Origin of the sequence: Pseudomonas sp. Z18(2022) (assembly GCF_036346535.1) — a bacterium.
GTDB lineage: Bacteria > Pseudomonadota > Gammaproteobacteria > Pseudomonadales > Pseudomonadaceae > Aquipseudomonas > Aquipseudomonas yamanorum_A.
The window spans coordinates 114,470-172,140 of the sequence record NZ_JAOTOA010000013.1 but is presented as its reverse complement, the minus strand read 5'-3'; the positions used below and the strand labels follow the sequence as shown (position 1 = coordinate 172,140).

Here is a 57,671-nt window from a genome sequence, read left to right as displayed (position 1 = left end):
GTCCAACTCGCGCAGTGCCGCGAAATCGTAGCCATCCTGAGGCTTGAGGGTGTACATGTTGAAACTCAGTACATCGCAATATTGCGCGCAGGACGCCACGGCTTCCGGGGTGCTGACGGCGTAACGCCCACCCAGCAACAACTGGTTGGGCGCATGCCATTTCAGCGAATCGGAGATGGTCTTGAAGTACGCATCGGCGAAGGTCTTCTGGAAGTATTTGAAGTCTGCTTCGATTTCCGGGTGCTCGGGGTTCGGCATGGGCGGCACGAAGCCCGGGTCTTCCATCAACTCCCAGGCCGGCAGGTCAATGCCCCAGGCTTTGGACAGGCCGGCCTGGTTGCGGTACTTGTCCCGCAGTTGCTTGAGAAATGCGCGCTTGGCCGGAACGTCGGTGGTCATGCGCAACGTGCCGTAGGCCAGGGCGTAGCGGGACTTCGGATCATCACCGGGACCGGCCCAGGCCAGTTCGTTGTCGGCAAAGAAACCGATCAGCCACGGGTCATCGCGATGGTCACGAGCGGCAATCGCCACCGCACGTTCGGTGGCCATGGCGAAGCGCGGGTCAAACGGATCGGGCATGCCGCCCCACCAATCGGTGCCGGTGCTGATGCTCGCGTAATCGCCGACGATCGACAGCGGCAAGGTGTAAGGCACGCGGTCAGCGGTGGCCAACTGCGGCGCACTCCAGTTGCCCACGGTGTTGAAACCCCAGGCTTGCAGGCGATCCAGCGCATGGGTCACCCAACGTTTCTGGTCGAAGCCTTCCGGGGCGCAAGGCGCTGGCGGCACACAGGGTTGAGCAAACGTGCGCTGCAGGTTGGCGCCGTAAAAATCGTACCAGCGCCCGACATTAAAGCTGCGGCCCTGATCGGCACCATTGCCGCCACGGTTATCGCCGCTGCCGTAGTACTTATCAAAGGGCTCACCGGCCTTGGGCAGCGCGGCAAACATCCATTCGCGGCCGGCGACGTAGGTCTGGCTGTTGTCCGGGGCCACGGTGTTGACGCCCAGGGAGTAGAACGGATGGCCTTCCGGAGTCACCAGGTACCAGCGCCCGTCGCGCTTCTCGGTGCGGAAAAAGCCGCTGGCGTCAAAGGCCGGGCCCTTGTTCCAGCCGCCGAATTTGTCCAGGGAAGCCTTGTCGCGCTCGGCCAGCCAGCCCTTGAGCTGTTGCTGTTCCTTGACCGCCGCGACCCTCAACTGGTCGTCGCTGCTGACTTTTTCCGGCCACCTGGCGCGGGTGGACTGCCCGTAGGCATCCACCAGGTCGCTGTAGGTGGCCTTGAGCACCGGCTCGATGTCCTGCACGCCGAAGCGCTCCAGCAAGATGCTTTGGGCGACATTGGGCTTGATCATCGACAGGGTTACCGACACGATCTGGCTGCGATCGATCTCCCCTTCGCTGCTGGCCAGCAACACGCGCTGGCCGTCGACGGTGATCGGCATCGGCGGGCCGGCCTTCATGCCCTGGCTCAGCGGCGAGTTGGCTTGCAGCGGAATCAGCAACGTCTGCGCCGGGCCGGCCGGCAGGTCGATACGACTGAACAGCGTCCGGCCGTCATTGCTCTGCACCTTGACGTACAGGGTCAACGCCCAGTCCATCGCACTCTGGATGCGCAAGCTCATGGCACCGGATTGCGACCAGTCCCAGGCACCGGTTTGCGGGCTGAGTACCAGGCTCGGCTCGGCCGCCGGGTTGAAGGTAATACGGCGCAGCACTTCGCCTTCAGGGGTTTGTTCGGCGTTGTATTGCGGCAGGCTGGCGTCCTGGGTCGCTACCTTGACCACATCAGCGGGCCGTACAAAGTTGAATAACGTTTGTTGCCCCGCAGGCGCAGCCAGCAAGGGCGCGGCAAACAACAAGGCAAAAACAGCGGGCAGCGTGCGAATCATGTGAACAAGGTTCTCCCAAACGGCCGGTGACTGGCCTGATGACGTGAAGCAATGGTGAGATAGACCACGAAGTGGGCGATTTCGCCCACCGAGTCTTAAGAAATTTCCCGCCGAAACGGCGGCAAAGCATTCAGGATAGCTTTGCCGTAGCGCTGGGTGACCAGGCGCCGGTCAAGCAAGGTGATGGTGCCGCGATCTTCTTCGGTACGCAGCAGGCGTCCGCAGGCCTGGACCAGCTTCAGGGAAGCGTCCGGCACCGAGATTTCCATGAACGGATTGCCGCCCCGGGCCTCGATCCACTCGGCCAGCGCGGCCTCCACCGGATCATCCGGCACCGAGAACGGGATCTTGGCGATCACCACGTGTTCACAGTAGGCGCCCGGCAAATCCACACCCTCGGCAAAACTCGCCAGGCCGAACAGCACGCTGGAATCGCCGCCATCCACCCGCGCCTTGTGCTTGTTCAGGGTTTCCTGTTTCGACAGGTTGCCCTGGATAAACACCTGCTTGCGCCAGTCACGGTCGAGGCCGTCGAACACGTCCTGCATCTGTTTGCGGGACGAGAACAGCACCAGAGTGCCCCGGGAGCCTTCCACCAGCGACGGCAGGTCGCGGATGATCGCCGCCGTGTGGGCCGGCGCATCCCGTGGGTCGGCCTTGAGGTCCGGCACCCGCAGCACACCGGCGTCGGCATGATGGAACGGGCTCGGCACCACGGCGGTGACGGCCTTTTTCGGCAACCCGGCGCGCATGCGGAAGCGGTCGAAGGTGCCGAGGGCCGTCAGCGTAGCCGAGGTGACCAGGGCGCCGTAGGCCACGTTCCACAGGTTACGCCGGAGCATTTCCGCCGCCAGGATCGGGCTGGCGTTGACCTCGATATCGAACAGCGCACCGCTTTCCGACAAGGTCAGCCAACGGGCCATGGGCGGGTTGTCTTCCGGGTCTTCGACGGTAAAGGCGGTCCACAACTCCCAGTTGCCCTGGGAGCGGGACAGCAGGCTGCCAAACAGCGGGTACCACTCTTCGGCCTGGTTGCTGGCGATGCCGATGTTGACCTCGCCGTCCATGCCTTCCTTGAGCAGGTCGGTGAGGCGGGTGAACAGGTCGGTCAGGCGCGAAAAGCCCTTCTTCAGCTCGACACCCATCTCGCGCATGTGCTCGGGAATCAGCCCGCCGACGAAACGATGACGCGGCCGCTCGCGGCCTTCCACGTCTTCGCCGGGTTTGAAGTCTGCCACCTGTTCGCAGGCGCTGAACATGAATTGCTGCTGGGTCTTGATTTCCCGCGCCAGCTCCGGCACCTGCTCGATCAACTTGCCCAGGTCGCCCGGCAACGGATGCTGGGCGAGCAACTTGGTGAGGTTCTTGGCAGTGGTTTCCAGCCAGTCGGCGGTAGAGCGCAGACGCGTGTAGTGGGCAAAGTGGCCGATGGCCTTGTCGGGCAGGTGATGGCCTTCGTCGAACACGTAGAGTGTGTCGCGCGGGTCGGGCAATACGGCGCCGCCGCCGAGGGCCAGATCGGCGAGGACCATGTCATGGTTGGTGACAATAACGTCGACCTTGCCCATGCCTTCGCGGGCCTTGTAGAAGGCGCACTGGCCGAAGTTGGGGCAATGACGGTTGGTGCACTGGCTGTGATCGGTGGTCAGGCGCGCCCAGTCGGCGTCTTCCAGGGCGTTGGGCCAACTGTCGCGGTCGCCGTCCCATTTATTGCCCGCCAGTTTCTCGATCATGCTGGTAAACAGCTTCTGACTGACCTCATCGACTTCGATCTTGAAGCCTTCTTCTTCGAACAGCGAGGCCGTAGCGGTTTGCGCGTGGCCTTCCTGCAACAAGACGTCGAGCTTGGACAGGCACATGTAGCGCCCACGGCCCTTGGCCAGGGCGAAGGTGAAATTCAGGCCGCTGTTGCGCATCAGGTCGGGCAGGTCTTTGTAGACAATCTGCTCTTGCAGGGCGACGGTGGCGGTGGCAATCACCAGGCGTTTGCCGGCCGCCTTGGCGGTAGGGATCGCCGCCAGGCTGTAAGCCACGGTTTTCCCGGTACCGGTGCCGGCCTCGACGGCCACCACCGCAGGGTCGCCACTGCGCCGGCCTTCGTCGTCGGTGTCGATATCCCCGAGGACCTTGGCTACTTCGGCGATCATCAGGCGCTGGCCGTACCGCGGTTTCAAGCTCTTGGCTTCGAGAAAACGCGAGTAGGCGCCCTGGATCGTGGTTTTGAGTTCAGTGCTGATCATGGATAGTCGGGCGCAAAAAACGCTGGATAAATTTTCAGTGGTTCGGATCGGCCGCTATCATACCCCGCTAATTAATCCCGCGCAGAACGGAGTACCTCAATGACCGTGTTTAGCCTTGCTTATACCCTGCATGTACTGGCCGCCCTGATCTGGGTCGGCGGTATGTTTTTCGCCTGGATGATCCTGCGCCCCGCCGCCATGGCCGCGCTGGACGGACCTGCCCGGCTGAAACTCTGGGTAAATGTGTTTCAACGTTTTTTTGTGTGGGTCTGGGTCGCGGTGCTGGTCTTGCCGATCAGCGGTGTCGGCCTGCTGCAACTGCGCTTCAACGGGTTCGAGACTGCGCCGCGTTATGTGCAGATCATGATGGGTTTGTATGTGGTGATGACGGCGCTGTTTATCCGGATCCAGGCGTTGAAGCTGCCGGAGTTGCGCACGGCGGTGGCGGCTGAGGATTGGCCGGCCGGGGCGGCGGCGTTGGGGCAGATTCGTAAGCTGGTGGGGATTAACTTGATTGTGGGGTTGGTGCTGGTGGCGATTGCTTCGGCTCGGCCGATGTTCTGAGGCGTCCTTTCGGGCCTCATCGCGGGCAAGCCCGGCTCCCACATTTGGAAAGCATTTCCCTGTGGGAGCCGGGCTTGCCCGCGATGAGGCCGGTACTGGCGACTTACAATCTCTGGACGGTCACAGCACCCGCAGGCCCCGCTGGCCCCGGCTGGCCTTCCAACCCGGCCCGGCCCTTCTCGCCGCCATCGGCGCGGTACACCAGGCAACCCTTGGACTGCCCGCCCTTACCCGGCTTGCCCGCCGTGCCCGCCAAGCCACCGGCACCGCCGTCCACCCAAACCTTGATCTTTTCCCCCGGGAAGTCCTGCGGCAACTCGACCCGAACCTGCGCACCCGCCGCGCCCGGCAGCCCGTCGCCACCGTTGTCGCCATTGGCGCCGCGCCCGGCCGAGCCCCAGGTGCAACCCGGGTCTTCGCCGTTGGCACCGTCCAGCCCGGCATACCCTTGGGCACCGGCACCGCCACGGGCATCCACCGACAACTCATCCGCCGTCAGCGAGTTAATGCGCAAGATCAAATCGCGCCCAGCCTTGGCCGGACGTTCATGGGTACCTGGCGCACCCCGGGAGGTGATCTGGCTGCCATGCTCCAGCTGCGCCTGGCGCACCTGCAATTGCAGTGCGGTGCTGCCGGGCACAATGGCGATCCGCGCTTCGCGGCCAAGGTGCAGCTCATCCACCGTTACCTGGGTGATATTGGCAGGAATCAGCAAGGTGCCGTAATCCGCCACATCCAGCCGCTCCAGCTGCAAAACGCCGCTGCTGTTGGGCAGGCGCATCAACGAGTTGGTCTCGACGCTGACGCTCTGGGCCAGGGCAATGGGGCTGACCAACAGGGCCAACAGAAAAACCTTACGCATGATTGGCCTCCTTGTTTACATCATTAGCCGGTGTCGGCGTCGAAAAGCTCTGCACATGGAACATACCCACCAGCAGGATCTGCAAGCGGTCACGCCAGGGATGGGCACGGTTTTTCACACTGCCGTTGAACAACAGCAATTCAAGAAGATGGGTCAACAACAACAGGCTGCCGGCCAGACTGACCAACAGGTGGAACGGGTTGATCAGCGGCGAAAACAGATTGACCACCACCACGACCCAGAACAGCAACGTCAAAAACTTCCCCAGCCCCCAAAACACCTTCATCCCGCACGCTCCCCTTGCACATTATTCTTTGGGCGCACAGTAACGACTTCTACAGGCGTTGTGCCAGTGAAGGTTAAAAAAATTGATGAAGGGCCCCCTGTGGGATCCCACAGGGGGCTTGAGGGTGTGTCAGCGGTTGATCTGGATTTCCACGCGGCGGTTTAGCGCGCGGCCGTCAGCGGTTTTGTTATCCGCCACCGGATGGCTTTCACCGGCGCCGGTCACCGAGACAAAACTGCTGCGCGGGATGCCGGAACTGACCAGGTAGTCGGTCACCGAATGAGCGCGTCGTTCAGAGAGTTTTTGGTTGTAGGCGTCTTTACCGACGCTGTCTGTGTGCCCGCTGACCCGCAGTTGCGCGCTGGGGGCCTCTTTTTTCAGACGGGTCGCGATGGTGTCGAGCTTGGTTTTGTCAGCGGCGGTCAGCTTGGCCGAGTCGAACTCGAAGTGCACGTCACGAATCACGATGGTTTCTTCCTTGACCACCACGACTTCTTCTTGAACCACCGCTACCGGCACGGGTGGGCAGCCATTGGCATCGACCTGCACCCCTTTTGGCGTGCCTGGGCACTTGTCGCGACTGTCCGGCACACCGTCGCCGTCTTCGTCACCATCGCCATGCACCCAGCAATAGGCGCCAGCCATGCCGCCGATCAGCAACGCGCCATAGCCCGCATAGGCTGAGCTTTCGGTGGCGCCAATGGCAGCACCCGTCACACCGCCTACTGCGGCACACGTGGGCCAGTCGGTTTTTTGCAAGCCTGCGCAACCTGTCAATACTCCGGTTAGCAGAACCAAGGGTAGAGCTGTCCGCATGATGCTCATCTGACTTTCTCCTGAGGGGATCGGCGGGGGCCGACGAGTGGAGTAAAGACGGCTCTTTTCATCTGCGCCAGCGTGTCACACCCCTGTATTCATTGGGCCGGGCTGTTTATTCTCGCCGCCCGCTCTAGGCCCGCACGCTCAGGCAGGCTAGTCTCTACGGTCCTGATGTGAGGATCTTCGATGACCGCCGGTATTTCTGCCCGTACACCCCAGCAAGCGCTCGCCGCGCTGCTTGATCTACACGCGCCCAAACGCCTGCTTTTATTGGGTGCCAGCCAGTTCCCGGCGCTGGATGCGTTCAAGGAGGCACACCCGGATACCGTGGTGTCCTTTGCCGAGCCCGGCGCCTTGCCCGCCGACCTCGCGGCCCAGCGTTTCGACCTGGCGCTGGTGGTCGACTGCCTGGAACACCTGTCAAAACCTGCGGGCCTGACCCTGCTCGGCGGCATCCGCAACCTCAATGCCAGCCGCATTGCAGTGCTGGTGGACCTGGCCGCCTGCCACTGGAAAGACACCGACTTCTTCTCCCTGGCCCTGCAAGCCAGCGAGCGTTTCCAGCGCGACGATCAGGTTTTGACGCTGTTTACCTATGATCTGCTTGACTATAAACAGGTGCCGGATTGGCTGAACGCCCGCTTCTGGGCCAATCCGCAAAACTTCGGAAAGTATTGGTGGTAACCCGATGAGTACATCCATTTGCCCTTGCGGCAGCGGCAACCTGCTGGATGCCTGCTGCGGCCACTATCACGCTGGCCACCCGGCGCCCTGCGCCGAAGCCTTGATGCGCTCGCGCTACAGCGCCTATGTGCTGGGCCTGGTGGACTACCTGGTGGCAACCACCCTGCCTGCGCAACAAGCCGGGCTGGACACGACTGCCATCGGTGCCTGGAGCGCCCAAAGCACCTGGCTGGGCCTGACGGTGGAAAGCTCCGAGGTGTTCGGCGGCCAGCCGGAACATGCATTCGTGACCTTTACCGCCCGCTGGCACGACAGCACTGGCGAACACAGCCACCGCGAGCGCTCATCGTTCGTACAGAACAATGAACACTGGTACTTCATCGACCCGACGGTGGAGGTTAAGACCGGACGCAATGACGCCTGCCTGTGCGGAAGCGGGCAGAAATTCAAGAAGTGCTGTTCCAGCTACCTCTGACATTCATTGATACCCAGTAAGCTCACGCTTGCTATGCTGACTCTTCATACGGAGTAACGGCATGGTTTCTCAGGCGCGGGTATTCAGGACTTACAGCCTTCTGCTGGCATTGATGCTAGGGCTTTCCGGCTGCGCGTCCTGGTTCGCCGATGATGCCCCCACCCCCGAGGTGCGCCTGGTGAAGGTTGACCCCGTGCGGGTCAAATTGCTGGAGCAGAAGTTCAAGTTGTACTTTCGCGTGGATAACCGCGACGACAACGATTTGACCGTGCGCGGCCTGGTGTACAAGGTCAGCCTGGGCACGATGGTGCTGACCGAAGGCGAGTCCAACGAATGGCTGACCGTGCCGCCCCACAGCCACGCTTTCTTCCGGGTTTCGGTGCGTACCAACCTGTGGCCACAAATCCGCGATGTGGTCGATATGTTGAAAAATCCACGGGAGCCCGTGCCCTATCGTCTTGAAGGCGAGTTGAAAACCGGTTTATTTATCGGGAACGACGTGCAGGTGCTGCGCAATGGCGAGATAATCCCCGGCGATTTTATTCCGGAGCGACATCGATGACTCAGCAACCCCATGTCCATGGTCCTGACTGCAACCACGATCACGATCACCATGATCACGACCACGGCCATGTCCACGGCCCGAACTGCGGCCACGCTCACCAGGAGCCGGTGCGCAACACCTTGAAGGACGTGGGTCGTAATGATCCTTGCCCGTGCGGCAGCGAGAAGAAATTCAAGAAGTGCCACGGGGCTTGATGCCTGTGCGATAAGCACCTTTTTGTGATGAGGGACTTGTTGTGGCAAAGGGGCTTGCTGTGGCGAGGGAGCTTGCTCCCGCTGGGCTGCGCAGCGGCCCCAAAAAAAGCGGGAGCGCTGCGCACTCCAGCGGGAGCAAGCTCCCTCGCCACAGCAAGCCCCCTTACCACAACAAGCTCCCTCACCACAGCAAGCTCCCTCTCCACATTATCTCCCTGCCCCACAAAATCCTGACTCAGCCTTGAGCCTTGCGCTGAAACTGCAACACCACCTCCAATCCCCCACCCTCCCGATTGCTCAAGCTCAACCGCCCGTCATGGGCACTGGCAATCGTATGCGCGATGCTCAACCCCAGCCCGTAGCCGCCGGTTTCCACATTGCGTGAGCCTTCCACCCGGTAAAACGGCTCCATCACCTGTTCCAGCTGTTCCTGGGGAATCCCTGGCCCACGGTCGCTGATCACAATCTTCAAGCTGTCGGCCTTGTCCTCAACCCTCACCACCACCTCGCACCCATAACGCACCGCATTTTCCAGCAGGTTCTGCACACAACGCTTGAGGCTGCGGGCATACCCCGGCAGCGGCTGTTTGGCCCGCCCTTCTATCGTCACCGTCTCACCCACATCCTGAAGGTCCGCCTGCAAGCTTTGCAGCAAGGCGTTGATGTCGATGTTCTGGCGTTTCTCGTTGATTTCGCCGCTGCTGACAAAATCCAGGGTGCTGGACACCATGTGCTCCATTTCTTCCAGGTCGCTGCGAAAACGCTCCTTGGTGCGGTTGTCGTCGAGCATCTCCGTACGTAAGCGCAGGCGTGTGATGGGCGAGCGCAGGTCGTGGGAAATCGCCGCAAGGAACCGCGTACGTTCGGCAATATTGGCGATCAGCCGTTGTTGCATGGCGTTGAACGCCTGGGCGGCGCGGCGTACTTCGGTGGGGCCATCGACGGCCAGCGGTGGCCGTTGAATATCCCGGCCCAGCGCTTCAGCCGCCTTGGCCAACGCATTCAGCGGGCGAATGGCTAGACGAACAGCCACCAGGGCGATGATCACCAGCACCACGACCCGCAGCAAATAAATACGCATCACATAGTCGAACAACAGGTCCATCGGCGAGGTACTGGTCCAGCCCTGCTCCTCGGTGGCCTCCACCTGTAACCAGCGCCCGTCCGGCAATCGCAGGTCAATCAGGAACTGCCCCACCACCGGTTTGGAGCCGAGCAAGGTCGAAAGCCCCGCGTGCTGGCCTTCGGCGTCCAGCAACTTGAGGCTCAACAAATGCAGGTTCTGCGTATAGCCGGTCTTTTCCGAGAGCACTTTATTCAGCAGGCGCTCTGTGGACTGGTCGCTGTCGCTGATGCGGCTCGGCACATCACTGGCCTGATCACTGAGCGTCAGGCGAAAACGCGGTGTATCGAGCAGCTTGATCAGTACATCAGCCTGTGCCGGATCGCTGTGCACCAGCCGCACCACGTCCGCCAGCCGTGTGGCGATCAGCCGGCTGGGGATTTCCAGCACCTGGCCGTGGCGCATGTCGTACCAGATGCTGCTGGTGAGCGCCTGGGCCGCGAGCATGCCGCTGACCAGGATCAGCACCAGCCGGCCAAACAGCGAACGCGGCAGCAGTTTCACGATTGCAGCGCCACGTCGTCGGCGGTGAGCATGTAGCCCTCGTTGCGCACGGTCTTGATCAGCCCGGCCGGCAATTGCGAACGCAGGCGGCTGACGCACACATCAATCGAGCGGTCGAACGGCGTGCTGTCCTTGTCGAACACATGGTTGAGCAAAAAGTCGCGACTCAGCGGCCGGTTGGGGTGTTGCAACAGCAGGCGCAACACCCGGTAATCGGAGTTGCCGAGGCTCACCACCACGCCTTCGGGCGAGAGCAATTGCCGCGCCCGGGTGTCCAGTTGCCAGCCGGCGAAGCTGATGCTCGGCGCTTCATCCAGCCGCGCCCGGTCCGGAAAACTCTGCACCCGGCGCAGCACCACCTTGATCCGCACCAGCAACTCCCGTGGGTCGAACGGCTTGGGCAAGTAATCGTCGGCGCCGATTTCCAGGCCGACGATCCGGTCGATCAGCGTGCCCTTGGCGGTGAGCATGATCACCGGCGTGTTGGAGCTCACCCGCAATTCGCGGCACAGACTCAGGCCGTCTTCGCCGGGCAGCATCAGGTCCAGCACGATCAGGTCGATGACATTCAGCGCCAGGCGGCGGCGCATTTCCTTGCCGTCGCCAGCGGTGGACACCTGGAAGCCGGCATCACTCAGGTAGTCGCACAACAGCTGGCGGATTTGCGGGTCGTCATCGACGATCAACAAGTGGTCTTGCTTGGCCATGGGGCAATTCGTCCGAAACTCAAAAGGCAGGAGATAGCCGAAACGTCAGCCAGGCGTGCACGCAAATGTAATGGAATGTTGTGGAAAGCGGTAATCGCGCATCCCCATTACAAAGCCACGGCATGCCGGCCGGTATCGGTCTTTAGACTAACGAATCTAAATGAGATTAATTGTAATTTAGCCTAGGTCACTCTGAATGCCATTGCCTTCCCCTCGCGTTCTGTCGCGCCAATCTACCCTTGCGCCGATGTTCGGCCTGCTTGCCGCCGGCAGCCTTCCACCCACTGCCTGGGCCGATACGCCGGTGGCGGCGTCCCAGGATTCGGTGCTGAGCCTGCCGGAAATCAAGATCGATGGCGAAGCCACTTCGGCTTTCAAGGTTGACCGGGTGACCTCGGCAAAAATCAGCCAGCCACTGCTGGACGCCCCGCAAAGCGTGACCATTGTCCCGCAGCAAGTGCTCAAGGAGCAGAACGCGCAAACCTTGCAGGAAGTGTTGCGCAACGTGCCGGGCATCACCTTCATGTCCGGCGAAGGCAACCTGGGCTGGGGTGACCTGTTTTCGATTCGCGGGTTTTCTTCGGAGCAGAGCCTGACCGTCGACGGCGTGCGCGATGCCGGCCAATCGACCCGCACCGACACCTTCAACCTGCAACAGGCGGAAGTGTTCAAGGGCACCGGCTCGATCGAATCCGGCGTGTCGGCTGTAGGCGGCAGCGTCAACCTGGTGAGTAAAGAGGCGCACCTGGGAGACGCCAACAAGCTCTCCGCCGGCATCGGCACCGACAGCTACCGCCGCCTCACCGGCGATTTCAACAAGCAGTTGAACGACACCACCGCCCTGCGCATCAACCTGATGAAACACTACAACCAGGTGGCCGAGCGCGACGACGTGGACTACGACCGCTGGGGCATCGCGACCTCCCTCGGCTTCGGCCTGGGCACCGACACACGCCTGTTTATCGACACCTTTTACCAGAAGGACGACAACACCCCGGACGGCGGCGTGCCGATCCAGCGCGGCACCGACGGTGACCGCATGCCCGGCGTGAAGCGTTCGAACTGGTACGGCGATTCGCACCTGTACACCCAGCAGACCAAAACCACCTCGCTGACCACCCGTTTCGAACATGATTTCGACTGGAACGAAGCGACCCTGAAAAACCAGACCAAGTGGGAGCGCACCGACAACTTTGCCGTGCTCTCACCCGCGCGCTTCTTTGCCGCCAACGCCAATGGCCAGAAAACCTGCACCGGCCCGCGCTGTGCGACCTTGGGCTACACCGGCGTAGGACCGATCAGCCAAGTGCCCGGCAGCACGGTGAATGCCTACCCGGGATACGCCAACAGCGGTAACACCGCCTACGGCATTCTGCGGGGCAGCGACTTCGGCCAGTCGACGCGCTACACCATTCTCGACAACCAGACCGACTTCGCCTTCAAGCTCAACACCGGCGGCCTGGAACACGCAGTGGTCAGCGGGCTTGAGTTCTATCACGAGACCTACGGCGGCCTGAAACGCAACGCCGAGGTGCCGGCCGGCGATCTGTTCTTCGACATGAACGACCCGAACCACAGCTTTGCCAGCACCACCGTGACCAAGGGCGAAGGCCAGCCGCGCTCGGTGATCGACAACGCCGGTATCTACCTCGGTGACACCATCACCCTCAATGAACAGTGGCAAGTGCTCGGCTCCCTGCGCTACGACAACTGGCAGGCCAAGACCACCCAGCGTGGCCAGGCGTCCGTCGACAGCACCGACGGTGCCGTGAGCGGACGTGTCGGCGCGGTGTACAAGCCTTTGCCTAACGGCAGCATCTACGTGTCCTACAGCGAAGCGGCACAACCGTCGGCCCTGGGCGCGTCCACCAACAACCAGATCTACGGCGCGGCCAGCACCAGCAACTACACCCCGGCCAAGTCGAAAACCTACGAAATCGGCACCAAGTGGGACATTGCCCACGACCTGCTGAACGTCACCGCGGCGATCTTCCGCACCGAACTGGACAACTCCTGGGAATACCAGGACGGCGAAACCGCACCGGTCCGCGCCCTCCCGGCCAAACGCGTAGACGGCGTGGAGCTTGGCCTGCAAGGCAATATCAACCCGCGCTGGACGGTGTACAGCGGGTTCTCGGCGCTCAAAAGCACCCAGACCAAGGGCGCCAACAAGGGCGAGGAAGCCAAGAACGTTCCCGACCTGACCGCCAACCTGTGGACCACCTACGCCGTCACCGACGACCTGAGCCTGAGCTACGGCGCGCAGTACGTAGGACGCCGCCGCTACAGCGACAATAAATACGTCGGCGGTTTGAACAACAACAGCAGCTACGCCAACGGCCCGTCCGGCGTCTACGCGATCTACACCCGCGACCACGAAAAGGCCCCGGGCTACTGGCTCAACAACGTGGCTGCGCAATACAAGGTGACCAAACAAACCACGGTCAACCTCAACCTCAACAACGTATTTAACAAGTTCTACTACAGCCAGATCGGCTCGTCCCTGGACGGCTTCCAGCTCTACGGCATCCCGGGCGCCGGGCGCACGCTCACGGCCAGCGTCGACTATGAGTTTTAAGCCGGCCCCCGAGGCGAACGCTGCAACCGAGCGGCGCCTATCACAACCTTTTGCGGCGCTGGAGCGATGTCTGATGCGCCGCCTTCACCTGGAGTTCTCGCCATGCTGAAACCCCGCAACTTCCTCAAGCTGGGCGCGCTGTTTGCCGTGCTGATCCTGGGGCACGCCGAAACGGCCGCCGCCCATGAAGTCACCGACGTGCTGGGCCGCCAGGTCAACGTGCCGGACCACGTGCAACGTGTGGTGCTCGGCGAAGGCCGTTTGATTTCCGCCTTCGCCTTGCTGGACAAGGACGCGCCGTTCCAACGAATTGTCGGCTGGCAGAATGATTTGAAGCTGCTGGACGCCCACACCTACAACGCCTACGTGGCGAAATTTCCGACGGTAAAAGACATCCCGCTGATTGGTCAGGCGTCGGAGCAAAGTGTCAGCGCCGAGGAAATTCTCTCGCTGAAACCCGACCTCGCCGTGTTCAGCATTTCCGGCCACGGCCCCACCGAACACAGCCCGGTGGCGGATGTGTTGGCCAAGGCGGGAATCGCCGTGTTGTTCGTCGACTTTCGCATCAACCCGGTGCAAGGCACTCACACCAGCATGACGGCCCTGGGCCAGGCCCTTGGCCGGGAAACCCAGGCCAAGGCGTTCCTCGACTTTTATGACCAGCACATCAAGGTGATCACCGACGCCGTCGCCACCTTGCCGGCCGGGCCGCGCCCGAGTGTGTTCCTGGAATTGCTGGCCGGTGCCTGGCAGGCGCCGGGGCACACCACCGGCAAGAGCGGCATGGGTGAAGTGATCAAGCTGGTGGGCGGGCGCAACATCGCCGCCGATGTGGTGCCGGGGGCGCTGGGGGACATCAGTGTCGAATACGCACTGAAGGCCGACCCGGATGTGTACGTGGCCACCGGTAATCACAAGCCTGGGTTGATTCTTGGCGCGGGCGTGAGCAACGAAGACGCACGCGCCGCGTTTGACAGCGTGCTGGCACGCCCGGAATTTGTGAACCTTCGGGCGATTCGCGAGGGCAATTCCCACGGCCTGTGGCATGACTTCTACAACTCGCCGTACAACCTGCTGGCGATTGAAGCGCTGGCCAAGTGGGTGCATCCGGAACTGTTCGCCAAGCTGGACCCCAAGGCGACCATGGAAGCGATAAACCAGCAGTTCCTCGGCATGCCGTTGCAGGGTGCTTACTGGATTGATGGCAAGGCCAAGTAACTAAGGCTCACAACCCATTCCCTGCCTGGACACGGTTCCTGTGGGAGCTGGCTTGCCTGCGATAGCGGTGTTGGATTCACCATCGCCATCGCAGGCAAGCCAGCTCCCACACTGACCGAGTACCTGCAGGGATTTTCGTCGTTTTCAAGGCTGCGAATCCAATGACCACTCAAACCCTCGACCTCGCCGCCGCCAGCCAGGGCTATCGCCGCCTGCTCGCGCGCCGTTGCTGGCTGCTGGCCCTGCTGGGAGGCGCGCTGGTTTGCGCGATCCTCGTGGACCTGGCCAGCGGCCCGTCGGGCATGGGCCTTGGCGCCCTGCTCGATGGTTTGCTGCACCCGGCGCACTTGAGCGCCACCGACCAGGTGATTATCTGGAACGTGCGCCTGCCCTACGCGCTGATGGCAGTGTTGGTGGGCTGCGCGCTGTCCCTGGCGGGTGCCGAGATGCAGGCGATCCTGAACAACCCGTTGGCCAGTCCGTTCACTCTGGGGGTTTCTTCGGCCGCGGCATTGGGCGCGTCCCTGGTGATTGTGTTTCCAGTGACGACGCTGTGGGTGTCGGCCAATACGGCGATTTCCATTTCGGCGTTTGTGTTCGCTGCCGCCTCGGTATTTTTGCTGCAAGCCATGTCGCGCCTGCGGGGTGCCGGGGTGGAAAGCCTGGTGCTGTTCGGCATCGCCCTGGTCTTCAGTTGCAACGCGGTGGTCGCGCTGTTGCAACTGGTCGCCACCGAGGACGTGCTGCAACAACTGGTGTTCTGGACCTTGGGCAGCGTGACCCGAGCCAACTGGGACAAGCTCGGCATCCTCGCGTTTGTGGTCGCCGTGGTCATGCCCTTTTCCTTCGCCGCCGCCCCGCGCCTGACCCTGCTGCGCATGGGCGAAGACCGCGCGCAAAGCTTTGGTGTCGACGTGAAACGCCTGCGGTTTTTCTCGTTGTTGCGCATCAGCCTGCTGTCGGCCACCGCCGTGGCGTTTGTGGGAACCATCGGATTTATCGGTCTGGTGGGTCCGCATATCGCGCGGATCCTGGTGGGTGAAGACCAGCGCTTCCTGCTGCCGGCCAGCGCCCTTGTCGGCGCTTTGCTGCTGTCGCTGTCGTCCATCGCCAGCAAGCTGATCATGCCCGGCGTGATTGTGCCGGTGGGCATCGTCACCGCACTGGTGGGCGTGCCGATTTTCGTGTTGCTGGTGTTCAAGCGTGGGAGACAGTTATGAGCAGCGGGTTGTCGATTCAGAACGCCCACGTCAGTTATGGACGGCGCCAGATCGTGCACGACCTGAGTTTGCCGACCCTGGCCCATGGCAGCCTGACCGCGCTGATCGGGCCGAACGGTGCGGGCAAGTCGACGTTGTTGCGGGCCATAGCCGGCCTGGAAAAGATGCAGGGCGTCGTAAGACTGGGTGACCTGGACCTGACGAAAATGTCGGTTGGCGAGCGCGCCCGGCGCGTGACCTACATGCCGCAGAACCTTCCGCCAGGGTTGAGCCTGAGCGTGATGGAAAGTGTGATCGCCGCGTTACGGGTGGCGAACCTCGATGGCATTCCGCTTTCAAGCGACGCGTGCATGCGCGAGGCGTTCGATGCGTTGCAAAGGATTGGCATCGCTCATCTGGCGGACCAGCTGTTGAGTACGTTATCCGGCGGCCAGCGGCAACTGGTCAGCCTGGCGCAACTGATTGCGCGCCGCCCGCAGGTGATGCTGCTGGATGAACCCACCAGTGCGCTGGACTTGAACTACCAGTTGAAGGTCATGGATTGCGTACGTGACCTGGTGCGGGAGCACAACCTGATTGCAGTGGTGGTGCTGCACGACATCAACCTCGCAGCGCGCTACGCCGACCATATCGCGGTGCTGCGACAGGGCCGGCTGTATGCCAGTGGCGCGGCGGATGAGGTGCTGGATGCGGCGCTGTTTGCCGAAGTCTATGGCGTGCGGGTACGCATCGAGCGGTGCTCACAGCAGACGTTGCAGGTGTTGGTGGATGGTGCCGTGGCTTAAACCCCGCCGTAGCAGCTGTCGAGCTTCAGCGAGGCTGCGTCGGGCGCGACGCGGTGCAGTGCCTGGCCTGGAAACGGCGGTGCGGCCAACGCAGCCTCGCTAAGGCTCGACAGCTGCTACGGGGAGGAGGGTTTCAGAGGAAATGACGGTGGCGTACTCACCGTGCAGGTTGCCCAACGACATGGCGTGCACCGTCTCGGCCGAATGCATCTGACCGAAAAAGTCGGCCTTGTCGAAGGTGTAGCAGGCATCTTCTATAACCCACGTCTCAAACCCCAGGTTACCGGCAGTGCGGGCCGTGGCCTCCACCGAGTTATGGGTGGCCACGCCCACCAGCACCATTTGCTGAATCCCCGCCTCACGCAAATTCGCTTCCAGCCCCGTGCCACAAAACGCATCCGGCACCCGCTTCTGGATCAACTGCTCGCCCGCCTGGGGAACAAACGCGTCCTGAAACTCCACCCCCGCCTGTTCCGGCCAGAACACCGACTCCGGCGAATGCGACAAATGCTGCACATGAATCACCGGCCAGCCTTGCCGCCGCCAATGCCCCAGCAACGCCAGCATACGTTCCTCCGCCTGCGGGTTATTACGCCGCCCCAGCCTGGGATGGTGAATGCCTTTTTGCTGATCAATCAGCACCAACACCGCACCCGCACGGATTTCCATATCGATAGACCCAAATGTTTCATTGAATTTTCGTCACCCTAACATTACCTATACCTACAGGCATTCGCTCAAGCGTCACCACCCTTGGAGAGCTTCATGATCGACCTGTATTACTGGACCACCCCCAACGGTCACAAAGTGTCGTTGTTCCTGGAAGAAGCCGGTCTGCCTTACGAGGTGCACCCGATCAACATCGGCCAGGGCGACCAGTTCAAGCCCGACTTCCTGAAAATCGCCCCCAACAACCGCATCCCGGCCATCGTCGACCAGAACCCGACGGACGGCGGCGCACCGATTTCCCTGTTCGAATCCGGCGCGATCCTGCTGTACCTCGCGGAAAAAACCGGCCAGTTCATTCCCCAGGACCTGCGCGGTCGTCAGGAAGCATTGCAATGGCTGTTCTGGCAAATGGGTGGCCTGGGCCCGATGGCCGGGCAGAATCATCACTTCAGCCAGTTCGCCCCGGAGAAGATCCCCTACGCGATCAAACGCTATGTGGATGAGACCGCCCGCTTGTATGGCGTGCTGGACCGCCGCCTGGCCGACCGCAAGTTTGTGGCCGGCGAGGAATACAGCATTGCCGACATGGCGATCTACCCGTGGATCGTTTCCCACAAGTGGCAGAGCCAGAAGCTGGAAGACTTCCCACACGTAGAACGCTGGTTCAATCACATCAAGCAACGCCCTGCTACGGTGCGTGCTTATGAGCTGGTGCAGAAGGTCAATCCACCGAAATCCTGACCCAAAGGTGCGTTTCACGCTCTGTGGGAGCTGGCTTGCCTGCGATTGCATCACCCTGGTGAATCAGACACACCAAGGTGCCAGCATCGCAGGCAAGCCAGCTCCCACAGGATTTTGTGCTGATCCATAAATCTATCTACAAATAAGCATCGCCTCCCGCTTGCGTCGTTTCGCCGCGCTCACTAACGTAGCGCCTTTACTGACGCTACCCCCCGCAGGAGCTTTGCCATGGCCTCGCCAGCCCTCTCACATTTTCTTCCCCGGTTCGGCGTTGCCGCGGCAATTGCCAGTGCCTTGGGCCTGGCCGGTTGCCAGTTACAGAGCACCCAAGACACCCTGCCTCCGGTTTCCGGCGTGCAGCCCATCAAGGGCCTCGCGCAGAACGTTTCCGTGCGCCGCAACAGCCAGGGCATCCCGCTGATTGAAAGCAGCACGTTCCATGACGCGTTGTTCACCCTGGGCTATGTGCACGCCAGCGACCGCATCACCCAGATGGTCACCCTGCGCCTGCTGGCCCAGGGCCGCCTGGCGGAAATGTCCGGGCCGGATGTGCTGGATGTCGACCGTTTCATGCGGGCGGTCAACCTGCGCAAGAGCGCCGGCGAGCTGTATAACGCCTCGTCGCCGCGCCTCAAGCGCTTCTTTGAAGTGTATGCGCGCGGGGTCAACGCCTACCTGTTCCGCTACCGCGACAAGCTGCCGCCAGACCTCGCCCAGAGCGGCTACAAGCCCGAATACTGGAAGCCGGAAGATTCGGCGCTGCTGTTCTGCCTGCTGAATTTCAGCGAGTCGACCAACTTGCAGGAAGAGTTGTCGTCGCTGGTGCTGGCGCAAAAAGTCGGCGCCGACAAACTCGCCTGGCTGACCCCAAGCTACCCGGATGAACCGTTGCCGGTGGCCGAGTCCGACAAGCTCAAGGGCATCAACCTGGGCCAGATCCCGGGTCTCGCCGCGCTGACCAGCCTCAGCGAACACCTCGGCACCCTGAACACCCTGGGCACGTCCAGTTCCAGCAACTGGGCGATCGGCCCGCAGCGCAGCCGCAGCAACAAGAGCCTGCTGGCCAATGACCTGTCGACCTCGATGCAGGCGCCATCGCTGTGGAACTACGTACAGATCCGCTCGCCGAAATACCAGGCCGCCGGTGTGTCGATCGCCGGCTTGCCAACCCTGCTTTCCGGGTTCAACGGCAAGGTGGCCTGGAGCATGAGCCAGGTCGCGGGCGATACCCAGGATGTGTTCCTGGAGAAGGTCAAGCGCCAGGGCAACGCGCTGTACTACGAGAACAACGGCAAATGGCTGCCGGCCATCGTGCGTAACGAAACCTACTTCGCCAAGGGCCAGCGGCCGATTCGCGAAGCGGTGTACGAAACCCGCCACGGGCCATTGCTCAACAGCGCCCAGTCGCTGAACAGCGGCTACGGACTGGCCTTGCAGACCGCCGACTTCAAGGACGACAAGAGCCTGGACGCGTTCTTCGACCTGTCCCGTGCGCAAACCGCCGGTAAAGCGTCTGACGCCACCCGGGAAATTCGCGCAATTGCCTTGAACATGGTCTTCGCCGACGCCAGCAGCATCGGCTGGCAAGTCACCGGGCGCTTCCCCAACCGCCGTGAAGGCGAAGGCCTGGTGCCGTCGCCGGGCTGGGACGGACGTTTCGACTGGGACGGTTATGCCGACGCGATGCTGCACCCTTACGATCAGGACCCGACCCAGGGTTGGATCGGCACTGCCAACCAGCGCACCATTCCACGCGGCTACGGCATGCAACTGTCCAACTCGTGGGCCGCGCCGGAACGTGCCGAACGCATCGCGCAGCTGGCGGGCAGCGGCAAGCATGACAGCCGTAGCATGATCGCCATGCAGTACGACCAGACCACCACGTTTGCCGCCAAGCTCAAGAGCATGTTCCAGGCGCCGGGCATGGCCCAGCCGCTGAAACAGGCGATCGATGGATTGCCGGTGGCCGAACAGGCCAAGGCGCGGGAAGCACTGGGCCGCCTGATGGCCTTTGATGGCCGCCTGGCAGCTACCTCAGCCGACGCGGCGATTTATGAGTTGTTCCTGCAGGAAAGCGCCAAGCAGATTTTCCTCGACGAACTCGGCCCGGAAAACAGCGCCACCTGGAAAGCCTTTATCGGCAACGCCAACCTGTCGTACTCGGCGGTGGCCGACCACCTGCTGGGGCGCGAAGACAGCCCGTTCTGGAATGACGCCCGCACCGGGCAGAAAACCGACAAGCCGGCGATCCTCGCCCGCAGCCTGGCTGCCGCGATTACCGCAGGCGACAGCGCATTGGGCGCCGATCACAAGGCCTGGCAGTGGGGCAAATTGCACAGCTACACCTGGAAGGACACCAGCGGCAAGACCATTCGCGGGCCACTGGCGGCGGGCGGCGATCACAATACGCTGAACAGCGCACCGTATAGCTGGGGCCAGAGTTTCGACACAACCCAGGTACCAGCGCTGCGGATGATTGTGGACTTCGGCCAGGCGGAACCGATGATGGGCCAGAGCGGCATCGGCCAATCCGGCAACCCGGCCAGCCCGAACTACGCCAACGGCATCGACCCGTGGCTGAAGGCGCAATACCTGAGCTTCCCGATGCAGCCGCAGAACTTTGACGGGGTGTATGGGAAGACGCGGTTGACGTTGGTGCCGGGCAAATAACCCGGTACCCCTGAAAAAACCCAATCTTTGTAGGAGCTGGCTTGCCAGCGATGGCTTCAACTCGGTCTGACTGCAAGACCGAGTCGCCAGCATCGCCGGCAAGCCAGCTCCTACAGTTGATTGCATGCATTCCGATAGAACTTCTCCACCCGCCCCCGCCTCATAATTAACAAGCCCACCTCCACGGCACGCCCATGGACCTTGTTATCGCCCGGCCCGAAGGCCTCTACTGCCCCGCCGGGGATTTCTACATCGACCCCTGGCGCCCGGTGGAGCGCTCGGTGATCACCCACGCCCACGGCGATCACGCCCGCACCGGCAATCAGCACTACCTGGCCGCCGCTCCCGGCGAAGGCATCCTGCGCTCGCGCCTGGGCCAGGACATCAACCTGCAAACCCTGGCGTACGGCGAAACCCTGCTCCATCACGGCGTCACCTTGAGTTTCCACCCCGCCGGCCACGTGCTCGGCTCCGCCCAGGTACGCCTCGAATACCAGGGCGAAATCTGGGTGGCCTCCGGCGACTATAAAGTCGAACCCGACGGCACCTGCGCGCCGTTCGAACCGGTGCGTTGCCATACCTTTATTACCGAGTCGACCTTCGGCCTGCCGATCTATCGCTGGCAGCCCCAGGCGCAGATTTTTGCCGGGATCAACGACTGGTGGCAGGCGAATATCGCCGCCGGCAAGGCCAGCGTGTTGTTCTGTTACTCCTTCGGCAAGGCCCAACGAATCCTCCACGGGATCGACGCCAGCATCGGCCCGATCCTCAGCCATGGCGCGGTAGAACCCCTTAACCGGGTGTACCGCGAAGCCGGCATCTACATCCCCGAAACCCTATACGCCGGTGATTTCAAAAAGACCGACCCCCTGCTGCGCCAAGCCCTGATCATCGCCCCGCCCTCGGCCGGCGGCAGCACCTGGATACGCCGTTTCGGCGACTACAGCGATGCCTTCGCCAGCGGCTGGATGCGCCTGCGCGGCACCCGGCGGCGGCGCGGGGTGGATCGCGGGTTTGTGCTTTCGGACCACGCCGACTGGCCCGGGCTGTTGTGGGCCATCGAGCAAACCGGCGCCGAGCGGGTGATGGTCACCCACGGTTCTGTGGGTGTGCTGGTCCGGCACCTGCGGGAAAAGGGCCTGGACGCCCAGGGATTCAGCACCGAATACGGCGATGACGAAGAGGAAGTCGCGTCATGAAAGCCTTCGCCGAGCTATACGCCAACCTCGACGCCACCACCTCCAGCAACGCCAAGCTCGCCGCCTTGCAGGCCTATTTTCTCCAGGCGCCCGCGGAAGACGCGGCGTGGGCGGTGTACTTTTTATCCGGCGGGCGGCCCCGGCAACTGGTGCCTACCCGACTGCTGCGGGACATGGCCACCGAAGCCGCCGGCATCGAGCCGTGGTTGTTCGAAGAGAGTTATCAGTCGGTAGGCGACCTGGCGGAAACCATTTCCCTGCTGCTACCGGAATCGCCCCACACCTCGGACGACGGCCTGGCGGTGTGGCTGGAAGAAAAACTCCTGCCCCTGCGTGGCCTGCCGCCCGAAGAACTGGCCGCACGCCTGCCCGCCTTGTGGACACAACTGGATCAACCGAGCCTGATGCTCTGTATCAAGCTGATCACCGGCAGCTTCCGGGTCGGCGTATCAAAACTGTTGGTGACCCGCGCCCTCGCCGCCATGGCCGGGCTGGACAGCAAGCGCGTGGCCCAGCGTCTGGTGGGCTACACCGACCTGTCCAACCGTCCGACGGCCGAAGGCTATTTAAAGCTGATTGCCGCCGAATCGTGCGACGAACATGCGCAACGTGGCGGGCAGCCGTATCCGTTTTTTCTCGCCCATGGCCTGGCGCTACCGGTGGAGCAATTCGATGCCTTGCTCGGTGCTCCCGCAGACTGGCAAGTGGAATGGAAGTGGGACGGCATCCGCGCGCAACTGGTCAAGCGCGAAGGTCGCTTGTGGATCTGGTCCAGGGGTGAAGAGCTGGTCACCGACCGCTTCCCCGAACTCCACGACCTGGAGCACCGCCTGCCAGATGGCACGGTGATCGACGGCGAAATCGTGGTGTGGAAGGAATCGGTACAGCCCTTCGCCCTGCTGCAACAGCGCATCGGCCGCAAAACCCTGAGCAAGAAAATCCTCGAAGACGCCCCGGTCGCGGTGCTGGCCTATGACCTGCTGGAACACCATGGTGAAGACTGGCGCAACCACACCCAGGCCGAACGCCGGGCGCAGCTGGAGCAGGTGATTGCCGATTGCGAGCAGCCCACGCTGCGGGCCTCGCCATTGCTGACCGCCGATAGCTGGCAAGCGTTGGCAGAGCAACGTGAAGCCTCCCGCAGCCTGGGCGTGGAAGGCATGATGCTCAAGGCCCGCGATGGCTTCTACGGCGTGGGTCGGACCAAGGACATGGGCGTGTGGTGGAAATGGAAAGTCGACCCGTTCAGTGTCGACGCGGTGCTGATCTATGCCCAGCGCGGTCATGGCCGGCGCGCCAGCCTGTACAGCGACTACACCTTCGCCGTGTGGGACGGCCCGCCCGGCAGCGAGCGCACGCTGGTGCCGTTCGCCAAGGCGTATTCGGGGCTGACCGATGAAGAAATGCGCAAGGTCGACGGGATTATCCGCAAGACCACCGTGGAAAAATTCGGCCCGGTGAGCAGTGTGACGCCCAGTCTGGTGTTTGAGTTGGGTTTCGAGGGGATTGCCCTGTCCAAGCGCCACAAGAGCGGGATTGCCGTGCGTTTCCCGAGGATGTTGCGGTGGCGCCAGGATAAGTCGGTCGAGGAAGCGGACAACCTGGCGACGTTGCAGGATTTACTCACCTGACACTTCTCTGAGGAACGCCACCGACCAATGTGGGAGCTGGCTTGCCTGCGATGCAGACGCCTCGGACTATCAGCTACACCGAGATGATGCTATCGCAGGCAAGCCAGCTCCCACACAAGTGCTCCATTTGAAATCTTCCAGCGCCTCAAAATAGTGCTCAGAATTATCTATGCCCATTTTCGGGCATTTCCTACTGGCACAACTTCTTAATCTCACCTTTTAAAACGACCATTCGGAACTATGGTGCAGAAATTGCTACTTGAGTCGGGTCTGACACCGTTCAGTAACAGTCCTAACCGCGCCACAAGCGCTTATCTTGGTTTCCAGGGATTACATAATGAAAAAAGCATTGCTGACCCTTTCTGCACTGGCTCTGTGCATGGCCGCCGGTTCCGCGCTGGCCAAGGAATACAAGGAATTGCGTTTTGGTGTCGATCCGTCCTACGCGCCGTTTGAGTCAAAAGCCGCTGACGGCAGCCTGGTGGGCTTCGATATCGACCTGGGCAATGCCATCTGTGCCGAGCTGAAGGTCAAGTGCAAATGGGTCGAAAGTGACTTCGACGGCATGATTCCAGGCCTCAACGCCAACAAGTTCGACGGCGTGATTTCCTCGATGACCGTGACCGAAGCCCGTGAAAAGGCGATCGACTTCTCCAACGAGCTGTTCTCCGGCCCGACTTCCCTGGTGTTCAAAAAAGGCGCGAACTACTCCACGCCTGAGTCCCTCAAGGGCAAGAGCGTTGGCTACGAGCAAGGCACCATCCAGGAAGCCTACGCCAAGGCCGTACTGGACAAGGCCGGTGTGACCACCAAGGCCTATGCCAACCAGGACCAGGTTTATGCTGACCTGACTTCCGGCCGTCTGGACGCTTCCGTACAAGACATGCTGCAAGCCGAACTGGGCTTTTTGAAGTCGCCAGCCGGTGCTGACTATGAAGTCAGCAAGGCCATCGACGACCCACTGCTGCCGTCCAAAACTGCGGTCGGTATCAAAAAAGGTAACAAAGACCTCAAGGCCTTGTTGGATAAAGGTATCAAAGCGTTACACGATGATGGCACCTACGCCACCATCCAGAAGAAACACTTTGGCGATCTGAACCTGTACAGCGGCAAATAATGCCTGGGGCGCCCTTCCTCTGGAGGGGCGCTTTTTTATCGCCATAGGTCCTGATTTATGTTCGAAGATCTGTTGCAAACCCTGGGCCTCAGCGCCTTTAGCTTGAAGGGTTTCGGCCCGCTGTTGCTGCAAGGCACCTGGATGACCATCAAGTTGTCGGTGTTCTCCCTGGCCGTCAGCGTGTTGCTGGGCTTGCTCGGCGCTACCGCCAAACTGTCCAGCCTGCCGTTCCTGCGGATTCCCGCGCAAATCTATACCACCTTGATTCGCGGCGTGCCCGACCTGGTGCTGATGCTGCTGATTTTCTACAGCCTGCAAATCTGGCTGACCGGCTTTACCGACTTTATGGAATGGGACTACATCGAGATCGACCCATTCAGCGCCGGGGTCATCACCCTGGGCTTTATCTACGGTGCCTATTTCACCGAGACCTTTCGCGGCGCGATCCTCGCCGTGCCCCGTGGCCAACTGGAGGCCGCCACGGCCTACGGGCTCACCCGTGGCCAGCGGTTTCGCTTCGTGACCTTCCCGCAGATGATGCGCTTCGCCCTGCCGGGCATCGGCAATAACTGGATGGTGATGCTCAAGGCCACGGCCCTGGTGTCGATCATTGGCCTGGCCGACCTGGTCAAGGCTGCCCAGGACGCCGGCAAGAGCACCTATCAGCTGTTCTATTTCCTGGTGATCGCCGCGTTTATCTACCTGTTGATCACCAGCGCCTCCAACTTCGTCCTGCGCCGCCTCGAGCGGCGCTACTCCGCAGGCTCACGGGAGGCAGTGCGATGATCGAACTGATCCAGCAATACTGGCGGCCCTTCCTTTATAGCGACGGCCAGCACATCACCGGCCTGGCCATGACCATGTGGCTGCTCAGCGCCTCTATCTTCATTGGCTTTCTGGTATCGATCCCGCTGTCCATCGCCCGGGTGTCGCGCAACCGCTGGGTGCGCTGGCCGGTGCAGTTCTACACCTACCTGTTTCGCGGCACGCCGCTGTATATCCAGTTGCTGATTTGCTACACCGGGATCTACAGCATCGCGGCGGTTCGAGCGCAGCCGGTGCTGGATGCGTTCTTTCGTGATGCGATGAACTGCACCCTCCTCGCCTTCGCCCTCAACACCTGCGCCTACACCACGGAGATTTTCGCCGGGGCGATCCGCAGCATGGCCCACGGCGAAGTGGAAGCGGCGAAAGCCTACGGCCTGAGCGGCTGGAAGCTGTATGCCTACGTGATCATGCCGTCGGCCCTGCGCCGCTCGTTGCCGTACTACAGTAATGAAGTGATCCTGATGCTGCACTCGACCACGGTGGCCTTCACCGCAACCATCCCGGATATTTTGAAAGTCGCCCGGGACGCCAACTCGGCCACTTACATGACGTTTCAATCATTCGGTATCGCTGCGCTGATCTACCTGACCGTGACCTTTGCCCTGGTGGGTCTGTTTCGTCTGGCGGAGCGCCGCTGGCTGGCCTTTCTCGGGCCCAGCCACTAAGGAGCCTTCATGCGTCATCAGATTCATCCACTCGTGGCGCCGGTGCCGGGCACGGCGCGGCAGATCCACAGTTTCCACTTCGGGCCCGAGCAGGCAGAAGGCAAGGTCTACATCCAGTCGTCGCTGCATGCCGACGAGTTGCCGGGCATGCTGGTGGCCTGGCATCTCAAGGCGCGCCTGGCACAACTGGCTGCGGCCGGCCGCCTGCGCAGCGAGATCGTGCTGGTGCCCATCGCCAACCCCACCGGCCTGGAACAGGTGTTGATGGACATCCCCCTGGGCCGCTACGAGCTGGAAAGCGGGCAGAACTTCAATCGCCTGTTTGTCGACCTGAGCGACGAAGTCGGCAATCAGATTGAAGAACTGCTGGGAGACGATCCGCAGCACAACGTCGAGTTGATCCGCGACGCTCTGGTCATGGCCCTTGGGGCGCAAACACCCGCCACTCAATTGGAGTCCCAGCGCCTGGTGCTGCAACGCCTGGCATGCGATGCCGACATGGTGCTGGACCTGCACTGCGACTTCGAAGCCGTGGCGCACCTGTACACCACCCCCGAAGCGTGGCCCCAGGTGGAGCCGTTGGCGCGCTATATCGGCTCGGAAGCCAGCCTGCTGGCCACCGACTCTGGCGGGCAATCGTTCGATGAATGCTTCACTTTGGTGTGGTGGCAATTGCAGCAACGGTTTGGCGAGCGTTTCCCGATCCCGATGGGCAGCTTTTCGGTGACCGTCGAGCTGCGCGGCCAGGGCGACGTCAACCACGGCCTGGCCAGCCTCGACTGCCAGGCGATCATTGATTACCTGATTCACTTCGGCGCGATCAGCGGCGAGCCTGCACCGCTGCCGCAATTGCCCTACCCCGCCACACCACTGGCGGGCGTCGAGCCGGTGGCCACGCCCGTGGGCGGCTTGCTGGTGTTCAGCGCCCTGCCCGGGGAATACGTGGAAGCCGGGCAACTGATCGCCGAAATCATCGACCCCATTTCTGACCGCGTAACGCCGGTGCATTGCCGCAATGCCGGCCTGCTTTACGCCCGTTCGCTGCGGCGCATGGCCACTGCCGGGATGGTCATCGCCCATGTCGCAGGCCTTGAAGCCTATCGCAGCGGCTACCTACTTTCGCCTTGAGGATGCATGCCCCATGTACAAATTGACCGTTGAAGGCCTGCATAAAAGCTATGGCGACAATGAGGTGCTCAAAGGTGTCTCGCTCAAGGCCAAGACCGGTGATGTGATCAGCTTGATCGGCGCCAGCGGCTCGGGCAAAAGCACCTTTTTGCGTTGTATCAACTTTCTTGAACAGCCGAATGATGGGGCCATGACCCTGGACGGGCAGCAGATTCGTATGGTCAGCGACCGCCATGGGATGCGTGTGGCTGATGACGCTGAGTTGCAGCGCCTGCGTACGCGGTTGGCGATGGTGTTTCAGCATTTCAACTTGTGGAGCCACATGAGTGTGCTGGAGAACATCACCATGGCACCGCGCCGGGTCTTGGGCTGCAGCAAGAAGGACGCCGAGGACCGGGCTCGTCGTTACCTGGACAAGGTTGGGCTGCCGGCGCGGGTGGCGGGTCAATACCCGGCGTTTTTGTCGGGTGGCCAGCAACAGCGGGTGGCGATTGCCCGGGCGCTGGCGATGGAGCCGGAGGTGATGCTGTTTGACGAGCCGACTTCGGCGCTGGATCCGGAATTGGTGGGTGAGGTGTTGAAGGTGATTCAGGGGCTGGCTGAGGAAGGCCGGACGATGATCATGGTGACCCACGAGATGAGCTTTGCCCGGAAGGTGTCGAGCCAGGTGCTGTTTTTGCACAAGGGGTTGGTGGAGGAACAAGGTGCGCCGGAGGATGTGCTGGGTAATCCGAAGAGCGAGCGGTTGCAGCAGTTTTTGAGTGGGAATTTGAAGTAGGGCTGGGGGGCATATCCGTTATTTAGGTGATGGCTGATATGGGTTCCGCTCTTACAGCGGCTCACTTTTGAACAGCGCCAACCACTCGGCACCTCGCTGCGGGCCGCCTAAGATCAAGATCAACAGCACAGCAGCCTACAGGCCGGCTTGAGTGGTAGAAGCAAAATCAAAATCTAAAGCGACCACGATCCCCTGTAGGAGCTGGCTTGCCGGCGATGGTCGTTAACGATGACGTTGGCGTCCTGAATGAACGCGGCGTTCTCAGGTTCTTCGCCGGCAAGCCGGCTCCTACAGAAAAGCGGCTTTTGATCTGGCTTTTGATTTTGATTTGCGGGCCCCGTCAACCACGATGGCCGGCATTCCGGGCGTTTGCCAAAAGTGACCCGCTGTAAGAGCGGAACCATAAGCCGCCGTTACCGCAGCAACGGATATGCCCCCAACATTCGTTAAACCTTTCCCCCCCAACAAAGGTCTCTGAAATACCCCCCCAGAGCCCCAAGCATGGCCAAATCCAGCAACTTCGCCAAAGACTGGTTCACCGCCAAAAACTGGAAACCGTTCGCCTTCCAGAAAGATGTATGGAACGCAGTCAAGCAAGGCCAGTCGGGACTGCTCCACGCCAGCACCGGCGCCGGGAAAACCTACGCCCTGTGGTTCGCCGCCCTCAACCGCTTCGCCATCACCGAAGACACTCCCCGCAAACGCAAAGCCCCCGCCGAACCGCTGACCGTCCTGTGGATCACCCCCATGCGCGCCCTGGCCGCAGACACCGCCCGCGCCCTTGAAGCACCGCTCCAATCCCTGAGCATCCCCTGGACCGTCGGCCTGCGCACCGGCGACACCAGCAGCAGCGAACGCGCCCGACAAAGCCGCCGCCTGCCCACCACCCTGATCACCACCCCGGAAAGCCTCACGCTGATGCTCGCCCGCGCCGACAGCGAGGTCAGCCTGTCCCATCTGCGCATGGTAGTCGTGGACGAATGGCACGAACTGATCGGCAACAAACGCGGCGTACAACTGCAACTGGCCCTCGCCCGCCTGCGGCAATGGCATCCAGAGCTGATTGTGTGGGGCATTTCCGCAACTTTGGGTAACCAGGCTCACGCGCTGGAGGTGTTGATCCCACAGGGCGGCGGGATCAACGTGCAGGGGCAAACCGCCAAGCTGTTGCAGGTCGATACGCTGTTGCCACCAGTGATCGAGCGTTTTCCATGGGCCGGCCATATCGGCCTGAAGATGCTGCCGCAAGTGGTGGCCGAGGTCGACGCCAGCAGCAGTTGCCTGGTGTTTACCAACACCCGGGCGCAATCGGAAATCTGGTACCAGGCGTTACTCGAGGCTCGTCCCGATTGGGCCGGGCTGATTGCTCTGCACCACGGTTCGCTATCCCGGGAAACCCGCGATTGGGTAGAGCGAGCCCTGAAAGACGGGCAACTGAAGGCCGTGGTGTGTACGTCGAGCCTGGACCTGGGGGTGGATTTCCTGCCAGTGGAACGGGTGCTGCAGATTGGCTCGGCCAAAGGCGTAGCCCGCCTGATGCAACGCGCCGGGCGCTCCGGTCATGCCCCTGGCCGGCCGTCGCGAGTGACGCTGGTGCCGACCCACAGCCTGGAGCTGGTGGAAGCCGCGGCCGCCCAGGACGCCATCGCTGAGCGGCGCATCGAAGCCCGTCAGTCGCCCCACAAGCCGCTGGATGTGCTGGTACAACATTTGGTGAGCATGGCGCTGGGCGGCGGTTTTGTGCCGGATGCGTTGCTGGAGGAAGTCCGCAGCGCCTGGGCCTATCGCGACCTGCGCGACGCGGATTGGGCCTGGGCCCTGGGTTTCGTGCGCCATGGTGGCCTGTCGCTGACGGCCTACCCGGATTACCGCCGGGTCGAACCGGACGAACACGGCATCTGGCGCGTCCCCGATGCTCGGCTGGCCCGGCGCCATCGGATGAGCGTGGGGACGATCGTCAGCGACGCCAGTATCCAGCTGAAATTCTGGAGCAAGGGCGGCGGTGGCAAGACCCTGGGCAGTGTCGAGGAAGGGTTTATTGCGCGATTGAAGCCGGGGGATGGCTTCCTGTTCGCTGGGCGCTTGCTGGAATTGGTACGGGTGGAAAACATGACCGCTTATGTGAAGCGCAGTACCGCAAAAAAGGCCGCCGTACCACGCTGGAACGGCGGGCGCATGCCACTTTCCAACGAGCTGGCCCAGGCGGTGGTCGAGCGCTTTGATGCGGCCGCCCACGCGCGTTTCCTCGGCCCGGAGATGCACGCGGTGCAACCGTTGCTGGAAACCCAGTTGCGCTGGTCCGGGCTGCCCACTCGCGAGCATCTGCTGGCCGAGGCGCTCAAGTCCCGGGAGGGCTGGCACCTGTTCCTGTACCCGTTCGCCGGGCGCCAGGTGCATCTGGGGCTGGCAAGCCTGCTGGCGTGGCGGGTCAGCCGGCAGCAGGCGGTGACGTTTTCGATCGCGGTGAATGACTATGGGTTGGAGCTACTGAGTGCAACCGAGGTGGATTGGCCGGCGCTATTAAGCGGGGAATTGCTCACGGCGGACCATCTGCTGGATGACGTCGTGGCGAGCCTGAATGCCGGTGAACTGGCGCTGCGGCGCTTTCGTGAGATCGCGCGGATCGCCGGGCTGGTGTTCGCCGGCTACCCGGGCGCGCCGAAAAGTACCCGCCAGGTGCAGGCTTCCAGCGGGTTGTTCTTTGAAGTATTCAAGCAATACGACCCGCAGAACCTGTTGCTGGCCCAGGCCGGGGAAGAAGTCCTGCGCGAAGAGCTGGATATTCGTCGGCTGGAAGAGACGTTGCGCCACTTGTCAGGGTTGAAACTGGACCTGCATCAGATCAAACGGCCTACACCACTGGCGTTCCCGCTATTGGTAGAGCGTTTTCGGGAAAGCCTGAGCTCGGAAAAACTCTCGGAGCGCATCGCACGGATGGTCAAGGATCTGGAAAAAGTCGCCGATAACGGGAAAAACTGATGCCCGTTCATTACCCGATACATCTGGCGGAAGAAACGCTGTGGTTGCTGGCGGACAAGGCGGTGTATTGGCCCGCGAGAAAGTGCCTGCTGATCGCCGATGCGCATTTTGGCAAGGCGTCGGCCTATCGCAGCCTGGGCCAGCCGGTGCCGCAGGGCACGACGACGGACAACCTGCAACGCCTGGACCGACTGTTGGCAGCCTATCCATGTGAGCAGGTGATCTTTCTCGGCGACTTTCTCCACGGGCCCGGCTCCCACGCCAGCGGCACCCTGAACGCCCTGAGAGCCTGGCGTGAGCGCCATTCCGATCTGTCACTGACGCTGATTCGCGGCAACCACGACAAACGCGCTGGCGACCCGCCTGGCGATCTGAACATGGAGGTGGTCACCGAGCCCCTGCTGATGGGCCCGTTTGCGCTGCAACACGAACCGCAGGTCCATCCCAGCCACCATGTACTGGCCGGGCACGTGCACCCGGTCTATCGCTTGCGGGGCAAGGGCCGGCAAAGCTTGCGCCTGCCGTGCTTCCAACTCGGCGCCGAGGTCAGCCTGTTGCCGGCGTTCGGCGCGTTTACCGGGGGTTATTGCGTGAAGATGGAGGAAGACAGCCAGGTCTTTGTGATCGGGGACCATGAAGTATGGCCAGTGCATTGAGCCACTGACCATCAGGCAACGGCTGCAGGAAATCAGGCCACAGGGGCGGGAGGCGGTTCGTCAGGGAGGGTTGGCTCACCGGGTTCTTCAGGCTGGTTGGGCCAGGGATCATCGGGGCCGGGCTGGCCGGGAATGCCGCCTGCGGCGGGATCGGCCATCAAGGACCAGGCCATCACGCCAATCTGATTGGGTTCAAGCCGGGCGAGTTCGGCGCTGATTCGCGGATCGAGCTTCATAGGGGACTCCTCAAGCGTGGCCCGGCGCGTTGTGCACGCGACGGGGCAGTACACCCAATAGAGTGTCTGCCCGCTGACAAATTCCCTTAGCCTGTAAGACGATTCGATCAGGTGCGTGGGAGAGTGACGCCACGCTGGCCCTGATACTTGCCGCCACGGTCCTTATAGGACACTTCGCACTCTTCGTCGGATTCGAAGAACAGCATCTGTGCCACGCCTTCGTTGGCGTAGATTTTTGCCGGCAAGGTGGTGGTGTTGGAGAACTCGAGGGTGACGTGCCCTTCCCATTCCGGCTCGAGCGGCGTCACGTTGACGATGATGCCGCAGCGCGCGTAGGTGCTTTTACCGAGGCAGATAGTCAGGACGTTGCGCGGGATACGGAAGAACTCGACGGTGCGCGCCAGGGCAAAGGAGTTTGGCGGGATGATGCAGACGTCGCTCTTGACGTCGACGAAGCTTTTTTCGTCGAAGTTTTTCGGATCGACGGTTGCCGAGTTGATGTTGGTAAACACCTTGAACTCATCGGCGCAACGTACATCGTAGCCGTAGCTGGAAACCCCGAACGAGATCAGCCGCTCAGCGCCTTCGCCGCGCATCTGGCGCTCCACGAAGGGCTCGATCATGCCGTGCTCTTGCGCCATGCGGCGAATCCACTTGTCCGATTTGATGCTCATGGCGGGTGTCCTGAATAGCGAGGTGAAAAAATTCTGTTGGGCATCTTACCGGGGCTGGCCCCGTGGTTCAAAGGGGCGGCTGTTTTTCTTGGTGCCGTGCAGCCCCTGCTGGGCGGGGCGCACCTTCAATTGTGGAGCGTTGGTGCGGTATCAGGCTGCCGCCAGTCACGAAAATAGAGAAACCTTCGGAAATACCATTGGCACGTTCCGGAAAAAGGGTTAAGGTGGCGCCACTGTGCTGCTTGTGTCACTGAGAATCTCTACACGATATGTTGAATTTCGATCCAACCATCTCCAAGAATTTTTCCTGCTCTTTGCACTCAGTCTCGGCCAGGGCTTTTCCTGAGTCGCAGTTAACTTTGTCCAAGGAGATACACCATGTCTAATCGCCAAACTGGTACCGTTAAGTGGTTCAACGATGAAAAAGGCTTCGGCTTCATCACTCCACAATCCGGTGACGACCTGTTCGTTCACTTCAAAGCTATCCAATCCGACGGCTTCAAAAGCCTGAAAGAAGGCCAACAGGTTTCTTTCATCGCTACCCGCGGTCAGAAAGGCATGCAAGCTGAAGAAGTTCAAGTTATCTAACTTGTACTGATTTAGTCGAAAAGCCCCGCCCTTAAAAGCGGGGCTTTTTTGTGCCTGGGATTTGGCTATCGTAGCAGCTGTCGAGCGCCAGCTAGGCTGCGTAGGGCGCGACACCGAGTTGAGGCCGGACGCAGCCTCGCTGGCGCTCGACAGCTGCTACGCGCGCCCCCAAAGCAAAACGCCCGGCGCATTCACATGCACCGGGCGTTTTTTATAGCTGCCTTACAGGCCGTTATTGAAACAACGACTCACTCGACAAGCCATTCTTCTCCAGGATCTCGCGCAAGCGCTTGAGGCCCTCTACCTGGATCTGCCGAACCCGCTCACGGGTCAGGCCGATCTCCAGGCCAACATCCTCCAGGGTACTGCTTTCGTGGCCGCGCAGCCCGAAGCGGCGAATCACCACCTCACGCTGTTTGTCCGTCAACTCCGAAAGCCACTGGTCGATGCTTTGCGACAGATCGTCGTCCTGCAGCAACTCACAAGGGTCTGTAGGGCGATCATCGGTGAGGGTGTCCAGCAGGGTTTTATCCGAATCCGGGCCCAGCGAGACATCGACTGAAGACACCCGCTCATTGAGGCCGAGCATACGCTTGACCTCTCCCACCGGTTTTTCCAGCAGGTTGGCGATTTCTTCAGGCGAAGGTTCATGATCGAGTTTTTGTGTCAGCTCACGCGCCGCCCGCAGGTAGACGTTGAGCTCCTTGACCACATGGATCGGCAACCGGATCGTACGGGTTTGATTCATGATCGCCCGTTCGATGGTTTGACGAATCCACCAGGTGGCGTAGGTTGAAAAGCGGAAACCCCGCTCAGGGTCAAACTTCTCCACCGCTCGGATCAGGCCGAGATTGCCCTCCTCGATCAAGTCCAACAGGGACAACCCACGATTGACGTAGCGTCGGGCGATTTTCACCACCAGTCGCAGGTTGCTTTCAATCATGCGCTTGCGCCCAGCCGGATCACCCTTTTGCGACAAGCGCGCAAAATGGACTTCTTCTTCGGGAGTGAGCAGAGGGGAAAAGCCGATTTCATTGAGGTACAGCTGGGTCGCGTCGAGCGCCCGCGTGTAATCAATATATTTGTGTTGCTTTAACGCGGTGGAGTTTTTGGACTTGGTGCGAACTGAAGGTACAGCAGGTCCCTCATTCGACATCGATTCCGTATCGATGACAGTCTCCATAAGGAGAACCTCATCGTCGATGTCAAACTCCGGCGCTTCTTTACTGAGAGCCATTGTTATAGTCCTTTGGTGAGTTCGACCTCAAGCTCAAGCGACGCCTTTATCCTTGGCAACGCTGGAGCCTGCTCCTTCTACGTGAGGGAACAGGCTGTGCAACACATCAACGACGGGGAAGGAATTGCAGCGGATCAACAGGCTTCCCTTGGCGGCGAATCTCAAAGTGCAGTTTCACCCGGTCTGTACCAGTTGACCCCATTTCGGCAATTGTCTGTCCGACTTTGACCTGCTGCCCCTCCCGAACCAACAGCCTGCGGTTATGACCGTAGGCACTGACGTAGGTATCGCTGTGTTTGATGATGACCAGCTCGCCGTAGCCCCGTAAACCACTCCCGGCGTACACCACTGTCCCATCAGACGCAGCTAAAACAGGCTGTCCCAAATCCCCGGCGATATCAATGCCTTTATTCAAACTACCGTTTGAAGAGAATTTTCCAATAAGGATGCCATTTGAGGGCCATCCCCAACCGGTAGGAGCAGGCCCGGCAGGCGGCATCGGCGCGGGTGCCGGTTTGCTCGCAACCCCAGGCGCGGCGGTGCCTGCAGGCCGGGTGATGATTGTAGTTTTGCTTGAAGAAGACGGCGACGAGGCCGTATTTGTGACGACAGCAGTCGGTGCTGAACCGGTTCGCCCATCGAAACGGATGGTCTGGCCCGGATGTATCGTATAGGGCACAGGAATATTGTTACGAGCCGCGAGCGCCTTGTAATCCCACCCATAACGGAAGGCAATCGAGAACATCGTATCGCCCTTGCGCACCACATATTGCCCGGTGGTAACGGTAGGTTTTTGCGGGACCGCATTATTGCGGTCGACCACTCGGGCACCACCGGATGGCGTGCTTGAGCAAGCCGCCAGCAAGGAACTCAAGACAAGGCCAATCACCAGTCGCTGAAAGCTTGTTTGACTCATACGCTGTGCAATGACCGTGAGACTCACCCGCCGCTCCCTTTGTGGTGGCTGACTATGAACGCCTGTATCAGGCTTGAAATATGACGCAAGTATAACTGCCCGTTGGACTTTTACTGGAAACACGATTCTAAAGAAAATTTCATCATGCCAAGTCCCGGCGGCTGACTATGTTGACTCCATAGACCCCGCTGTAAGACACATAGCCGGCAATAGAATTCAGTACGCAGGAATAATTGATCAGGCCAGCGGACCGTTAAGCAACGGAACAAAACGCACCGCACCGAGCACATGCCGGGAAAAGCCTTCTTCCTCACGAATGATCAACATTAATTGTTGCACTTCGCCGGAGCCCACCGGAATCACCAGGCGCCCGCCGGGAGCCAATTGGTCGAGTAAAGCCTGGGGCACGTCGGTCGCCACGGCGGTGACGATGATGCCGTTGTATGGCGCCAGCGCCGGCCAGCCTTCCCAGCCATCGCCCCAGCGGAACACCACGTTGCGCAGGTTCAGCTCCACCAGGCGCTCCTTGGCCCGGTCCTGCAGAACCTTGATGCGCTCCACGGAAAACACCCGCTCTACCAGTTGTGACAACACGGCCGTCTGGTAGCCGGAACCGGTGCCGATTTCCAGCACCTTGTCCAGCGGGCCGGCCGCCAGCAGCAACTCACTCATCCGCGCCACCATATAAGGCTGGGAGATGGTCTGGTTGTGGCCAATTGGCAGCGCCGTGTCTTCATAAGCGCGGTGCGCCAGGGCTTCATCGACAAACAGGTGCCGTGGGGTACGCCGGATCACCTCCAGCACCTGGGCGTTGGACAGCCCCTCTTCATACAGGCGCTGGATCAAACGCTCGCGGGTGCGCTGGGAGGTCATCCCGATGCCCCGGCGCAGCAGGTCGTCTTGTTCACGAGCCATCAGCGCAGCCCCTCCAGCCAGCCATCGAGGCTACTGAAGGCATCACTGAAGGTGCGATCGAGTTGCAACGGGGTAATCGAGACATAGCCTTGCATCACCGCATGAAAGTCCGTGCCCTCGCCACCGTCCTCGGCATCGCCGGCAGCGGCGATCCAATAACCTTCACGGCCACGCGGATCGACCACCTTCAACGGCGCTGCCGCACGGGCGCGATGGCCCAGGCGGGTCAACTGGATGCCGCGAATGTGGTCCAGGGGCAGGTTGGGGATATTGACGTTGAGCACCGTACGCGGCGGCAACACCAGGGTGTCATGGGCTTCCACCAGCTTGCGGGCGAAATACGCCGCGGTCGCCAGGTTGTCCAATTGACGGGAAGCAAACGAAAAGGCGAACGAAGTCCGACCGAGGAAGCGCCCCTCAAGGGCTGCTGCCACAGTGCCGGAGTACAACACGTCATCTCCCAGGTTGGCCCCCAGGTTGATCCCGGAAACCACCAGGTCAGGCTCACGCTCCAGCAGGCTGTTGATCGCCAGGTGCACGCAATCCGTCGGCGTGCCGTTCACGCTGATAAAGCCGTTGGGCAACGTCTGTACGTGCAACGGACGGTCGAGCGTCAGCGAGCTGCTGGCGCCGCTTTTGTCCTGGTCGGGGGCAACCACCACACACTCGGCGTAATCCGCCAGCGCAGCATGAAGCGCGGCAAGGCCGGGTGCAGTGACCCCGTCGTCGTTAGATATCAGAATACGCATGGGCTGTCCGTCTGCCCCACCGGCACCAGATCTACAAGCTCGCGCACCAATACGGTAGCGAAGCATCCAGCCGGCAGGACGAATTCCAATTGCAGAATGTCAGACTCGGGATAATGCCACGTCAACCCGCCAATGGGCAGTCGAAGAATGCGACGTTCCTGGCTCATGCCGGCATTCACCAGCCAATCCCGCAGGTCGGCTTCACCGTCGGCAATCGCCTGTTCCAGCGCGAAGGTCGCCCCCGACGCCGGCGAATCACCTTCGCCCCATTGCGGGCCGGTGGGATGCAGGTCGAGGATGGCCAGGCGCGGGTCGCTGCATTCAGCCTCCCCGGCCGGGAAAAAGCTGCGGCTGTCGGTAAACGCCAGCAGGTCGCCGACCTGGGCGCGCTGCCAGGAACCGTCGGCCACTCGCGCCGCCAACACTTTATTGAACAGGAAGCTGCGCGCCGTCGAGAGCAGGCGCGAACGCACGTTGCGCTGCTCCGGCAAGGCCTTGCGCGCCGCCCAGTCGCGGGCATCGACGACGTTGCCGCCGTTATGGCCGAAACGCTGGGCGCCGAAATAGTTGGGAATGCCCTGCTTGGCGATCAGCTGCAGGCGCGCGTCGATGGCCGCGGCATCACCGGCAAACTGGGTCAGGCGCAAGGTAAAGCCGTTGGCCGAATGGGCGCCGCGCTGCAGCTTGCGCTTGTGGCGGCCGGTCTTGAGGATCTTCAGGGTGTCGTTTTCCGCCCCGCTCAGGTCCGGATCAGCCTTGCCCGGCAACTGCACGCTGAACCACTGGCGGGTCAGCGCCTGGCGGTCCTTGAGCCCGGCGTAGCTGACGGTGCGCAACGGCACGCCCGCCGCCTTGGCAATCCGCCGCGCCGCTTCCTCGGTATTCAGGCCGCGCTTTTCCACCCATAACCACAGGTGTTCACCCTCGCCGCTCAACGGGATGTCCAGCACTTCATCCACCTGGAAGTCTTCGGCGGTGGCCTTCAGGACGGCGCTGCCCAAGGCGTCGCCATAGGCACGCGGGCCCAGCAGATGCAGATCATTCATGCGCGCAGCAACAAGGCAACGGAGTGCACCGCAATGCCCTCTTCGCGACCGGTAAACCCGAGCTTTTCGGTGGTGGTGGCTTTTACGTTCACTTGATCCAACTCAACTTGAAGATCCGCGGCAATCAGCGCGCGCATCGATTCGATATGCGGGGCCATTTTCGGCGCCTGGGCAACGATGGTGTTGTCGACGTTGCCGACCTTCCAGCCCTTGGCGTGGATCAAACCAACCACATGACGCAGCAGCACGCGGCTGTCCGCGCCCTTGAAAGTGGGGTCGGTGTCCGGAAAGTGTTTGCCGATGTCGCCCAACGCAGCGGCGCCGAGCAAGGCATCGCTCAAGGCATGCAGCACAACGTCGCCGTCGGAATGAGCCAGCAACCCATGGTGGTGCGCGATCCGCACGCCGCCCAGGGTGATGAAATCGCCTTCGGCGAAACGGTGCACATCATAGCCGTGGCCAATACGCATAAAAAAACGCCCCGATTTAATTCAGGGCGTGATTCTACCTACTTTTGCCTCACATTAACCGAGCAAAGCGCGTGCGTGATGGCGTAAATGGTCTTCGATAAAGCTGGCGATAAAGAAGTAGCTGTGGTCATAGCCCGGTTGCAGGCGCAGCTCCAGCGGGTGCTTGGCCGCCTTGGCCGCTTGCTGCAAGGCTTGCGGCTTGAGCTGCACCGCGAGGAAATCGTCGCGATCGCCCTGGTCCACCAGCAGCGGCAGCTTTTCCGAGGCTTCGCTGATCAACACGCAGGTATCCCATTCGCGCCACTTCGAGCGCTCTTCGCCGAGGTAGCGGGAGAACGCCTTCTGGCCCCACGGGCAATCCATCGGGTTGTTGATCGGCGAGAAGGCCGACACCGACTGATAACGCCCCGGGTTGCGCAAGGCACACACCAGCGCGCCGTGACCGCCCATAGAGTGGCCACTGATCCCGCGCTTGGCCGAAGCCGGGAAATGCGCTTCGACCAATGCCGGCAATTCCTGCACCACGTAGTCATGCATCCGATAGTGCTGGGCCCAGGGTTCCTGGGTGGCATTCAGGTAAAAGCCGGCGCCGAGGCCGAAGTCCCAGGCGTTGTCCGGGTCACCCGGCACCCCGGGCCCGCGCGGGCTGGTGTCCGGCGCCACGATGATCAACCCCAGTTCGGCCGCCATGCGCTGGGCGCCAGCCTTCTGCATGAAGTTCTCATCGGTGCAGGTCAGCCCCGACAGCCAGTACAGCACCGGCAACTTGCCGCCCTGCTCCGCTTGCGGCGGCAGGTACACGGCGAAGGTCATGTCGCAGCCCAGCACATCAGAATGGTGCTTGTAGCGTTTGTGCCAGCCGCCGAAGCTTTTCTGGCATGACAGGTTTTCCAGACTCATGGCCGACCTCAGAAGTGAATGACGGTACGGATGCTCTTGCCTTCATGCATCAGGTCAAACGCCTTGTTGATATCTTCCAGGCCCATGGTGTGGGTGATGAAGGTATCCAGCGGGATTTCGCCGGTCTGGGCCATTTCCACGTAGCTTGGCAATTCGCTGCGACCGCGCACACCACCAAACGCCGAACCGCGCCAGACTCGACCGGTCACCAGCTGGAACGGACGGGTAGCGATTTCCTGGCCGGCACCGGCCACGCCGATGATCACCGACTCGCCCCAACCCTTGTGGCAGCACTCCAGGGCCGCACGCATCAGTTGGACGTTGCCGATGCATTCGAAGGAAAAGTCGACGCCGCCATCGGTCAGATCAACGATCACGTCCTGGATCGGGCGGTCGTAGTCTTTCGGGTTGATGCAGTCGGTGGCGCCCAGTTGCTTGGCGATTTCAAACTTGGCCGGGTTGATGTCGATGGCGATGATGCGACCAGCCTTGGCTTTTACCGCGCCGATCACGGCCGACAAGCCGATACCGCCCAGGCCGAAGATGGCCACGGTGTCGCCCGGCTTGACCTTGGCGGTGTTGATCACCGCACCGATGCCGGTGGTGACGCCACAGCCCAGCAGGCAGACTTTTTCCAGCGGCGCTTCTTTGGGGATCTTGGCTACGGAGATTTCCGGCAGCACGGTGTATTCGGAGAAGGTCGAGGTGCCCATGTAGTGGAAAATCGGCTGGCCCTTGTAGGAAAAGCGCGAAGTACCGTCGGGCATCAGGCCTTTGCCCTGGGTGGCGCGAATCGCCTGGCAGAGGTTGGTCTTGCCCGACAGGCAGAATTTGCATTTGCCGCATTCCGGGGTGTACAGCGGGATCACATGGTCGCCCACCGCCACCGAGGTCACGCCTTCACCGATGGCTTCCACCACCGCACCACCTTCATGGCCGAGGATCGACGGGAAGATGCCTTCCGGGTCGGCGCCCGACAGGGTGTAGGCGTCGGTATGGCAGACACCGGAGGCCACCACCCGCAGCAACACTTCGCCAGCCTTGGGCATGGCCACATCCACTTCAACGATCTCAAGGGGCTTCTTGGCTTCGAAGGCTACGGCCGCGCGGGACTTGATCATCCGGTTTCTCCATGGATTAAAAACGTAAGACCGACAGTGTAAAACATGGCTGGTTGATTAATAATCCAGACCAAAGCAAAACATTATTGCTGTACAGGGATAATCCTCATGCTGGAAAACCGCTGGGAAGGCATCGACGAATTCGTCGCCGTGGCTGAATGCTGCCAATTCACGGCGGCGGCGGAGCGTCTCGGGGTTTCGTCCTCCCATATCAGCCGCCAGGTGGCACGGCTGGAAGAGCGACTGCAAACGCGACTGCTGTATCGCAGTACCCGTCGGGTGACGCTGACGGAGGCCGGCCAGACGTTTTTGCAGCACTGCCAGCGCCTGCAGGATGGCCGCGAGGAGGCCCTGCGCGCCGTGGGCGACCTCGCCAGCGAGCCCAAAGGCATGCTGCGCATGACCTGCGCAGTGGCGTATGGCGAACGGTTTATCGTGCCGCTGGTGACGCGCTTCATGGGGCTGTATCCGCAACTGCGGGTGGACGTGGAGCTGAGTAACCGCCAGCTGGACCTGGTGCATGAAGGCCTGGACCTGGCCATCCGCCTGGGGCGGCTTTCCGACTCACGCATGGTGGCCAGCCGCCTGGCGCCACGGCGCATGTACCTGTGCGCATCGCCCTCCTACCTTGAACGGTATGGTCGCCCACACAGCCTGTCGGAATTGAGCCGGCATAACTGCCTGATCGGCAGCTCCGACATCTGGCAACTGGAACAGGACGGGCGGGAATTTTCCCAACGCGTACAGGGCAATTGGCGCTGCAACAGTGGGCAAGCGGTGCTCGATGCCGCGTTACAAGGTGTGGGGTTGTGTCAGTTGCCCGACTACTACGTGCTGGAGCATCTGAACAGCGGCGCCCTGGTGTCGTTGCTTGAGGCTCACCAGCCGCCGAATACCGCCGTGTGGGCGCTGTATCCGCAACAGCGTCATCTGTCGCCAAAAGTGCGAAAGCTAGTGGATTTCCTTAAGGACGGGCTTGCTAAAAACCCGGTGTACACCCCCAGATAAGTAACACCCGACCAGTACCCGCTTGCCTGCAAATACCCGCAGTTTCCACTGCCACAAGGCAAGCAGATGAGCACTAACACCCCGCAGATCCAACGCACCAACCACTTTATTCACAAAGTACTGGCCGACTTCCCGGTTCCCGGCGAAATTGCCGCCAACCTGATTCGCGAACGGGCCCAGCCGTTCTGCAGCGAAGAACTGGACCCGGACAACACCCTGCTGACCACAATCGAATACAACACCGACAACCCCGACGCGCCATTCACCGGCGCGATTGTGCAGTCAATGACGTTGACCGAGGCGCTGATCACCAATGCGCCAGTGGCCCCCGGCGGGCTGGTCAACATCACCGAGTACTCCATGACCGCGCCGTATTTCAACATCGTTCCCGAGTTGCCGCGCCTGATGGATAACCGGATCCCGGCGGTATTCAACGACGAGTTCATCACCAGCGGCTGGATCCCCCCGCAACGTTATGAAGCCATTTACCTGCGCAGCCTGCCGCAGGTGTATGGCCCGGATACACAGCTGGACATCTCGCCTCAAACCTTTCGCGTCGCCGTGCAATCGAGCAATTTTGAAGAGGCTTACAACAATGCCATCCTGGCTTTCTGGGACAAGCATCAGGAAAACTATAAAACCCTGATGCGCATCGCCTTTATCGAGGCCTACCTGATTCAGTTCGAAGAGTTCAGCCTTACCGTTGAAGAGCGCCAACTGGCAGCACGGGCGGCCGGCGTAGCGGTCGAGAAAGACTTCAGCAACCTGACCCTCGAGGACATGCAGGCGCCCTACGTCCCGGACGCCGGCATCTCTCTGCGGCTGCTGCGTATTCACAACAGCGAAGCCACCGACATCCTCACCATCACCGACAACCAGAGCCAAATCACCCTGCTCTACATTCCGGGCAACTCGTCGCCCTTCCACGGCTATACCAATCCGGCCTCCATGCGCGCAAAGGTGGTGAGCGTGGCCAAAAACGCCACTCAGCGCAAAGCCCTGACCAACCATTTCGACCCCGACACCGTCGACTCCGGCCTGATCTACAGCGGTGTCGAGGAAGCGTTGATCGGCATGAGCGCTTTTCCCGGCCCGGCCCCGGCGTCCGGGCTGTTCAACAAACTGCTGCCGGACGCCTATTGGGATCCCGCGCAATACATCAACAACCCCACGTACCCGCCACTCAGCGGCGACCCGTTCGACTACGTGACTCGCCAGGTGAAAGCACGCATCAGCAAGCTGATGGCGAACACCATCGTGTCCCCCCTCGACACCCGCAAGGCCAACACCCTCGACAGCCTGGAAAAAGGCTGCCTGCTGGCACTCCCCCTGGCGCTGGCAATGCGCTCGGCACTGTTGGCGGAATTCTGCTTTCTGACCCAAGGCCTCACCGAGATGGCGATTGGCGCCGACGACGTGCTCAGAGACAAACCAAAAGGCACGGAACGCATCATCTTCGGCGCCCTGAATGCGATGCCGGTGACGATTCATGGCCTCACGACCCAGGCAGCCAGCCTCAACAGCCTGCGCAGGCAACTGGGCAAGGCGTCCAGAGAGAGCAACGGCAACATCAAAGTCAGTATCACCACCACCGGCTCAACGCCTGCAACAGATGAGGGATGGGCACCGGCCAAACTGCCCCCGCCGGCGCCCACAGGCCTGCAGAGGGTAAAGATCAATGGCGACCCGTTCTTGACCTACAGCACTCCCAATGAGGGCGGTTTTTTCGAACTGTTCATGACCGATCCGGTGCTCCCCGGAAAAATCCAGGCGACCGGGCTCTACGCCATCCAAAGTGCCGACCGGCGATGGCGGCGCGCCGGATTGAGCGGAGGCGGTGCGTTTCGCAATGGCTGGCAACGCATCTACCGGTTTTTTGGCGGCCCCGACCATTCCACCTTTTTCAACGCCTATGAAATGCCGGCACCGTTGCGCGATGCCGTGGCGAACATGATGAGCGACAACAATTCGTTCTCCGCAGACTTCGAACCCCTTGGAAGCCAGCAACAAGCGCTACGGGATACCCGCAGCCTGTTCTTTGAAAAGAGAGGTAAATTGGCCCAGGACTCCACCGAGTTTTTTAATAACCGAACGCTCTCCCCTCTCCGGCCGGTACTGCCGACGTTCAGCCTCGACGAATCCCAGACCAGCATCATCCACAAACTGTTCGGTGCCAGCGATGGCCTGGTGGTGGGCGAAACCCACGGCGCAGTGTCGAGCAAGGCGTTTCTGATCGATAACATGCAGGAGCTGGCGCGAGTCGGGGTAAAGCGGATCTATTTCGAGCATTTGCTGACGGACATTCATACGCCGTTGCTCAAGCTGTTCTACCGCTCCAGGTCGGCGCGCATGCCCGATGAGCTGAAAAATTACCTGAAGGGCATCTACCCACCTTTGCGCGATAGCTATTACACGTTTCAAAATATCGTAATCAAAGCCAGGGAGGCCGGCATCAAGGTACAACCCATCGATTGCACCGTCAGTTACATGATCCGGGACATGCCAGATACCGCCGGCACACTTCGTCAGCGAATGATGAATTTCTACGCAACCGAAGTGATTCAATGGATCCAGACCACCAAGCGCCATCCGGGAAAGTGGATCGCATTCGTGGGTGACAGCCATACCAACAATTATCGGGGAGTCCCGGGGCTGGCAGAGTTGACGGGCAGCATCGGTCTGCGGATAGAGGATGTCAGACCCGGGCTACAGCAGGGGATTATGGCTGATCCGGGGCAGACCTCCAGCATGGGAATCGGCCGGGGCGAGGCGACGGTCAAGGCGAATTTTGTATTGCGGGTTGATACCGCGTCATTGCGCAGGCCAGCCCAAGAAACGCCGGGGCCGTCACACAGCCTGGTGCTGAAGACACCTGAGACACAACTGACAAAACCAGCGCAGTTCCTGCTCTCGGCGGCCACGCCCACAACGTCGGCGCAGATTCTCTACCGGTCCCGGCGGGGCAACATCCAGACCATCACGATCAATCAAACCGGCGCGCTCTTTTCAATCAGCGTGCCGGGCTGGTCGATCGATCAGAAACATTTCCGCAGTGTGCAGGCCTTGGTTGATGCACTGAAAGCCCGGCCCGGTGTGGAGCAGGTATCCGGCTGAATCATCTGGGCTGGCTGGCTCGGCGCTGGCGCAGCCATTCAAGGTCCTCGGGGCGAGTGACCTTGATATTGTCGGAACGGCCTTCGATCAGGCGCGGCGCGTGCCCGGCCCATTCCATGGCGGAGGCTTCGTCGGTGATGACCACGTCCGACACCAGGCTGTCGGCCAGGGCCCGATGCAGGGCGCCCAGGCGAAACATCTGCGGTGTATAGGCCTGCCAGATTTCGCTGCGATCAACGGTTTCCAGCACCCGGCCATGCTTGTCGGCGCGCTTGAGGGTATCCCGCGCCGGCACCGCCAGCAGACCGCCGACGGGATCGTTGGCGAGCTCAAACAGCAGTTTGTCGAGGTCGTCGCGGTTGAGGTTGGGCCGGGCCGCATCGTGCACCAGCACCCAGTCATCATCGCCGGCGCCCTGGCCATGCAGGTACAGCAAGGCGTTAAGTACAGAATCCGAGCGCTCTTCACCGCCGTCCACACGCACGATGCGCGGGTCGGTGGCGCAGGCCAGGGTTGGCCAGTAAGGGTCGTCGACAGCCACACTGACCACCAGCCCCTTGAGGTCAGGGTGGTCGAGGAAACAGCCAAGGCTGTGTTCAAGAATAGTCCGGCCGCCCAGTTGCAGGTACTGCTTGGGACGGTCCGCGGCCATACGGGCACCCACGCCCGCGGCAGGAATCACGGCCCAGAAGGCCGGTGACGAAATACTCATTGGGCCAACTGGTAGAGGGTCTCGCCCTCCTTGACCATGCCCAACTCATGACGAGCCCGTTCTTCAACGGTCTCCATGCCCTTCTTCAGTTCAAGTACTTCGGCATCGAGCACGCGATTGCGCTCCAGCAGCACCTCGTTTTCGGCGTGCTGTGCGGCAATTTGCTGGGTCAGTTCGGTGACCTGCGCCAAGCTGCCATTCCCCACCCAAAGGCGGTACTGCAGGCCAGCCAGCAGCAAGAGCAAGACGAGGAACAACCAATTGGGACTGCGCATCGAATATCGGGTATCCAGTGAAAAAAGACAGCCATGCAAAACTTTTGCAGCAACTGATAGCACGAAGCCTGGAAAAACCAGGCTTGTGCTTGTTAGTCATGAGATTAGCGTCGAAATTCACGCTATTGTGATTTTTCCGACGTAATCCGCTGACCTTTTACCATTTAACAATCAGCCGCGAAACTCGCTGCGACCGTTGTATTTGGCTTTGCTGCCCAGTTGCTCTTCGATACGCAGCAATTGGTTGTACTTGGAAACGCGATCGGAACGGCACAGGGAACCGGTCTTGATCTGCCCGGCCGAGGTGCCCACGGCCAGGTCGGCAATGGTCGAATCTTCGGTTTCGCCGGAGCGGTGGGAGATCACGGCGGTGTAGCCCGCTGCCTTGGCCATCTGGATAGCTTCCAGGGTTTCGGTCAGGGTGCCGATCTGGTTGAACTTGATCAGGATCGAGTTGGCGATCTTTTTGTCGATGCCTTCTTTCAGGATCTTGGTGTTGGTCACGAACAGGTCGTCGCCCACCAGTTGGATTTTCTCGCCGATCTTGTCGGTGAGGATTTTCCAGCCAGCCCAGTCGGACTCGTCCAGGCCATCTTCAACGGAGATGATCGGGTAGCGTTCAGTCAGGCCCTTCAGGTAGTCGGCAAAACCTTCGGAGGTGAACACGTGGCCTTCACCGGACAGGTTGTACTTGCCGTCTTCGTAGAATTCGCTGGCCGCGCAGTCCAGGGCCAGGGTCACGTCGGTGCCCAGCTTGTAGCCAGCGTTGGCCACGGCTTCGGAGATCACTTTCAGTGCATCTTCGTTGGACGCCAGGTTCGGTGCGAAACCACCTTCGTCACCCACCGCAGTGCTCAGGCCACGGGCCTTAAGCACAGCCTTGAGGTGGTGGAAAATCTCGGTGCCCATGCGCAGGCCTTCGGAGAAGGTCTTGGCGCCAACCGGCTGCACCATGAATTCCTGGATGTCGACGTTGTTATCGGCGTGCTCGCCACCGTTGATGATGTTCATCATCGGCACCGGCATCGAGTAGACACCCGGAGTGCCGTTCAGGTTGGCGATGTGGGCGTACAGCGGCAGGTCCTGGTCCTGTGCAGCGGCCTTGGCAGCAGCCAGGGACACGGCGAGGATGGCGTTGGCGCCCAGGCTGCCTTTGTTTTCGGTACCGTCGAGCTTGATCATCGCGTGATCGAGGGCTTTCTGGTCAAGCGGGTCCTTGCCCAGCAGCAGGTCACGGATCGGGCCATTGATGTTGGCGACTGCCTTGAGTACACCCTTGCCCAGGTAACGGCTCTTGTCGCCATCACGCAGTTCCAGCGCTTCGCGGGAACCTGTGGAAGCACCGGACGGCGCGCAGGCGCTGCCGATGATGCCGTTATCGAGAAGCACGTCGGCTTCGACGGTAGGGTTGCCACGGGAGTCGAGAACTTCACGACCTTTGATGTCGACGATTTTTGCCATTGTTGTAAACACTCCAAAGTTGACGAAAACGCTCTATACCGCTCGATTTAACTTGTCGCGCACATTGCTGCTTTGCAGGAGCCGGCTTGCCGGCGATGGCGTTTTTGAGGATGCCATCGCCGGCAAGCCGGCTCCTACAGAATTAGGTTCGCCGATATTACGCGGTTTCGACGACTGGAAAACTCTTGACCAGGTCGTCCAACTGCTTCAACTGGGCCAGGAATGGCTCAAGCTTGTCCAGGCGCAGGGCGCATGGGCCGTCGCACTTGGCGTTGTCCGGATCCGGGTGGGCTTCCAGGAACAGGCCCGCCAGGGACTGGCTGATGCCGGCCTTGGCCAGGTCCAGTACCTGGGCACGGCGCCCGCCAGCGGAATCGGCACGACCACCGGGCATTTGCAGCGCGTGGGTCACGTCGAAGAACACCGGGTATTCGAACTGTTTCATGATGCCGAAACCGAGCATGTCCACCACGAGGTTGTTGTAGCCGAAGCTCGAACCACGCTCGCAGAGGATCAACTGGTCGTTACCCGCTTCCACGCACTTGTTCAGGATGTGTTTCATTTCCTGGGGCGCGAGGAACTGGGCCTTCTTGATATTGATCACAGCGCCGGTCTTGGCCATGGCGACCACGAGGTCGGTCTGGCGCGACAGGAAGGCCGGCAGCTGGATGATGTCGCACACCTCGGCGACCACGGCAGCCTGTTCCGGCTCGTGGACGTCGGTGATGATCGGCACGCCGAAGGCTTGCTTGATGTCCTGGAAGATCCGCATGCCTTCTTCAAGGCCCGGGCCGCGGTAGGAGGTCACGGACGAACGGTTGGCCTTGTCGAAGCTGGCCTTGAACACGTAAGGGATACCGAGTTTCTCGGTCACCTTCACGTACTCTTCGCAGACCTGCATCGCCATGTCGCGGCTTTCCAGCACGTTCATGCCGCCGAACAGCACCATGGGCTTGTCGTTGGCAATCTCGATGTCGCCTACGCGAATGATCTTCTGGGCCATCAGGTTTACGCCTTCTTCTGATGTTGCGTCAGTGCTGCTTTGACGAAGCCGCTGAACAACGGGTGACCGTCGCGCGGGGTCGAGGTGAACTCCGGGTGGAACTGGCAAGCCACGAACCATGGATGATCCGGTGCTTCAACCACTTCAACCAGCGCGCCATCACCGGAACGACCGGAGATTTTCAGGCCGGCTTCCATGATTTTCGGCAGCAGGTTGTTGTTCACTTCATAGCGGTGACGGTGACGCTCGACGATCACGTCCTTGCCGTAGCAATCGTGAACCAGCGAGCCCGGCTCCAGCAGGCAATCCTGCGCGCCGAGGCGCATGGTGCCGCCCAGGTCGGAGGTTTCGGTACGGGTTTCGACCGCGCCGGTGGCATCTTCCCACTCGGTGATCAGGCCCACGACCGGGTGACCGCTGGTGCGATCGAACTCGGTGGAGTTGGCGTCTTTCCAGCCCATCACGTTACGGGCGAACTCGATGACCGCCACTTGCATGCCCAGGCAGATGCCCAGGTACGGCACCTTGTTCTCACGAGCGTACTGGACGGCAGTGATCTTGCCTTCCACGCCACGCAGGCCGAAGCCGCCCGGAACCAGGATGGCGTCAACGCCTTCCAGCAGCGCAGTGCCCTGGTTCTCGATGTCTTCGGAGTCGATGTAGCGCAGGTTGACCTTGGTACGGTTGCTGATGCCCGCGTGGCTCATCGCTTCGATCAGCGACTTGTAGGCGTCCAGCAGTTCCATATACTTGCCGACCATGGCGATGGTGACTTCATGCTCAGGGTTGAGCTTGGCGTCGACCACGGCTTCCCACTCGGACAGATCGGCGCCGCCACACTGCAGGCCGAAACGCTCGACAACAAAATCATCCAGGCCCTGGGAATGCAGGATGCCCGGGATCTTGTAGATGGTGTCGGCGTCTTCCAGGGCGATCACCGCACGTTCTTCAACGTTGGTGAACTGGGCGATCTTGCGACGGGACGCGATGTCGATCGCGTGGTCGGAGCGGCATACCAGCACGTCCGGCTGCAGGCCGATGGAACGCAGTTCCTTGACCGAGTGCTGGGTAGGCTTGGTTTTGGTTTCGCCGGCGGTGGCGATGTACGGCACCAGTGTCAGGTGCATCAGCATCGCGCGCTTGGCGCCGACTTCGAAACGCAACTGGCGGATGGCTTCGAGGAACGGCTGGGATTCGATGTCACCCACGGTGCCACCGATCTCGACCATTGCCACGTCGGCATCGCCTGCACCCTTGATGATGCGGCGCTTGATTTCGTCGGTGATGTGCGGGATCACCTGGATGGTTGCACCCAGGTAGTCACCACGGCGCTCCTTGCGCAGCACGTGCTCGTAGACACGGCCGGTGGTGAAGTTGTTGTTCTGGGTCATGGTCGTGCGGATGAACCGCTCGTAGTGGCCCAGGTCCAGGTCGGTCTCGGCGCCGTCGTGGGTGACGAACACTTCACCGTGCTGGAACGGGCTCATGGTGCCCGGGTCAACGTTGATGTACGGGTCCAGCTTGAGCATGGTGACCTTAAGTCCCCGCGCCTCCAGGATGGCCGCCAATGAAGCGGAGGCAATGCCTTTCCCCAATGAAGAAACAACACCGCCCGTGACGAATATGTAGCGCGTCATGAAAAACCCTAGAAGTCTGCGTTAAAGCGGTCCGAGCCGCCGGGGAAAGCGAAGGAAGGCCGAAGCCCCCGATCACCTGCATTAATCACAGTGCACCTTTCAAAAAAACCGCCGCGTTGTGACAGACCAGCAATGAAACACCGGTACGTTGATCGCTACACATTTTTTGGAATCGCCCAGCAAAGACTGCTTGGTAATCGGCAACTCCTGCGATTCAGGCGAATCCACAGAAGTTGTATCAAGAAGGGAGCGTAGTCTACCGGAAAGGCTCTATCAGCTCAAACCTTGATCGCAGGTTGGTGGCATCCAATGTAATTGCCAGCCGGTACCGCCACCTGTCGCAAGCCCCGGCAGGTTGGCCACAGCCAGCAATTGTTGGCCCCGATACAGCAGCGGCAATCTGCCACGGATGAAGCCTGGTATCGCACTTTCGTTAAGCAAACGCTTCAGGTCACGCCGGCCCCGGCCTGGCAATTCCATGATTTCGCCGCCCTGGCGATAACGGATGCTCAAGGGGCCCTCAGGTGCGCTGCCACTGAAATGCAGTTGGCCGTTACCGGGTAACTGTAGTGGGTTTTGCGGGTGCGACCAGTTCACCGCCGCGTCAGAAAATTCCGACCAACTGGCGGGTAACCACCAGATCTGCCCGGCACAGCGGTGCAATTCACCGTCGGCCAGGCGCCACAGGGGCTGTGCGTCTTCCCTGGCGTCGCGCAAGGTCGACCAACCCGCCCAGTGTTCGCTGTCGGGCAAGCGTGTCAACGGTGTCAGCCAGTGCATGAGTGCGTTGCGCTGGCGGGCCTCGGAGAGCGCGGCAAGCGGCTCAAGGGTCAGCGAGGGCAACGCCAGCCAGGGAAACGCCGAGAGTCGGCTCGCGGCAAGCAGGTCCATTTGTGCCAGTTCGTCGAGCAGGCCCTGGGCTTCGCTCAAGTGTTCGGCGCTGCGGGCCATGGTGCTGACGGCCTGAGGCCAACGCTCGGCAAGCTGCGGGAAAACATGGTGGCGCAGGTAATTGCGCGAGAAACGCGGATCGGCGTTGGACGGGTCTTCGATCCAGGTTAAGTCCTGCTCGCGGGCGTAGGCTTCCAGATCGGCGCGGGATACCGTCAGCAAGGGTCGAACCAGATATCCGCCCGCCAACGGACGTTGCGCGGGCATTGCCGCCAGCCCACGTACACCAGCCCCACGTAACAAGCGAAACAGCAAGGTTTCGGCCTGATCGTCGCGGTGCTGGCCGGTGATCAGCAACTCCCCTGCCCCGGTGACCTGGGCAAACGCCTGATACCGCGCCTCACGGGCGGCACGCTCCAGGCTTGCGCCTTGTTGCACCTGCACACGGATCACCCGCAGGGGCACGCCCAGGGCGTCACACACGGCCTGGCAATGAGCCGGCCACGCGTCAGCCGCAGCTTGCAGCCCATGATGAACATGCAGCGCACTGAGTTGCGGAAGGTTGTCAGTTTTGGCCAGAGTGGCCAGAAGGTGCAGCAGGACGGTGGAGTCGAGACCGCCGGAGAACGCGATATGCCAGGCCGGGGCGTTGCGCCAGGGGGCAAGGGTTTGCAGAAGTTTGGCGGTTAAGGTGGGCTTCATAGCAAAGAACGCCATCAATCTGGAATGCGACAACCCAGCATACACAAAGCAAATGTGGGAGCTGGCTTGTGTGGGAGCCGGGCTTGCCCGCGATGCAAACAACTAGGTTTATCTATTGCACCGAGTTGATGCCATCGCAGGCAAGCCAGCTCCCACACAAGCCCGCTCCCACATTTAATACGGCGTCGACTTAGAGACCGTAGCTCATCAGTCGCTCGTAACGACGGGCCAGCAGCGCCTCGTTGTCGAACTTCTTGAGCATCGCCAGTTGCGAGCCGAGTTCGGCACGAATGGTCGCGGCCGCGGCAGCCGGGTCACGGTGGGCGCCGCCCAATGGCTCGGCGATCACTTTGTCCACAATGCCCAGGCCTTTCAGGCGATCAGCGGTGATGCCCATGGCTTCGGCAGCGTCCGGTGCTTTCTCGGCGGTTTTCCACAGGATCGAGGCGCAACCTTCCGGCGAGATCACCGCATAGGTCGAATATTGCAGCATGTTCAACTGGTCGCAGACGCCAATGGCCAGTGCGCCGCCGGAACCGCCTTCACCGATCACGGTCGCGATGATCGGCGTCTTCAGACGCGCCATCACTCGCAGGTTCCAGGCAATCGCTTCGCTCTGGTTGCGCTCTTCAGCGTCAATACCTGGGTAGGCGCCCGGGGTGTCGATGAAGGTCAGGATCGGCATCTTGAAGCGCTCGGCCATTTCCATCAGGCGGCAAGCCTTGCGGTAGCCTTCGGGGCGCGGCATGCCGAAGTTGCGGCGAACCTTCTCGCGCACTTCACGGCCTTTCTGGTGACCGATCACCATCACCGGCTGGTCGTCCAGGCGGGCGATACCGCCCACGATGGCCGCGTCGTCGGAGAAATGACGGTCGCCGTGCAGCTCATCGAACTCGGTGAAAATGTGCTCGATGTAGTCCAGGGTGTACGGACGGCGCGGGTGGCGGGCCAGGCGCGCGATCTGCCAACTGGTCAGCTTGCCGAAGATGTCTTCGGTGAGCGTGCTGCTCTTGTCTTGCAGGCGAGCGATTTCATCGCCGATATTCAGCGAATTGTCATTGCCGACCAGGCGCAGTTCTTCGATCTTGGCTTGCAGGTCAGCGATCGGCTGTTCGAAATCAAGAAAATTCGGGTTCATAAGCGTCCGTCTTGGGTCGACGGCCAGGGAGTGCCTGGCCAGCCGGTTGTCTATTCGCGCCCTACCTTAAGGGAGAGGCGTGTTTAGGTCGAGATTAAATATTGGGTCGAGATCAGGCGTTCTTGGTACCGCCTGACCCATCAACGGTATTGGAGGAAGACGTTGTCACGCCCGAACTGGTCACGCAATGCTTGAATCAAGCCATCAGCGGGATCAATTCGCCACGTCTCACCAAACTGCAACATCGCCTTGGCATCGTCGCGGGTGTACTCCATGGTCACCGGGCAGGCGCCACGGTGGCGTTTAAGCAAGTCACCCAACCAGCGTAGCTGATCGCCTTTGAGCGCATCGGTCTTGACCTTCAGGCGCAGGCTTTCGGCCAGGTTGGTGCGGGCATCTTCCATGCTCATCACGCGTTTGATCCGCAGGCGCAGGCCGCCGGAGAAGTCGTCGTTGCTGACCTCCCCTTCCACCACCACCATGGCGTCGGTCTGCAGCAGCGACTGGGCGGAGTGGAACGCATCGGCGAACAACGAAGCTTCGATCCGGCCCGAGCGGTCGTCAAGGGTGATGAACCCCATCTTGTCGCCCTTTTTGTTCTTCATCACCCGCAGGGCGATGATCATGCCCGCGACGGTCTGGGTATCCCGCGCCGGCTTCAGGTCGATGATGCGCTGACGGGCGAAACGCCGGATTTCACCTTCATACTCGTCAATCGGGTGACCGGTGAGGTACAGACCCAGGGTGTCCTTCTCGCCCTTGAGGCGCTCCTTGAGGGTCAGGTCCTTGGCCTTGCGATGGTTGGCGTAGACGTCGGCGTCTTCTTCGACGAACAGCCCGCCAAACAGGTCGGCGTGGCCACTGTCGTGGGTGCGGGCAGTCTGCTCGGCAGCCTTGATCGCTTCTTCCATGGCAGTCAGCAATACCGCGCGGTTGCGGTCGATGTTGGCCTGGTATGCCTTCGGCTCATCATGGAAGTACGGGCCCAGGCGATCCAGGGCGCCGCTGCGGATCAAGCCATCCAGGGTACGTTTGTTGATGCGCTTGAGGTCGACCCGGGCGCAGAAATCGAACAGGTCCTTGAACGGCCCGTCCTGGCGCGCTTCGGTAATCGCCTCCACCGGGCCTTCGCCCACGCCCTTGATCGCGCCGAGGCCATAAATGATGCGGCCTTCGTCGTTCACCGTGAACTTGAACTCGGAGGTGTTCACGTCCGGCGCGTCGAGGCGCAGCTTCATGGTGCGCACTTCCTCGATCAAGGTCACGACCTTGTCGGTGTTGTGCATATCCGCAGACAGTACCGCGGCCATGAACGGCGCCGGGTAGTGAGCCTTCAGCCACGCGGTCTGGTAGGAAACCAGGCCATAGGCGGCGGAGTGGGACTTGTTGAAGCCGTAACCGGCGAATTTCTCCACCAGGTCGAAGATGTTACCGGCAAGGTCAGCGTCGATATTGTTGGTGGCGCAACCTTCAATGAAACCGCCGCGCTGCTTGGCCATTTCCTCGGGTTTTTTCTTACCCATGGCCCGACGCAGCATGTCGGCGCCACCCAGGGTGTAGCCGGCCATCACCTGGGCGATCTGCATCACCTGTTCTTGATACAGGATGATGCCGTAGGTCGGTGCCAGTACGGGCTTGAGGCCTTCGTACTGGTAATCGGAGTGCGGGTAGGCCAGTTCGGCACGCCCGTGCTTACGGTTGATGAAGTCATCCACCATGCCCGATTGCAGCGGGCCCGGACGGAACAGGGCCACCAGTGCGATCAAGTCTTCCAGGCAGTCGGGCTTGAGCTTTTTGATCAGCTCTTTCATGCCGCGGGATTCAAGCTGGAACACGGCCGTGGTTTCGGCTTTTTGCAGCAACTGGTACGTTGGCTTGTCGTCCAGCGGGATAAACGCGATATCCAGCGGCGGCTCATCGATCTTGGCGCGCTCGCGGTTGATGGTCTTCAGCGCCCAGTCGATGATCGTCAGGGTACGCAGGCCGAGGAAGTCGAACTTCACCAGGCCGGCCGCCTCCACGTCATCCTTGTCGAACTGGGTTACCAGGCCGTCGCCCTCTTCGTCGCAATAGATCGGCGAAAAGTCAGTCAGCTTGGTAGGAGCGATCACTACACCACCGGCGTGTTTACCGACGTTACGCACCACGCCTTCAAGTTTGCGCGCCATGTCCCAGATTTCAGCCGCTTCTTCATCGACCTTGATGAAGTCCCGCAGGATTTCTTCTTGCTCGTAGGCTTTTTCCAGGGTCATGCCGACTTCAAACGGGATCATCTTCGACAGGCGGTCAGCCAGGCCGTAGGACTTGCCCTGCACCCGGGCCACGTCGCGGATTACCGCTTTGGCCGCCATGGAACCGAAGGTGATGATCTGGCTTACAGCGTTGCGGCCGTATTTCTCGGCTACGTATTCGATAACCCGGTCGCGACCGTCCATGCAGAAGTCGACGTCGAAGTCGGGCATCGATACCCGTTCCGGGTTAAGGAACCGTTCGAACAGCAGGTCATATTCCAGCGGGTCGAGGTCGGTGATCTTCTGCACATAGGCCACCAGCGACCCGGCACCCGATCCACGGCCTGGGCCCACCGGCACGCCGTTGCTTTTGGCCCACTGGATAAAGTCCATTACGATCAGGAAGTAACCGGGGAACCCCATCTGGATGATGATATCCAGCTCGAAATTCAGCCGATCGACGTAGACCTGGCGCTTGGCTTCATAATCTTCAGTGGTGTCCTTGGGCAGCAGGACGCTCAGGCGCTCCTCCAGACCGTCGAAGGATACCTTGCGGAAATACTCGTCGATGGTCATGCCATCGGGAATCGGGAAGTTGGGCAGAAAGTGCTTGCCCAGCTTCACTTCAATGTTGCAGCGCTTGGCGATTTCAACGGAGTTTTCCAGGGCCTCGGGGAGGTCGCTGAACAACTCGGCCATTTCATCGGCGCTTTTGAGGTACTGCTCTTCGCTGTAGTTTTTCGAGCGGCGCGGATCGTCCAGCGCCCGGCCTTCGCCAATACAGACGCGAGTTTCGTGGGCCTCGAAGTCTTCCTTCTTGATAAAGCGCACATCGTTGGTCGCCACCAGCGGCGCGCCGAGCTTTTCAGCCAGGGCTACGGCGGCGTGCAACTGCTCTTCATCGTTGGGACGATTGGTGCGCTGGATTTCCAGGTAGAAGCGGTCGGGGAACACGTCCATCCATTCACGAGCGAGCACTTCGGCCTCGTGAGGATTGCCGCCCAACAACGCGATACCGATTTCACCCTCTTTGGCCGCCGAGAGCATGATCAGCCCTTCGCTGGCTTCGGCCACCCATTCACGCTCGATGATGATCGAGCCGTTGCGCTGGCCGTCGATAAAACCGCGGGAAATCAGTTCGGTGAGGTTGCGATAACCAACGCCGTTCATCGCCAGCAGGCTGATGCGGCTCAGTGGGTTATCCGGGTCTTTGTTGGACAGCCACAGATCGGCGCCGCAGATCGGCTTGATGCCGGCGCCCATGGCGGCCTTGTAGAACTTGACCAGGGAACACATGTTGTTCTGGTCGGTCACCGCCACGGCGGGCATGTTCATGCCCACCAGGGTCTTGACCAGGGGTTTGATCCGTACCAGGCCGTCGACCAGGGAGTATTCAGTGTGCAGGCGCAGGTGAACGAATGAAGCCGGCATAGTGATCCTGTCTAAAAACGTGGAGACAACAAGGCCCGGATTGTACCGGGCCTTGGCAAAAACATCAGCCTTGCTGCTAAACCTCGATCAGGCTTTCCCGAGCCTCGTAAGCCTGGCGAACCGGGGCGAACGAGCGTCGGTGGATCGGGGTCGGGCCAAGACGAGCCAGAGCTTCCAGATGAACGGGCGTCGGGTAGCCCTTATGTCCACCCATCCCGTAGCCGGGATAGATCAATTCGAACGCTGCCATTTCACGATCACGGCTGACTTTGGCGAGGATCGAGGCGGCGGCAATCGCCGGCACCTTGCTGTCACCCTTGACCACCGCTTCCGCCGGCATGGTCAGCTTGGGGCAGCGGTTGCCGTCGATCATCGCCATTTTTGGCGTGATGTGCAGGCCCTCAATGGCGCGCTGCATGGCCAGCATGGTGGCGTGCAGGATATTCAATTTGTCGATTTCTTCGACTTCAGCCCGGGCGATGTGCCAGCTCAGGGCTTTCTCACAGATCTCGTCAAAGAGCTTTTCGCGACGGGCTTCGGTGAGTTTCTTCGAGTCGTTGAGGCCGAGGATCGGGCGGTTCGGATCGAGAATCACCGCAGCCGTGACGACCGCGCCACACAGCGGGCCACGACCGACTTCGTCAACACCGGCCACCAGATCAAGGGCATCGGCTACCAGGCTGAAATCCAGGCCCATCTGCGTCTTCATAGGGCTTCCTGTTTATGGCCGATCAAGGTCAGCACCGCATCCGCCGCCTGGTTCGACGCATCGCGGCGCAAGGTACGGTGAATCTCGTCGAAACCACGGGTCTGTTCTTCGCCGCCGTCGATCAGCGGGAAAAGGGTTTGTGCCAGGGCTTCAGGCGTCGCATCGTCCTGCAGCAATTCGGGCACCAGCAGGCGCTGGGCCAGCAAATTGGGCAGGGAGATGTAGGGGCTTTTGACCATACGCTTGAGAATCCAATAGGTCAGCGGCGCCAGGCGATAGGCCACGACCATCGGGCGCTTGTAGAGCAAGGCCTCCAGGGTCGCGGTGCCGGAGGCGATCAACACTGCATCGCACGCCGCCAGGGCCAGGTGCGAGCCGCCGTCGAGCAGGGTCAACGGCAAGTTGCGCCCTACCAACAATTCTTCAATTTGCACACGGCGCTGAGGGCTCGCGCACGGCAATACGAAGCGTACGCCCGGCTTCAAGGCTTGCAGGCGTTCGGCGGCATCAAAAAACAGTGCGCCAAGACGACCGACTTCACCGCCACGGCTACCCGGCATCAAGGCCACCAACGGCCCGTCAGGCAAGCCCAGCTCGGCGCGAGCGGCAGCGCGGTCGGCCTGGAGCGGAATGGTGTCGGCCAGGGTATGGCCGACAAACCGCACCGGTACGCCCTTCTCTTCGTAGAACCGGGCCTCGAACGGCAGCAGGGTCAGCATCAGGTCGCAG

Annotated in this window: 52 protein-coding genes (2 of these 52 running past the window's edge); 24 read left to right on the top strand and 28 right to left on the bottom strand. The window is 61.1% G+C overall.

The window, feature by feature from the left end; genetic code table 11:
• A protein-coding gene (locus tag V3W39_RS23285; protein WP_177047288.1) for a beta-galactosidase crosses the window boundary here: on the bottom strand, positions 1–1,893 show its 5' portion. Its footprint begins 435 nt before the window's first position; 1,893 of the gene's 2,328 nt are visible here — the first part of the coding sequence; the start codon lies at positions 1,891–1,893; the stop codon falls past the left edge of the window.
• 95 nt (positions 1,894–1,988) lie between these two features.
• A complete protein-coding gene (dinG, locus tag V3W39_RS23280; protein WP_008432096.1) occupies positions 1,989–4,133 on the bottom strand; it encodes an ATP-dependent DNA helicase DinG in 2,145 nt (714 codons plus the stop codon).
• Between the two features lie 99 nt (positions 4,134–4,232).
• On the opposite strand from dinG, the gene V3W39_RS23275 reads away from it, so the two are divergent.
• A complete protein-coding gene (locus V3W39_RS23275; RefSeq protein WP_177047287.1) occupies positions 4,233–4,697 on the top strand; it encodes a CopD family protein in 465 nt (154 codons plus the stop codon).
• A 103-nt stretch (positions 4,698–4,800) separates the two neighbouring features.
• Here V3W39_RS23275 and V3W39_RS23270 read toward each other — a convergent pair whose 3' ends face one another.
• From V3W39_RS23270 to V3W39_RS23260, 3 genes are all read right to left on the bottom strand, one after another.
• Complete coding sequence (locus V3W39_RS23270) at positions 4,801–5,559, bottom strand: collagen-like protein (RefSeq protein WP_177047285.1); 759 nt, start codon at positions 5,557–5,559, stop codon at positions 4,801–4,803.
• Positions 5,552–5,845 carry a DUF1145 domain-containing protein gene (locus V3W39_RS23265; protein WP_177047283.1) on the bottom strand — a complete coding sequence of 98 codons (294 nt, stop codon included), beginning with the start codon at positions 5,843–5,845 and terminating at the stop codon, positions 5,552–5,554. The genes V3W39_RS23270 and V3W39_RS23265 overlap by 8 nt, the downstream gene beginning before the upstream one ends.
• Before the next feature lie 129 nt (positions 5,846–5,974).
• Complete coding sequence (locus V3W39_RS23260; protein ID WP_010176713.1) at positions 5,975–6,670, bottom strand: OmpA family protein; 696 nt, start codon at positions 6,668–6,670, stop codon at positions 5,975–5,977.
• A gap of 180 nt (positions 6,671–6,850) precedes the next feature.
• On the opposite strand from V3W39_RS23260, the gene V3W39_RS23255 reads away from it, so the two are divergent.
• The 4 genes from V3W39_RS23255 (at position 6,851) to V3W39_RS23240 (ending at position 8,582) form a co-directional block, all read left to right on the top strand.
• Positions 6,851–7,348: a DUF6231 family protein gene (locus V3W39_RS23255; RefSeq protein WP_177047281.1), complete on the top strand. Its 498-nt coding sequence runs from the start codon at positions 6,851–6,853 to the stop codon at positions 7,346–7,348.
• 4 nt (positions 7,349–7,352) lie between these two features.
• The gene (locus V3W39_RS23250) at positions 7,353–7,823 is read left to right on the top strand and encodes a YchJ family protein (protein ID WP_330213395.1); all 471 of its coding nucleotides are present in this window, start codon (positions 7,353–7,355) and stop codon (positions 7,821–7,823) included.
• A gap of 61 nt (positions 7,824–7,884) precedes the next feature.
• Positions 7,885–8,385, top strand: coding sequence for an LEA type 2 family protein (locus V3W39_RS23245; protein WP_177079662.1), 501 nt, complete (start codon positions 7,885–7,887; stop codon positions 8,383–8,385).
• A complete protein-coding gene (locus V3W39_RS23240) occupies positions 8,382–8,582 on the top strand; it encodes an SEC-C metal-binding domain-containing protein (RefSeq protein ID WP_003213695.1) in 201 nt (66 codons plus the stop codon). Before V3W39_RS23245 ends, V3W39_RS23240 begins: the two co-directional genes overlap by 4 nt.
• Before the next feature lie 235 nt (positions 8,583–8,817).
• Here the strand turns inward: V3W39_RS23240 and V3W39_RS23235 are convergent, their stop codons facing one another.
• Both V3W39_RS23235 and V3W39_RS23230 read right to left on the bottom strand, forming a co-directional pair.
• Positions 8,818–10,209 (bottom strand): ATP-binding protein, encoded by a 1,392-nt coding sequence (locus V3W39_RS23235; RefSeq protein ID WP_177042073.1) that lies wholly within the window; start codon positions 10,207–10,209, stop codon positions 8,818–8,820.
• A complete protein-coding gene (locus V3W39_RS23230; RefSeq protein WP_003213692.1) occupies positions 10,206–10,916 on the bottom strand; it encodes a response regulator in 711 nt (236 codons plus the stop codon). Before V3W39_RS23230 ends, V3W39_RS23235 begins: the two co-directional genes overlap by 4 nt.
• 196 nt (positions 10,917–11,112) lie before the next feature.
• On the opposite strand from V3W39_RS23230, the gene V3W39_RS23225 reads away from it, so the two are divergent.
• The 5 genes from V3W39_RS23225 (at position 11,113) to V3W39_RS23210 (ending at position 16,717) form a co-directional block, all read left to right on the top strand.
• Positions 11,113–13,494 (top strand): TonB-dependent receptor, encoded by a 2,382-nt coding sequence (locus V3W39_RS23225; protein WP_330213394.1) that lies wholly within the window; start codon positions 11,113–11,115, stop codon positions 13,492–13,494.
• Between the two features lie 20 nt (positions 13,495–13,514).
• On the top strand, positions 13,515–13,568 hold the full coding sequence (locus V3W39_RS33850) for a hypothetical protein (protein WP_177042103.1): 54 nt from the start codon (positions 13,515–13,517) through the stop codon (positions 13,566–13,568).
• Positions 13,569–13,596: 28 nt separating this feature from the next.
• Positions 13,597–14,712: an ABC transporter substrate-binding protein gene (locus tag V3W39_RS23220; protein WP_177042070.1), complete on the top strand. Its 1,116-nt coding sequence runs from the start codon at positions 13,597–13,599 to the stop codon at positions 14,710–14,712.
• Between the two features lie 161 nt (positions 14,713–14,873).
• On the top strand, positions 14,874–15,932 hold the full coding sequence (locus V3W39_RS23215) for a FecCD family ABC transporter permease (RefSeq protein ID WP_177042069.1): 1,059 nt from the start codon (positions 14,874–14,876) through the stop codon (positions 15,930–15,932).
• Complete coding sequence (locus tag V3W39_RS23210) at positions 15,929–16,717, top strand: ABC transporter ATP-binding protein (protein WP_330213393.1); 789 nt, start codon at positions 15,929–15,931, stop codon at positions 16,715–16,717. Before V3W39_RS23215 ends, V3W39_RS23210 begins: the two co-directional genes overlap by 4 nt.
• A gap of 99 nt (positions 16,718–16,816) precedes the next feature.
• On the opposite strand, the gene V3W39_RS23205 is transcribed toward V3W39_RS23210, so the two are convergent.
• Positions 16,817–17,386, bottom strand: a complete 570-nt coding sequence (locus tag V3W39_RS23205; protein ID WP_330213392.1) for a cysteine hydrolase family protein — start codon at positions 17,384–17,386, stop codon at positions 16,817–16,819.
• Between the two features lie 96 nt (positions 17,387–17,482).
• Between V3W39_RS23205 and V3W39_RS23200 the strand changes: the two genes are divergently transcribed.
• The 11 genes from V3W39_RS23200 to pdeM all read left to right on the top strand — a co-directional run bounded on the left by V3W39_RS23200 (position 17,483) and on the right by pdeM (position 31,778).
• Entirely contained in the window at positions 17,483–18,127 is a 645-nt protein-coding gene (locus tag V3W39_RS23200) for a glutathione binding-like protein (protein WP_330213391.1), read from the top strand.
• A 228-nt stretch (positions 18,128–18,355) separates the two neighbouring features.
• A complete protein-coding gene (locus V3W39_RS23195) occupies positions 18,356–20,797 on the top strand; it encodes a penicillin acylase family protein (RefSeq protein WP_177115750.1) in 2,442 nt (813 codons plus the stop codon).
• A 194-nt stretch (positions 20,798–20,991) separates the two neighbouring features.
• Complete coding sequence (locus V3W39_RS23190; protein WP_330213390.1) at positions 20,992–21,996, top strand: ligase-associated DNA damage response exonuclease; 1,005 nt, start codon at positions 20,992–20,994, stop codon at positions 21,994–21,996.
• The gene (locus V3W39_RS23185; RefSeq protein ID WP_330213389.1) at positions 21,993–23,627 is read left to right on the top strand and encodes an ATP-dependent DNA ligase; all 1,635 of its coding nucleotides are present in this window, start codon (positions 21,993–21,995) and stop codon (positions 23,625–23,627) included. The genes V3W39_RS23190 and V3W39_RS23185 overlap by 4 nt, the downstream gene beginning before the upstream one ends.
• Before the next feature lie 337 nt (positions 23,628–23,964).
• Positions 23,965–24,744: a transporter substrate-binding domain-containing protein gene (locus V3W39_RS23180; protein WP_003213667.1), complete on the top strand. Its 780-nt coding sequence runs from the start codon at positions 23,965–23,967 to the stop codon at positions 24,742–24,744.
• Positions 24,745–24,801: 57 nt separating this feature from the next.
• Complete coding sequence (locus V3W39_RS23175) at positions 24,802–25,530, top strand: ABC transporter permease (protein WP_010176728.1); 729 nt, start codon at positions 24,802–24,804, stop codon at positions 25,528–25,530.
• Positions 25,527–26,237, top strand: coding sequence for an ABC transporter permease (locus tag V3W39_RS23170; protein ID WP_076016567.1), 711 nt, complete (start codon positions 25,527–25,529; stop codon positions 26,235–26,237). The genes V3W39_RS23175 and V3W39_RS23170 overlap by 4 nt, the downstream gene beginning before the upstream one ends.
• 9 nt (positions 26,238–26,246) lie before the next feature.
• A complete protein-coding gene (locus V3W39_RS23165; RefSeq protein ID WP_259199247.1) occupies positions 26,247–27,365 on the top strand; it encodes a succinylglutamate desuccinylase/aspartoacylase family protein in 1,119 nt (372 codons plus the stop codon).
• A 13-nt stretch (positions 27,366–27,378) separates the two neighbouring features.
• On the top strand, positions 27,379–28,143 hold the full coding sequence (locus V3W39_RS23160; protein WP_003209529.1) for an ABC transporter ATP-binding protein: 765 nt from the start codon (positions 27,379–27,381) through the stop codon (positions 28,141–28,143).
• Positions 28,144–28,644: 501 nt separating this feature from the next.
• A complete protein-coding gene (locus V3W39_RS23155; protein ID WP_330213388.1) occupies positions 28,645–31,122 on the top strand; it encodes a ligase-associated DNA damage response DEXH box helicase in 2,478 nt (825 codons plus the stop codon).
• Positions 31,122–31,778 carry a ligase-associated DNA damage response endonuclease PdeM gene (gene pdeM, locus V3W39_RS23150; protein WP_330213387.1) on the top strand — a complete coding sequence of 219 codons (657 nt, stop codon included), beginning with the start codon at positions 31,122–31,124 and terminating at the stop codon, positions 31,776–31,778. The genes V3W39_RS23155 and pdeM overlap by 1 nt, the downstream gene beginning before the upstream one ends.
• 32 nt (positions 31,779–31,810) lie before the next feature.
• Here pdeM and V3W39_RS23145 read toward each other — a convergent pair whose 3' ends face one another.
• Positions 31,811–32,014: a hypothetical protein gene (locus V3W39_RS23145; protein ID WP_003219272.1), complete on the bottom strand. Its 204-nt coding sequence runs from the start codon at positions 32,012–32,014 to the stop codon at positions 31,811–31,813.
• Between the two features lie 107 nt (positions 32,015–32,121).
• Positions 32,122–32,688, bottom strand: a complete 567-nt coding sequence (gene dcd / locus V3W39_RS23140) for a dCTP deaminase (RefSeq protein WP_003219273.1) — start codon at positions 32,686–32,688, stop codon at positions 32,122–32,124.
• A 378-nt stretch (positions 32,689–33,066) separates the two neighbouring features.
• Here dcd and V3W39_RS23135 point away from each other — a divergent pair, with 378 nt between their 5' ends.
• Positions 33,067–33,276, top strand: a complete 210-nt coding sequence (locus tag V3W39_RS23135) for a cold-shock protein (protein WP_002554837.1) — start codon at positions 33,067–33,069, stop codon at positions 33,274–33,276.
• Positions 33,277–33,508: 232 nt separating this feature from the next.
• Here the strand turns inward: V3W39_RS23135 and rpoS are convergent, their stop codons facing one another.
• The 8 genes from rpoS to V3W39_RS23095 all read right to left on the bottom strand — a co-directional run bounded on the left by rpoS (position 33,509) and on the right by V3W39_RS23095 (position 40,630).
• Positions 33,509–34,513: an RNA polymerase sigma factor RpoS gene (gene rpoS, locus V3W39_RS23130; protein ID WP_003219274.1), complete on the bottom strand. Its 1,005-nt coding sequence runs from the start codon at positions 34,511–34,513 to the stop codon at positions 33,509–33,511.
• A gap of 106 nt (positions 34,514–34,619) precedes the next feature.
• Positions 34,620–35,456, bottom strand: coding sequence for a peptidoglycan DD-metalloendopeptidase family protein (locus tag V3W39_RS23125; RefSeq protein ID WP_177076736.1), 837 nt, complete (start codon positions 35,454–35,456; stop codon positions 34,620–34,622).
• A 210-nt stretch (positions 35,457–35,666) separates the two neighbouring features.
• The gene (locus tag V3W39_RS23120; RefSeq protein ID WP_010176736.1) at positions 35,667–36,302 is read right to left on the bottom strand and encodes a protein-L-isoaspartate(D-aspartate) O-methyltransferase; all 636 of its coding nucleotides are present in this window, start codon (positions 36,300–36,302) and stop codon (positions 35,667–35,669) included.
• A 41-nt stretch (positions 36,303–36,343) separates the two neighbouring features.
• Positions 36,344–37,093, bottom strand: coding sequence for a 5'/3'-nucleotidase SurE (gene surE / locus V3W39_RS23115; protein ID WP_177042052.1), 750 nt, complete (start codon positions 37,091–37,093; stop codon positions 36,344–36,346).
• A complete protein-coding gene (truD, locus tag V3W39_RS23110; RefSeq protein WP_330213386.1) occupies positions 37,081–38,139 on the bottom strand; it encodes a tRNA pseudouridine(13) synthase TruD in 1,059 nt (352 codons plus the stop codon). The genes surE and truD overlap by 13 nt, the downstream gene beginning before the upstream one ends.
• A complete protein-coding gene (ispF, locus tag V3W39_RS23105; RefSeq protein ID WP_010176739.1) occupies positions 38,136–38,609 on the bottom strand; it encodes a 2-C-methyl-D-erythritol 2,4-cyclodiphosphate synthase in 474 nt (157 codons plus the stop codon). Before ispF ends, truD begins: the two co-directional genes overlap by 4 nt.
• Positions 38,610–38,663: 54 nt before the next feature.
• Entirely contained in the window at positions 38,664–39,509 is an 846-nt protein-coding gene (gene fghA / locus V3W39_RS23100) for an S-formylglutathione hydrolase (RefSeq protein WP_330213385.1), read from the bottom strand.
• Between the two features lie 8 nt (positions 39,510–39,517).
• Entirely contained in the window at positions 39,518–40,630 is a 1,113-nt protein-coding gene (locus tag V3W39_RS23095) for an S-(hydroxymethyl)glutathione dehydrogenase/class III alcohol dehydrogenase (protein WP_010176741.1), read from the bottom strand.
• Between the two features lie 108 nt (positions 40,631–40,738).
• Between V3W39_RS23095 and V3W39_RS23090 the strand changes: the two genes are divergently transcribed.
• Both V3W39_RS23090 and V3W39_RS23085 read left to right on the top strand, forming a co-directional pair.
• Positions 40,739–41,638, top strand: a complete 900-nt coding sequence (locus V3W39_RS23090; RefSeq protein WP_177042045.1) for a LysR substrate-binding domain-containing protein — start codon at positions 40,739–40,741, stop codon at positions 41,636–41,638.
• 66 nt (positions 41,639–41,704) lie between these two features.
• Positions 41,705–44,752, top strand: a complete 3,048-nt coding sequence (locus V3W39_RS23085; RefSeq protein ID WP_330213384.1) for a membrane-targeted effector domain-containing toxin — start codon at positions 41,705–41,707, stop codon at positions 44,750–44,752.
• Between the two features lies 1 nt (position 44,753).
• Here the strand turns inward: V3W39_RS23085 and ispD are convergent, their stop codons facing one another.
• The 10 genes from ispD to lpxB form a co-directional block, all read right to left on the bottom strand.
• Positions 44,754–45,464 carry a 2-C-methyl-D-erythritol 4-phosphate cytidylyltransferase gene (gene ispD, locus V3W39_RS23080; protein ID WP_330213383.1) on the bottom strand — a complete coding sequence of 237 codons (711 nt, stop codon included), beginning with the start codon at positions 45,462–45,464 and terminating at the stop codon, positions 44,754–44,756.
• Positions 45,461–45,739, bottom strand: coding sequence for a cell division protein FtsB (gene ftsB, locus V3W39_RS23075; protein ID WP_003219292.1), 279 nt, complete (start codon positions 45,737–45,739; stop codon positions 45,461–45,463). Before ftsB ends, ispD begins: the two co-directional genes overlap by 4 nt.
• 171 nt (positions 45,740–45,910) lie before the next feature.
• Positions 45,911–47,200, bottom strand: a complete 1,290-nt coding sequence (gene eno, locus V3W39_RS23070; RefSeq protein ID WP_076015818.1) for a phosphopyruvate hydratase — start codon at positions 47,198–47,200, stop codon at positions 45,911–45,913.
• A gap of 157 nt (positions 47,201–47,357) precedes the next feature.
• Positions 47,358–48,203, bottom strand: a complete 846-nt coding sequence (kdsA, locus tag V3W39_RS23065) for a 3-deoxy-8-phosphooctulonate synthase (protein ID WP_177042037.1) — start codon at positions 48,201–48,203, stop codon at positions 47,358–47,360.
• Positions 48,204–48,208: 5 nt separating this feature from the next.
• A complete protein-coding gene (locus tag V3W39_RS23060; protein WP_076015820.1) occupies positions 48,209–49,840 on the bottom strand; it encodes a CTP synthase in 1,632 nt (543 codons plus the stop codon).
• Between the two features lie 273 nt (positions 49,841–50,113).
• Positions 50,114–51,433 (bottom strand): tRNA lysidine(34) synthetase TilS, encoded by a 1,320-nt coding sequence (gene tilS, locus V3W39_RS23055; RefSeq protein WP_330213382.1) that lies wholly within the window; start codon positions 51,431–51,433, stop codon positions 50,114–50,116.
• A 190-nt stretch (positions 51,434–51,623) separates the two neighbouring features.
• Complete coding sequence (locus V3W39_RS23050) at positions 51,624–52,571, bottom strand: acetyl-CoA carboxylase carboxyltransferase subunit alpha (RefSeq protein ID WP_177042033.1); 948 nt, start codon at positions 52,569–52,571, stop codon at positions 51,624–51,626.
• Between the two features lie 140 nt (positions 52,572–52,711).
• Positions 52,712–56,233 carry a DNA polymerase III subunit alpha gene (gene dnaE, locus V3W39_RS23045; RefSeq protein ID WP_294733352.1) on the bottom strand — a complete coding sequence of 1,174 codons (3,522 nt, stop codon included), beginning with the start codon at positions 56,231–56,233 and terminating at the stop codon, positions 52,712–52,714.
• Between the two features lie 76 nt (positions 56,234–56,309).
• Complete coding sequence (gene rnhB, locus V3W39_RS23040; RefSeq protein WP_177042029.1) at positions 56,310–56,942, bottom strand: ribonuclease HII; 633 nt, start codon at positions 56,940–56,942, stop codon at positions 56,310–56,312.
• Positions 56,939–57,671, bottom strand: the 3' portion of a protein-coding gene (gene lpxB, locus V3W39_RS23035; RefSeq protein ID WP_177042027.1) for a lipid-A-disaccharide synthase. 407 nt of this gene lie beyond the right edge of the window; 733 of the gene's 1,140 nt are visible here — the last part of the coding sequence; the start codon falls outside the window, past its right edge — the gene reads right to left on this strand; its stop codon occupies positions 56,939–56,941. The genes rnhB and lpxB overlap by 4 nt, the downstream gene beginning before the upstream one ends.

Coding starts and splice junctions, on each gene's coding strand:
- dnaE (WP_294733352.1), bottom strand. CDS start 56,233: ATGCCGGCTTCATTCGTTCACCTGCGCCTGCACACTGAATACTCCCTG.
- V3W39_RS23095 (WP_010176741.1), bottom strand. CDS start 40,630: ATGATCAAGTCCCGCGCGGCCGTAGCCTTCGAAGCCAAGAAGCCCCTT.
- tilS (WP_330213382.1), bottom strand. CDS start 51,433: ATGAAGCCCACCTTAACCGCCAAACTTCTGCAAACCCTTGCCCCCTGG.
- V3W39_RS23190 (WP_330213390.1), top strand. CDS start 20,992: ATGGACCTTGTTATCGCCCGGCCCGAAGGCCTCTACTGCCCCGCCGGG.
- surE (WP_177042052.1), bottom strand. CDS start 37,093: ATGCGTATTCTGATATCTAACGACGACGGGGTCACTGCACCCGGCCTT.
- V3W39_RS23090 (WP_177042045.1), top strand. CDS start 40,739: ATGCTGGAAAACCGCTGGGAAGGCATCGACGAATTCGTCGCCGTGGCT.
- V3W39_RS23225 (WP_330213394.1), top strand. CDS start 11,113: ATGCCATTGCCTTCCCCTCGCGTTCTGTCGCGCCAATCTACCCTTGCG.
- V3W39_RS23185 (WP_330213389.1), top strand. CDS start 21,993: ATGAAAGCCTTCGCCGAGCTATACGCCAACCTCGACGCCACCACCTCC.
- ispF (WP_010176739.1), bottom strand. CDS start 38,609: ATGCGTATTGGCCACGGCTATGATGTGCACCGTTTCGCCGAAGGCGAT.
- V3W39_RS23250 (WP_330213395.1), top strand. CDS start 7,353: ATGAGTACATCCATTTGCCCTTGCGGCAGCGGCAACCTGCTGGATGCC.
- V3W39_RS23210 (WP_330213393.1), top strand. CDS start 15,929: ATGAGCAGCGGGTTGTCGATTCAGAACGCCCACGTCAGTTATGGACGG.
- V3W39_RS23265 (WP_177047283.1), bottom strand. CDS start 5,845: ATGAAGGTGTTTTGGGGGCTGGGGAAGTTTTTGACGTTGCTGTTCTGG.
- V3W39_RS23060 (WP_076015820.1), bottom strand. CDS start 49,840: ATGACGCGCTACATATTCGTCACGGGCGGTGTTGTTTCTTCATTGGGG.
- V3W39_RS23155 (WP_330213388.1), top strand. CDS start 28,645: ATGGCCAAATCCAGCAACTTCGCCAAAGACTGGTTCACCGCCAAAAAC.
- rpoS (WP_003219274.1), bottom strand. CDS start 34,513: ATGGCTCTCAGTAAAGAAGCGCCGGAGTTTGACATCGACGATGAGGTT.
- V3W39_RS23260 (WP_010176713.1), bottom strand. CDS start 6,670: ATGAGCATCATGCGGACAGCTCTACCCTTGGTTCTGCTAACCGGAGTA.
- V3W39_RS23135 (WP_002554837.1), top strand. CDS start 33,067: ATGTCTAATCGCCAAACTGGTACCGTTAAGTGGTTCAACGATGAAAAA.
- V3W39_RS23195 (WP_177115750.1), top strand. CDS start 18,356: ATGGCCTCGCCAGCCCTCTCACATTTTCTTCCCCGGTTCGGCGTTGCC.
- V3W39_RS23085 (WP_330213384.1), top strand. CDS start 41,705: ATGAGCACTAACACCCCGCAGATCCAACGCACCAACCACTTTATTCAC.
- rnhB (WP_177042029.1), bottom strand. CDS start 56,942: ATGAAGACGCAGATGGGCCTGGATTTCAGCCTGGTAGCCGATGCCCTT.
- V3W39_RS23255 (WP_177047281.1), top strand. CDS start 6,851: ATGACCGCCGGTATTTCTGCCCGTACACCCCAGCAAGCGCTCGCCGCG.
- V3W39_RS23240 (WP_003213695.1), top strand. CDS start 8,382: ATGACTCAGCAACCCCATGTCCATGGTCCTGACTGCAACCACGATCAC.
- V3W39_RS23270 (WP_177047285.1), bottom strand. CDS start 5,559: ATGCGTAAGGTTTTTCTGTTGGCCCTGTTGGTCAGCCCCATTGCCCTG.
- dcd (WP_003219273.1), bottom strand. CDS start 32,688: ATGAGCATCAAATCGGACAAGTGGATTCGCCGCATGGCGCAAGAGCAC.
- V3W39_RS23170 (WP_076016567.1), top strand. CDS start 25,527: ATGATCGAACTGATCCAGCAATACTGGCGGCCCTTCCTTTATAGCGAC.
- pdeM (WP_330213387.1), top strand. CDS start 31,122: ATGCCCGTTCATTACCCGATACATCTGGCGGAAGAAACGCTGTGGTTG.
- V3W39_RS23215 (WP_177042069.1), top strand. CDS start 14,874: ATGACCACTCAAACCCTCGACCTCGCCGCCGCCAGCCAGGGCTATCGC.
- V3W39_RS23165 (WP_259199247.1), top strand. CDS start 26,247: ATGCGTCATCAGATTCATCCACTCGTGGCGCCGGTGCCGGGCACGGCG.
- V3W39_RS23120 (WP_010176736.1), bottom strand. CDS start 36,302: ATGACCTCCCAGCGCACCCGCGAGCGTTTGATCCAGCGCCTGTATGAA.
- fghA (WP_330213385.1), bottom strand. CDS start 39,509: ATGAGTCTGGAAAACCTGTCATGCCAGAAAAGCTTCGGCGGCTGGCAC.
- ispD (WP_330213383.1), bottom strand. CDS start 45,464: ATGAGTATTTCGTCACCGGCCTTCTGGGCCGTGATTCCTGCCGCGGGC.
- V3W39_RS23220 (WP_177042070.1), top strand. CDS start 13,597: ATGCTGAAACCCCGCAACTTCCTCAAGCTGGGCGCGCTGTTTGCCGTG.
- V3W39_RS23145 (WP_003219272.1), bottom strand. CDS start 32,014: ATGAAGCTCGATCCGCGAATCAGCGCCGAACTCGCCCGGCTTGAACCC.
- dinG (WP_008432096.1), bottom strand. CDS start 4,133: ATGATCAGCACTGAACTCAAAACCACGATCCAGGGCGCCTACTCGCGT.
- eno (WP_076015818.1), bottom strand. CDS start 47,200: ATGGCAAAAATCGTCGACATCAAAGGTCGTGAAGTTCTCGACTCCCGT.
- V3W39_RS23275 (WP_177047287.1), top strand. CDS start 4,233: ATGACCGTGTTTAGCCTTGCTTATACCCTGCATGTACTGGCCGCCCTG.
- V3W39_RS23180 (WP_003213667.1), top strand. CDS start 23,965: ATGAAAAAAGCATTGCTGACCCTTTCTGCACTGGCTCTGTGCATGGCC.
- V3W39_RS23205 (WP_330213392.1), bottom strand. CDS start 17,386: ATGGAAATCCGTGCGGGTGCGGTGTTGGTGCTGATTGATCAGCAAAAA.
- V3W39_RS23230 (WP_003213692.1), bottom strand. CDS start 10,916: ATGGCCAAGCAAGACCACTTGTTGATCGTCGATGACGACCCGCAAATC.
- kdsA (WP_177042037.1), bottom strand. CDS start 48,203: ATGGCCCAGAAGATCATTCGCGTAGGCGACATCGAGATTGCCAACGAC.
- V3W39_RS23175 (WP_010176728.1), top strand. CDS start 24,802: ATGTTCGAAGATCTGTTGCAAACCCTGGGCCTCAGCGCCTTTAGCTTG.
- V3W39_RS23245 (WP_177079662.1), top strand. CDS start 7,885: ATGGTTTCTCAGGCGCGGGTATTCAGGACTTACAGCCTTCTGCTGGCA.
- V3W39_RS23200 (WP_330213391.1), top strand. CDS start 17,483: ATGATCGACCTGTATTACTGGACCACCCCCAACGGTCACAAAGTGTCG.
- V3W39_RS23160 (WP_003209529.1), top strand. CDS start 27,379: ATGTACAAATTGACCGTTGAAGGCCTGCATAAAAGCTATGGCGACAAT.
- V3W39_RS23050 (WP_177042033.1), bottom strand. CDS start 52,571: ATGAACCCGAATTTTCTTGATTTCGAACAGCCGATCGCTGACCTGCAA.
- ftsB (WP_003219292.1), bottom strand. CDS start 45,739: ATGCGCAGTCCCAATTGGTTGTTCCTCGTCTTGCTCTTGCTGCTGGCT.
- truD (WP_330213386.1), bottom strand. CDS start 38,139: ATGAATGATCTGCATCTGCTGGGCCCGCGTGCCTATGGCGACGCCTTG.